Origin of the sequence: Curtobacterium sp. VKM Ac-2887, from assembly GCF_015350935.1 — a bacterium.
In the GTDB taxonomy this organism is placed as follows: Bacteria; Actinomycetota; Actinomycetes; order Actinomycetales; family Microbacteriaceae; genus Curtobacterium.
Map to the genome: position 1 here is coordinate 1 of NZ_JADKSB010000014.1, position 56,376 is coordinate 56,376.

The 56,376-nt window shown below is 70.9% G+C and carries 55 protein-coding genes and 1 tRNA gene (1 of these 56 only partly in view); 23 read left to right on the forward strand and 33 right to left on the reverse strand.

Annotation, left to right across the window (positions count from 1 at the left end):
* Window positions 1–549 precede the first annotated feature (549 nt).
* From ITJ69_RS15150 to serS, 4 genes are all read right to left on the reverse strand, one after another.
* On the reverse strand, window positions 550–1,287 hold the full coding sequence (locus tag ITJ69_RS15150; protein WP_194673200.1) for a hypothetical protein: 738 nt from the start codon (window positions 1,285–1,287) through the stop codon (window positions 550–552).
* Window positions 1,263–1,347 (reverse strand) — tRNA-Ser (locus tag ITJ69_RS15155). Before ITJ69_RS15155 ends, ITJ69_RS15150 begins: the two co-directional genes overlap by 25 nt.
* 220 nt (window positions 1,348–1,567) lie before the next feature.
* Window positions 1,568–2,431, reverse strand: coding sequence for an HAD-IIB family hydrolase (locus tag ITJ69_RS15160; RefSeq protein ID WP_194673201.1), 864 nt, complete (start codon window positions 2,429–2,431; stop codon window positions 1,568–1,570).
* A complete protein-coding gene (serS, locus tag ITJ69_RS15165) occupies window positions 2,428–3,690 on the reverse strand; it encodes a serine--tRNA ligase (protein WP_123938376.1) in 1,263 nt (420 codons plus the stop codon). Before serS ends, ITJ69_RS15160 begins: the two co-directional genes overlap by 4 nt.
* Window positions 3,691–3,762: 72 nt before the next feature.
* Between serS and ITJ69_RS15170 the strand changes: the two genes are divergently transcribed.
* Window positions 3,763–4,839 (forward strand): diacylglycerol/lipid kinase family protein, encoded by a 1,077-nt coding sequence (locus tag ITJ69_RS15170; protein WP_159573183.1) that lies wholly within the window; start codon window positions 3,763–3,765, stop codon window positions 4,837–4,839.
* A 310-nt stretch (window positions 4,840–5,149) separates the two neighbouring features.
* Here ITJ69_RS15170 and pheA read toward each other — a convergent pair whose 3' ends face one another.
* The 4 genes from pheA to ITJ69_RS15190 all read right to left on the reverse strand — a co-directional run bounded on the left by pheA (window position 5,150) and on the right by ITJ69_RS15190 (window position 8,585).
* The gene (gene pheA / locus ITJ69_RS15175; RefSeq protein ID WP_194673202.1) at window positions 5,150–6,106 is read right to left on the reverse strand and encodes a prephenate dehydratase; all 957 of its coding nucleotides are present in this window, start codon (window positions 6,104–6,106) and stop codon (window positions 5,150–5,152) included.
* A gap of 77 nt (window positions 6,107–6,183) precedes the next feature.
* Window positions 6,184–6,729, reverse strand: a complete 546-nt coding sequence (locus tag ITJ69_RS15180; RefSeq protein WP_123291838.1) for a MarR family winged helix-turn-helix transcriptional regulator — start codon at window positions 6,727–6,729, stop codon at window positions 6,184–6,186.
* A gap of 9 nt (window positions 6,730–6,738) precedes the next feature.
* A complete protein-coding gene (locus ITJ69_RS15185; RefSeq protein WP_123291837.1) occupies window positions 6,739–7,188 on the reverse strand; it encodes a hypothetical protein in 450 nt (149 codons plus the stop codon).
* Window positions 7,185–8,585, reverse strand: coding sequence for a molybdopterin-dependent oxidoreductase (locus ITJ69_RS15190; RefSeq protein WP_194673203.1), 1,401 nt, complete (start codon window positions 8,583–8,585; stop codon window positions 7,185–7,187). The genes ITJ69_RS15185 and ITJ69_RS15190 overlap by 4 nt, the downstream gene beginning before the upstream one ends.
* Window positions 8,586–8,606: 21 nt before the next feature.
* Here ITJ69_RS15190 and ITJ69_RS15195 point away from each other — a divergent pair, with 21 nt between their 5' ends.
* Genes ITJ69_RS15195 through ITJ69_RS15205 form a run of 3 tightly spaced genes read left to right on the forward strand, consistent with a single transcriptional unit; the run spans window position 8,607 to window position 11,341 of the window.
* Window positions 8,607–10,046: a glycosyltransferase family 87 protein gene (locus ITJ69_RS15195; protein WP_194673204.1), complete on the forward strand. Its 1,440-nt coding sequence runs from the start codon at window positions 8,607–8,609 to the stop codon at window positions 10,044–10,046.
* A gap of 5 nt (window positions 10,047–10,051) precedes the next feature.
* A complete protein-coding gene (gene moaA, locus ITJ69_RS15200) occupies window positions 10,052–11,098 on the forward strand; it encodes a GTP 3',8-cyclase MoaA (protein WP_194673205.1) in 1,047 nt (348 codons plus the stop codon).
* Between the two features lie 3 nt (window positions 11,099–11,101).
* Window positions 11,102–11,341 (forward strand): MoaD/ThiS family protein, encoded by a 240-nt coding sequence (locus ITJ69_RS15205; RefSeq protein ID WP_123291834.1) that lies wholly within the window; start codon window positions 11,102–11,104, stop codon window positions 11,339–11,341.
* Window positions 11,342–11,629: 288 nt separating this feature from the next.
* Here the strand turns inward: ITJ69_RS15205 and ITJ69_RS15210 are convergent, their stop codons facing one another.
* From ITJ69_RS15210 to ITJ69_RS15235, 6 genes are read right to left on the reverse strand one after another with little or no spacing between them, the layout of a single operon-like run.
* Window positions 11,630–12,730, reverse strand: coding sequence for a calcium:proton antiporter (locus ITJ69_RS15210; RefSeq protein WP_131880481.1), 1,101 nt, complete (start codon window positions 12,728–12,730; stop codon window positions 11,630–11,632).
* Window positions 12,731–12,742: 12 nt separating this feature from the next.
* On the reverse strand, window positions 12,743–13,768 hold the full coding sequence (locus ITJ69_RS15215) for an ABC transporter ATP-binding protein (protein WP_159573187.1): 1,026 nt from the start codon (window positions 13,766–13,768) through the stop codon (window positions 12,743–12,745).
* Window positions 13,765–14,565 carry an ABC transporter permease gene (locus ITJ69_RS15220; protein WP_194673206.1) on the reverse strand — a complete coding sequence of 267 codons (801 nt, stop codon included), beginning with the start codon at window positions 14,563–14,565 and terminating at the stop codon, window positions 13,765–13,767. The genes ITJ69_RS15215 and ITJ69_RS15220 overlap by 4 nt, the downstream gene beginning before the upstream one ends.
* A 3-nt stretch (window positions 14,566–14,568) precedes the next feature.
* The gene (gene modA, locus ITJ69_RS15225; RefSeq protein ID WP_132099865.1) at window positions 14,569–15,378 is read right to left on the reverse strand and encodes a molybdate ABC transporter substrate-binding protein; all 810 of its coding nucleotides are present in this window, start codon (window positions 15,376–15,378) and stop codon (window positions 14,569–14,571) included.
* Window positions 15,375–15,791, reverse strand: coding sequence for a TOBE domain-containing protein (locus tag ITJ69_RS15230; RefSeq protein WP_134194607.1), 417 nt, complete (start codon window positions 15,789–15,791; stop codon window positions 15,375–15,377). The genes modA and ITJ69_RS15230 overlap by 4 nt, the downstream gene beginning before the upstream one ends.
* Window positions 15,792–15,844: 53 nt before the next feature.
* Window positions 15,845–16,915, reverse strand: coding sequence for a HesA/MoeB/ThiF family protein (locus tag ITJ69_RS15235; protein WP_194673207.1), 1,071 nt, complete (start codon window positions 16,913–16,915; stop codon window positions 15,845–15,847).
* Between the two features lie 95 nt (window positions 16,916–17,010).
* On the opposite strand from ITJ69_RS15235, the gene ITJ69_RS15240 reads away from it, so the two are divergent.
* Window positions 17,011–18,663 (forward strand): glycosyltransferase family 39 protein, encoded by a 1,653-nt coding sequence (locus tag ITJ69_RS15240; RefSeq protein WP_194673208.1) that lies wholly within the window; start codon window positions 17,011–17,013, stop codon window positions 18,661–18,663.
* Between the two features lie 84 nt (window positions 18,664–18,747).
* On the opposite strand, the gene ITJ69_RS15245 is transcribed toward ITJ69_RS15240, so the two are convergent.
* From ITJ69_RS15245 to ITJ69_RS15265, 5 genes are all read right to left on the reverse strand, one after another.
* Window positions 18,748–19,680, reverse strand: a complete 933-nt coding sequence (locus ITJ69_RS15245; protein WP_111084697.1) for a 4-(cytidine 5'-diphospho)-2-C-methyl-D-erythritol kinase — start codon at window positions 19,678–19,680, stop codon at window positions 18,748–18,750.
* A gap of 9 nt (window positions 19,681–19,689) precedes the next feature.
* Window positions 19,690–20,997, reverse strand: coding sequence for an O-acetylhomoserine aminocarboxypropyltransferase/cysteine synthase family protein (locus tag ITJ69_RS15250; RefSeq protein ID WP_194673209.1), 1,308 nt, complete (start codon window positions 20,995–20,997; stop codon window positions 19,690–19,692).
* The gene (locus ITJ69_RS15255) at window positions 20,997–22,049 is read right to left on the reverse strand and encodes an LLM class flavin-dependent oxidoreductase (RefSeq protein ID WP_194673210.1); all 1,053 of its coding nucleotides are present in this window, start codon (window positions 22,047–22,049) and stop codon (window positions 20,997–20,999) included. Before ITJ69_RS15255 ends, ITJ69_RS15250 begins: the two co-directional genes overlap by 1 nt.
* Before the next feature lie 108 nt (window positions 22,050–22,157).
* The gene (locus tag ITJ69_RS15260; RefSeq protein ID WP_194673211.1) at window positions 22,158–23,156 is read right to left on the reverse strand and encodes an ATP-grasp domain-containing protein; all 999 of its coding nucleotides are present in this window, start codon (window positions 23,154–23,156) and stop codon (window positions 22,158–22,160) included.
* Between the two features lie 265 nt (window positions 23,157–23,421).
* The gene (locus ITJ69_RS15265; protein ID WP_194673212.1) at window positions 23,422–24,264 is read right to left on the reverse strand and encodes a helix-turn-helix transcriptional regulator; all 843 of its coding nucleotides are present in this window, start codon (window positions 24,262–24,264) and stop codon (window positions 23,422–23,424) included.
* Between the two features lie 102 nt (window positions 24,265–24,366).
* Between ITJ69_RS15265 and ITJ69_RS15270 the strand changes: the two genes are divergently transcribed.
* The gene (locus ITJ69_RS15270) at window positions 24,367–25,107 is read left to right on the forward strand and encodes an SDR family oxidoreductase (protein ID WP_194673213.1); all 741 of its coding nucleotides are present in this window, start codon (window positions 24,367–24,369) and stop codon (window positions 25,105–25,107) included.
* A gap of 11 nt (window positions 25,108–25,118) precedes the next feature.
* Here ITJ69_RS15270 and ITJ69_RS15275 read toward each other — a convergent pair whose 3' ends face one another.
* The 8 genes from ITJ69_RS15275 to rsmI all read right to left on the reverse strand — a co-directional run bounded on the left by ITJ69_RS15275 (window position 25,119) and on the right by rsmI (window position 31,406).
* A complete protein-coding gene (locus ITJ69_RS15275) occupies window positions 25,119–25,586 on the reverse strand; it encodes a hypothetical protein (RefSeq protein WP_194673214.1) in 468 nt (155 codons plus the stop codon).
* Window positions 25,587–25,638: 52 nt separating this feature from the next.
* Entirely contained in the window at window positions 25,639–26,178 is a 540-nt protein-coding gene (locus ITJ69_RS15280) for a hypothetical protein (protein WP_194673215.1), read from the reverse strand.
* Window positions 26,179–26,215: 37 nt separating this feature from the next.
* The gene (locus ITJ69_RS15285; protein ID WP_131846665.1) at window positions 26,216–26,749 is read right to left on the reverse strand and encodes a type II toxin-antitoxin system VapC family toxin; all 534 of its coding nucleotides are present in this window, start codon (window positions 26,747–26,749) and stop codon (window positions 26,216–26,218) included.
* A gap of 2 nt (window positions 26,750–26,751) precedes the next feature.
* The gene (locus ITJ69_RS15290) at window positions 26,752–27,024 is read right to left on the reverse strand and encodes a hypothetical protein (RefSeq protein WP_194673216.1); all 273 of its coding nucleotides are present in this window, start codon (window positions 27,022–27,024) and stop codon (window positions 26,752–26,754) included.
* Between the two features lie 92 nt (window positions 27,025–27,116).
* Entirely contained in the window at window positions 27,117–27,968 is an 852-nt protein-coding gene (gene rsmA, locus ITJ69_RS15295; protein ID WP_159574134.1) for a 16S rRNA (adenine(1518)-N(6)/adenine(1519)-N(6))-dimethyltransferase RsmA, read from the reverse strand.
* Window positions 27,968–28,876, reverse strand: a complete 909-nt coding sequence (locus ITJ69_RS15300) for a TatD family hydrolase (RefSeq protein WP_159574133.1) — start codon at window positions 28,874–28,876, stop codon at window positions 27,968–27,970. The genes rsmA and ITJ69_RS15300 overlap by 1 nt, the downstream gene beginning before the upstream one ends.
* On the reverse strand, window positions 28,873–30,450 hold the full coding sequence (gene metG / locus ITJ69_RS15305; protein ID WP_194673217.1) for a methionine--tRNA ligase: 1,578 nt from the start codon (window positions 30,448–30,450) through the stop codon (window positions 28,873–28,875). Before metG ends, ITJ69_RS15300 begins: the two co-directional genes overlap by 4 nt.
* Before the next feature lie 134 nt (window positions 30,451–30,584).
* Window positions 30,585–31,406, reverse strand: coding sequence for a 16S rRNA (cytidine(1402)-2'-O)-methyltransferase (gene rsmI / locus ITJ69_RS15310; RefSeq protein WP_123292295.1), 822 nt, complete (start codon window positions 31,404–31,406; stop codon window positions 30,585–30,587).
* A gap of 66 nt (window positions 31,407–31,472) precedes the next feature.
* Between rsmI and ITJ69_RS15315 the strand changes: the two genes are divergently transcribed.
* On the forward strand, window positions 31,473–33,104 hold the full coding sequence (locus ITJ69_RS15315) for a dolichyl-phosphate-mannose--protein mannosyltransferase (RefSeq protein ID WP_194673218.1): 1,632 nt from the start codon (window positions 31,473–31,475) through the stop codon (window positions 33,102–33,104).
* A 155-nt stretch (window positions 33,105–33,259) separates the two neighbouring features.
* On the opposite strand, the gene ITJ69_RS15320 is transcribed toward ITJ69_RS15315, so the two are convergent.
* The gene (locus ITJ69_RS15320; RefSeq protein WP_165901439.1) at window positions 33,260–33,922 is read right to left on the reverse strand and encodes a TetR/AcrR family transcriptional regulator; all 663 of its coding nucleotides are present in this window, start codon (window positions 33,920–33,922) and stop codon (window positions 33,260–33,262) included.
* 169 nt (window positions 33,923–34,091) lie between these two features.
* Between ITJ69_RS15320 and ITJ69_RS15325 the strand changes: the two genes are divergently transcribed.
* From ITJ69_RS15325 to ITJ69_RS15375, 11 genes are all read left to right on the forward strand, one after another.
* Complete coding sequence (locus ITJ69_RS15325; RefSeq protein WP_123291813.1) at window positions 34,092–35,633, forward strand: MFS transporter; 1,542 nt, start codon at window positions 34,092–34,094, stop codon at window positions 35,631–35,633.
* A 326-nt stretch (window positions 35,634–35,959) separates the two neighbouring features.
* Window positions 35,960–36,832 carry a sulfurtransferase gene (locus ITJ69_RS15330; RefSeq protein WP_194673219.1) on the forward strand — a complete coding sequence of 291 codons (873 nt, stop codon included), beginning with the start codon at window positions 35,960–35,962 and terminating at the stop codon, window positions 36,830–36,832.
* Between the two features lie 31 nt (window positions 36,833–36,863).
* The gene (locus ITJ69_RS15335) at window positions 36,864–37,931 is read left to right on the forward strand and encodes an NAD-dependent epimerase/dehydratase family protein (RefSeq protein WP_194673220.1); all 1,068 of its coding nucleotides are present in this window, start codon (window positions 36,864–36,866) and stop codon (window positions 37,929–37,931) included.
* Window positions 37,928–38,473, forward strand: a complete 546-nt coding sequence (locus ITJ69_RS15340) for an ATPase (RefSeq protein WP_194673221.1) — start codon at window positions 37,928–37,930, stop codon at window positions 38,471–38,473. Before ITJ69_RS15335 ends, ITJ69_RS15340 begins: the two co-directional genes overlap by 4 nt.
* 90 nt (window positions 38,474–38,563) lie before the next feature.
* A complete protein-coding gene (locus tag ITJ69_RS15345) occupies window positions 38,564–40,408 on the forward strand; it encodes a thioredoxin domain-containing protein (protein ID WP_194673222.1) in 1,845 nt (614 codons plus the stop codon).
* A gap of 18 nt (window positions 40,409–40,426) precedes the next feature.
* Window positions 40,427–44,284 carry an ATP-dependent RNA helicase HrpA gene (gene hrpA / locus ITJ69_RS15350; RefSeq protein ID WP_194673223.1) on the forward strand — a complete coding sequence of 1,286 codons (3,858 nt, stop codon included), beginning with the start codon at window positions 40,427–40,429 and terminating at the stop codon, window positions 44,282–44,284.
* A gap of 19 nt (window positions 44,285–44,303) precedes the next feature.
* Window positions 44,304–44,672 carry a VOC family protein gene (locus tag ITJ69_RS15355; RefSeq protein WP_111084715.1) on the forward strand — a complete coding sequence of 123 codons (369 nt, stop codon included), beginning with the start codon at window positions 44,304–44,306 and terminating at the stop codon, window positions 44,670–44,672.
* Window positions 44,673–44,732: 60 nt separating this feature from the next.
* Window positions 44,733–45,425, forward strand: a complete 693-nt coding sequence (locus tag ITJ69_RS15360) for a maleylpyruvate isomerase family mycothiol-dependent enzyme (protein ID WP_194673224.1) — start codon at window positions 44,733–44,735, stop codon at window positions 45,423–45,425.
* On the forward strand, window positions 45,422–46,075 hold the full coding sequence (locus ITJ69_RS15365; RefSeq protein ID WP_194673225.1) for a CatA-like O-acetyltransferase: 654 nt from the start codon (window positions 45,422–45,424) through the stop codon (window positions 46,073–46,075). Before ITJ69_RS15360 ends, ITJ69_RS15365 begins: the two co-directional genes overlap by 4 nt.
* Window positions 46,072–46,572, forward strand: a complete 501-nt coding sequence (locus ITJ69_RS15370; protein WP_235036019.1) for a GNAT family N-acetyltransferase — start codon at window positions 46,072–46,074, stop codon at window positions 46,570–46,572. Before ITJ69_RS15365 ends, ITJ69_RS15370 begins: the two co-directional genes overlap by 4 nt.
* Window positions 46,569–46,949, forward strand: coding sequence for a VOC family protein (locus ITJ69_RS15375; RefSeq protein WP_194673226.1), 381 nt, complete (start codon window positions 46,569–46,571; stop codon window positions 46,947–46,949). Before ITJ69_RS15370 ends, ITJ69_RS15375 begins: the two co-directional genes overlap by 4 nt.
* A gap of 144 nt (window positions 46,950–47,093) precedes the next feature.
* Here the strand turns inward: ITJ69_RS15375 and ITJ69_RS15380 are convergent, their stop codons facing one another.
* From ITJ69_RS15380 to ITJ69_RS15390, 3 genes are read right to left on the reverse strand one after another with little or no spacing between them, the layout of a single operon-like run.
* Complete coding sequence (locus tag ITJ69_RS15380; RefSeq protein ID WP_194673227.1) at window positions 47,094–48,716, reverse strand: hypothetical protein; 1,623 nt, start codon at window positions 48,714–48,716, stop codon at window positions 47,094–47,096.
* Between the two features lie 5 nt (window positions 48,717–48,721).
* Complete coding sequence (locus tag ITJ69_RS15385; protein WP_123291805.1) at window positions 48,722–49,648, reverse strand: carbohydrate ABC transporter permease; 927 nt, start codon at window positions 49,646–49,648, stop codon at window positions 48,722–48,724.
* A complete protein-coding gene (locus ITJ69_RS15390) occupies window positions 49,645–50,634 on the reverse strand; it encodes an ABC transporter permease (protein ID WP_235036018.1) in 990 nt (329 codons plus the stop codon). The genes ITJ69_RS15385 and ITJ69_RS15390 overlap by 4 nt, the downstream gene beginning before the upstream one ends.
* 164 nt (window positions 50,635–50,798) lie before the next feature.
* Between ITJ69_RS15390 and ITJ69_RS15395 the strand changes: the two genes are divergently transcribed.
* Together ITJ69_RS15395 and ITJ69_RS15400 are read left to right on the forward strand one after the other, a co-directional pair.
* Window positions 50,799–51,806 carry a LacI family DNA-binding transcriptional regulator gene (locus ITJ69_RS15395; protein WP_194673228.1) on the forward strand — a complete coding sequence of 336 codons (1,008 nt, stop codon included), beginning with the start codon at window positions 50,799–50,801 and terminating at the stop codon, window positions 51,804–51,806.
* Window positions 51,807–51,895: 89 nt separating this feature from the next.
* A complete protein-coding gene (locus ITJ69_RS15400; protein WP_228505847.1) occupies window positions 51,896–52,282 on the forward strand; it encodes a VOC family protein in 387 nt (128 codons plus the stop codon).
* 157 nt (window positions 52,283–52,439) lie between these two features.
* Here ITJ69_RS15400 and ITJ69_RS15405 read toward each other — a convergent pair whose 3' ends face one another.
* Window positions 52,440–53,186: an alpha/beta hydrolase gene (locus ITJ69_RS15405; protein WP_323743126.1), complete on the reverse strand. Its 747-nt coding sequence runs from the start codon at window positions 53,184–53,186 to the stop codon at window positions 52,440–52,442.
* 83 nt (window positions 53,187–53,269) lie between these two features.
* Between ITJ69_RS15405 and ITJ69_RS15410 the strand changes: the two genes are divergently transcribed.
* The 3 genes from ITJ69_RS15410 to ITJ69_RS15420 all read left to right on the forward strand — a co-directional run bounded on the left by ITJ69_RS15410 (window position 53,270) and on the right by ITJ69_RS15420 (window position 55,734).
* Complete coding sequence (locus ITJ69_RS15410) at window positions 53,270–53,764, forward strand: hypothetical protein (protein WP_194673229.1); 495 nt, start codon at window positions 53,270–53,272, stop codon at window positions 53,762–53,764.
* A gap of 19 nt (window positions 53,765–53,783) precedes the next feature.
* Window positions 53,784–54,332, forward strand: coding sequence for a dihydrofolate reductase family protein (locus tag ITJ69_RS15415; protein WP_194673230.1), 549 nt, complete (start codon window positions 53,784–53,786; stop codon window positions 54,330–54,332).
* A 103-nt stretch (window positions 54,333–54,435) separates the two neighbouring features.
* Complete coding sequence (locus ITJ69_RS15420) at window positions 54,436–55,734, forward strand: NAD(P)/FAD-dependent oxidoreductase (protein ID WP_194673231.1); 1,299 nt, start codon at window positions 54,436–54,438, stop codon at window positions 55,732–55,734.
* 122 nt (window positions 55,735–55,856) lie between these two features.
* Here the strand turns inward: ITJ69_RS15420 and ITJ69_RS15425 are convergent, their stop codons facing one another.
* On the reverse strand, window positions 55,857–56,376 hold the 3' portion of the coding sequence (locus ITJ69_RS15425) for an SDR family oxidoreductase (RefSeq protein ID WP_159573762.1). The gene runs 386 nt beyond the window's last position; 520 of the gene's 906 nt are visible here — the last part of the coding sequence; the start codon falls outside the window, past its right edge; the stop codon is at window positions 55,857–55,859.

The following is a 56,376-nucleotide window of genomic DNA, read 5'->3' on the forward strand; positions in this document are numbered from 1 at the left end:
CTAGACAGCTCCATCAAGCCAGGAGGCCTCGCTACGTCACAAGACCCGAAGTGTCACCAACGTCATGGCCGAGTACATCTAGACCGAAGTGACGGAGTCCAGCGACGACGTCTAGAGGCCGAATGTGTTCGAAAAAGTCGCGGAAATCGTACTTTTCCAAGTATCGAAAGCCGGCATGAGGCGAAGCATTTGTGACGGTCGACCGGCCTCGAACATACCCATTGACGTGTTCTGGTAGATCGACTGACACGGCCGTGAGTAGCGACAGGATCCTCCGGTGAACGTTCCGCAGAGGCTCAGCCGTCGCACGGGTGATCAAACGGGTCTTCCCGCCGCGATTAACCCGAAACACACGAACGAGCTCAGACGAGCCCATCCTGCTTGCGAGAGATTGCAACTGGAGCACCGAGGCACCGAGGTAGGGTGCGAGCTGCTCAGTCGATCGTATGTGCGCAAGAGACGGGGTTCGGAGAGCCACAATCCCAGACTAGTAGTAGACGATCAGATCACGGACGCGACTCGCGCCCCAAGATACTCGGCTCTCCGAACCTACAGCAACTCTACACCCTTCCTCGCGGATTGGTGAACCTTTCGATCAAAGTCGATAAGATGCGCGAAGTGCGCCGGCAGGCCAGCATTGAGGCGCTGCTTTTCAAAGTTCTTCGCATCAGGCCTAAGAGCAGCCGCCGAAATTGCCAACACGTAATCTATGATCCCCAGCGCCGGTGCTGCCTTCGTAGCTATGAAAGCGCCGCATGACACCTCAACCTGCATCGTCTTCCGCAAGTCGTCAACCACCGTGTCGATGATTTTCGAATATAACGGGTCGAAACTTGTCTCGTTCTCGAAGATGAACGCGATATCCTCCGAACGATACCTCAGGCATATGTTCCGACAAAGCGTGTAGTACATATTAACAAGGAGACTCTCGTCCGGGATGAGCGACTCCCTGCGAGAAAATGCGACATGGGCACGGAAATCCAGACTGCGCATTCTCTCGTAGAAGAAGTTTCGAAGGGTGACGTTGTCATCCTTGTGGTGGAATCCTCGCTTGATGAACTCGTCTCGCGCATCGTCGGACTCCCAGAAAATGGTGTTTGCCACCGCATCCGAGTGAAACGCCACAACGCCCTGCTCCAGCGTGCCCACGTCTGGAGTGACAATCGCGCCGACCAGCACCGCGTCGGATCCGACGTGCGTCCCGGACTCGTCGAGAAAAACAGAAATCATCATCGCCCCAGGTCGTCGAGGATCATCACCTGCGGAGGGTGTGGGATTCGAACCCACGAGACATCTCTGCCCACCTGTTTTCAAGACAGGCTCCATCGGCCGCTCGGACAACCCTCCAGTGACGCGACCACGTGGCGAGACGTGACCGCGTCGTGGGAAGTCTACCGGGCCACTCGACGCACGCGCCGCCCCTCGCACCGCGCGAGGCCCCGCGCGCCCGCGCCCGAATGGTGCGAGATTGCCGAATCGGTGCGGGGATCCAAGCCTCGCACCGACTACGAAACCTCGCATCACGCGAACACCCGGCGCGACGCGACGTCCCCAGCGGCCGTCGGGGTCAGCGCGGCAGGGAGTCGAGCGCCGCTGCCAGGCCGTCGTCGGACACGCCACCGGTGAGTTCGTTGCCGGCGTCCACGACGTCGTCGGGTGCCTGGCCCATCACGACGCCGCGACCGGAGGTCGACGCCCACCGGAGCATGTCGATGTCGTTGCGGCCGTCGCCCGCCGCGAAGACGCGCGACCGCGGGATGTCGAGCCACTCGCGCACGCGTTCCATCGCGGTGGCCTTCGTCACGCCCTCTGGTGCGATGTCGAGCCACGCGGTCCACCCGACCGTGTACGAGACCTTGTGCAGGCCCATGTCCTCGACGATCTGCAAGAACTCCTCGAGCCCGTGCTCCGGCGAGATCACGACGACGCGGGTGGCCTCGACCGTGAGCAGCTGCTCGAACGGCACCAGCTCGCCGGCGTTGGTCATGGTGTCGGCGGGGAAGTTCTCGGACAACCGGAAGTGGCCGGTCTCGTCCTCGACGCCGAAGGCCGCGTTCTCCAGGGCCCCGCGGATGGTCTGCAGGACGTCGCTCGGGTCGAAGTGCTCGACGTGGACGCGCTCGTAGGAGCCGTCCGGACGGCGGGCCAGGGTCAGCGCTCCGTTGGCACAGACGAGGTACTTCGGCTCGATGCCGAGGGTCTCGAGCAGCGGCACCGTCATGCCCTCGCTGCGGCCCGTGGAGAGCATGACCTCGTGCCCGGCGGCCTCGGCATCGCGCACGGCGGCGACCACGGCCTCCGTGATGACGCCGTCCTCGCGCATCGTGGTGCCGTCGATGTCGAGGGCCACCAGCCACCGCTTCGTGCGGGCGGGAGCACCGGTACCCGCGCCCTGCGCCGCACCGTCCACGAACCGCCCCTGCGCGCTCATCGGGGCTCGATCACCTCGACGCCACCGAGGTAGGGGCGCAGCACCTCGGGCACGACGACGGAGCCGTCGGCCTGCTGGTGCGTCTCGAGGATCGCGACGATCCAGCGGGTCGTCGCGAGGGTGCCGTTCAGGGTGGCGACCGGAGCCGTCTTGCCGCTCTCGGTGCGGTAGCGGATGTCGAGGCGACGGGCCTGGAACGTCGTGCAGTTCGACGTCGAGGTGAGCTCGCGGAACGTGCCCTGCGTCGGGACCCAGGCCTCGATGTCGTACTTCTTCGCCGCACTCGTGCCGAGGTCACCGGCGGCGACGTCGATCACGCGGTAGTGCAGTCCGAGGTCCTGCAGCATCTGCTCCTGGTACGACACCAGCTTCTCGTGCTCGGCCTCGGCCTGGTCCGGGTGGACGTAGGCGAACATCTCGAGCTTGTTGAACTGGTGCACGCGCAGGATGCCGCGGTTGTCCTTGCCCGCCGACCCGGCCTCGCGCCGGTAGCAGGTCGACCAGCCGGCGTAGCGGTGCGCGGTGTTCTCGATGTCGAGGATCTCGTCGGCGTGGAAGCCGGCGAGGGCGACCTCGCTCGTGCCGGTCAGGTACAGGTCGTCGGCCTCGAGCCGGTAGACCTCGGCCGCGTGCTCACCGAGGAAGCCGGTACCCGCCATGGTCTCGGGGCGGACGAGCGTCGGGGTGATGAGCGGCTCGAAGCCGGCAGCGATGGCTCGGTCGAGGCCGAGCGACATGAGCGCGATCTCGAGCCGGGCGCCGAGGCCGCGCAGGAAGTAGAAGCGCGAGCCGGAGACCTTCACGCCGCGCGGGATGTCGATGATGCCGAGGTGCTCGCCGAGGTCGGCGTGGTCCTTCGGCTCGAAGTCGAACTCGGGCTTCGTGCCGACGGTGCGGAGGGTGACGAAGTCCTCTTCGCCACCGGCGGGGACGCCGGGCAGCACGACGTTCGGGATGGCGCGCACGACGGAGTTGAAGGTCTCCTCGGCCGCGGTGACGGTGGCCTGGGCTTCCTTCACCCGGGCCGAGAGCGCCTGCGCCTGCTGCACGAGCGCGGCCTTCTCGTCCTTCGGGGCCTTGGCGACGGTCTTGCCGAAGGCGTTCTGCTCGGCGCGGAGCGACTCGAACGCGGTGATCGCGCTGCGTCGGGCGGCGTCGGCAGCGACGGCCTCGTCGACCACGGCGACGGATGCGCGGCGGGACTCCTGCGAGGCCTTGATGACGTCCGGGTTGTCACGAAGCAGCTGGGGATCGATCACCGCTCCATCCTAGAGGCGGCGACACGGGGAGGAACCCGCCGCTCGCAGCGTCCGATCGGTACCGTTGATCCCATGTCGACCCCTTCGGAGACCGCGCCCGCGGACCAGGACGCCCTCCCCACCGAGCACCGGACGGCTGCCGTGGTCTACAACCCGGTCAAGGTCCACCTGCCGACCCTCAAGGCCACCGTGGAACAGCACCAGCAGGAAGCCGGCTGGGCCGAGACGCTCTGGTTCGAGACCACCGAGGAAGACCCGGGCGGGGGCATGGCCCGCGCAGCGCTCGACGCGGGAGCCGACGTCGTCGCCGCCGCGGGTGGCGACGGCACCGTGCGCGCGGTCGCCGAGGTCGTGCACGGCTCCGGTGCCTCGCTCGCGCTGCTGCCGAGCGGGACGGGCAACCTGCTCGCCCGCAACATGAAGCTCCCCCTCGACGACCTGGCGAGCAGCGCGCACACGATCTTCTCCGGCCACGAGCGGGCGATCGACTTCGGCCTGATCGGCATCGAGCGGCCGGACGGCGCCCGCGAGCAGTTCGGCTTCGTCGTGATGGCGGGCCTCGGACTCGACGCCCGGATGATCGCGAACACCCGCCCCGAGCTGAAGAAGCGCGTCGGGTGGCTCGCGTACCTCGACTCGCTGCTCCGCTCCGTGCGGGACACCGACGGCTTCGAGTTCAAGTACCGGCTCGACGAGTCGGCTCGCAACGGTTCGGTGCGCGCGCACTCGGTCATCGTCGGCAACTGCGGCATGCTGCAGGCGAACGCGATGCTGCTGCCCGACGCCGAGATCGACGACGGCGTGTTCGACATCGTCGTGATGCGCCCCCGCGGCTTCTTCGGCTGGGTGCGGATCGGTGCCCGCGTGTTCTGGGAGAACGGGATCCTGCGCTGGTTCCGGCGTTCGGCCCTGTCCGAGACGCTGATCGGTCGACGCATCACCACGGCGGCGAAGCAGGAGCGTCCGCTGCGCTACATGCGCGGCGAGGAGTTCACGCTGCGGCTCGAGAAGCCCGACGAGTTCGAGATCGACGGCGACCCGGTGGGCGAGATCACGGCGTTCCGTGCGCGGATCGACCCCGGTTCGCTGACGGTCAAGGTGCCGACGGTGGAGCCGCGGCCGAGCTGGGTGCGCGGCCGCAAGCGCTGAGCCGGGAGGTGCCCGCGCTGCACCGTGCGGGGTTGTTCGGCCTGTGCGCGGTTGCGCGGGCCGGGCGATCACGCACCGTGCGGGTTTGTTCAGCACGTGCGCGGCTGTGCGGACCGGGGTGATCACGCACCGTGCGGGCTCGGTCGACTGGTGCGCGGTTGCGCGCTCGGTGCGAGGTTGTAACGGCGCACGGAGCGGGCAACCTCGCACCGGCCGACAAGAGCCGCACCGTGCGGCGGAGCAGCATCGGCCGACAAGAGCCGCACCGAGCGACCGCACCGAGCAGCACCGCAGACAGCACCGCCGCGCGTCAGCCCGCGTCAGGCTCGCCGGACACGATGGCACGCAGCCAGTCCCGCGCCTCGACGAACGCGGCGTCCGAGTAGCGCGCCGGCACCTCGGGCTGCGCGCCGTCGGCTCGCGGGTACGACCCGAGGAACGTCACGCGCGGGCTGAACCGACGGAGACCGAGCAGGGCGTCGGCCACGCGCTCGTCCTGCACGTGCCCGTCCAGGTCGATGACGAACCGGTAGCGGCCGAGCTCGTCGCCGATCGGCCGCGACGACAGCAGCCCCATGTTGATGCCGCGGGTGGCGAACTGCTCGAGCATGTCGACCAAGGCGCCGGGGTGGTCGGCGGGCAGCTCGACGATGACGCTCGTCTTGTCGGCACCGGTCGGCTCGGGCAGCGCCAAGGTCTTGGACACGAGCACGAAGCGGGTCACGGCCGAGGCGTTGTCGCCGATCGACGACGCGAGCACGACGACGTCGTGGTGGTCGGTGATGCCGGGCGGTGCGACGGCGGCGTCGGCGGTGGGGTTCGCCTCGAGCAGGGCGAGCGCGGCGGCGACGTTCGACGACGCCGGGATGTGGCCGTGACCGGGCAGGTTCGCCTCGAGCCAGTTGTGGGTCTGCGCGTAGGCCACCGGGTGGGCGTTCACGGTGCGGACGTCGGCGAGCGCGGTGCCGGGGCGCGCGACGAGCACGAAGTCGACCGGCACGAGGTACTCCCCCACGATCCGTACGCCGGGGATCCGGGCGAGGGCGTCCTGCGTCGCGCTGACGCCGCCGTCGACGCTGTTCTCGATCGCGATGACCGCGCCGACCGAGCGGCCGGACATGACGTCGTCGAGCGCTTCACCGACGTTGTTGACGCTCCGCCAGGGCTTGCCGGCCGCGGCCTCGACGAGCTTGAGGGCCGCCTCGGTGAAGGTGCCGGCGGGTCCGAGGTAGGAGTAGGTGTCGGACGGCGCGGCGGGGTCGGTCATGGGCCGAGCCTATTGCAACGACCGAGCCCGCAGACGCGGGCGCAGACGCGGGCGCAGACGCGGGCGCACAGCGCCGTTCAGTCGGTGCTGGCGCCGGTCAGCCGGGCCTCGCAGATCGCGGTGTCGTCGTCGTCCCGCGGGTACGTCAGGGCAGCGAACCGCCCCTCGGGGTCGAGCCGTGTGAGCAGTGCGGCCGCGATGCCGTCGAGCTGGACGACCTGCTCGTCACTCAGGGCGTCGATCACGACGTGGCGTGCGGTGCGGACGTGGTCCGGAGCGGCCTCGACGATCGTGGCGTACCCGGCGTCGGTGAGCCGGACGTCGGTCGCGCGGCGGTCCGAGGTCGAGGGGCAGCGCGTCACGAGTCCGCGCTTCTCGAGCCGGGACACCACGTGCGACAGCCGGGGCAGCGAGGCGTTCGTCGCCGAGGCCAGCGCAGACATGCGCAGCGTGCGGCCGTCGGTCTCGGAGAGCATCGCGATGACCATGTAGTCGAAGTGCGTCAGGTCTGCGTCACGCTGCAGCTGCTGGTCGAGCGCCGCCGGCAGGAGTTCCATGACGGCCACGAGCTTCATCCACGCGCGCAGCTGCTCGCGGGTGAGCCACGGGGTCTCGTCGGTCATGTCTGCATCCTACCGAATGGTTGTCGCTTTAACCAGTGCCGTCCGCCGCGCACGGACCACCCCGACGACGAGCACCGCCACCACCACGAGCAGCAGCACCCCCTCGACGATCAGCAACCGCGTGCCGTAGTCGAACGGCAGGATCGTGGGGTTCTTCTGCCCGTGCCGCTTCGCCGCGATCTCGGGCAGCACCACGAGGGCGAGCACACTGCCGAGCACGATCACCGTCTGCACCACGACGAGCACCCACGCCCGGAGCGACCGCCCCGCGCGACGCAGGAGCAGTCCGGCGCCGACGACGAACGGCGACAGGATCGCGTCGTGCAGGATCACCGCGCCGAGCAGCCAGGTCGCCAGCCCGCCGATCCGGTTCGGCTTGACCGACGTCACCAGGACGTAGGCGCCGAACGCGATCACCAGCACGCCGAGCACGACGAGCACGATCCGCGCGGCCTTCACCGCAGCACCTCGATCTTCTCGATCCACTTGGTCTGCAGCACGCCCGGTCGCCCCGGAGCGATGATCCGCGCCGGGAACCCGTGGTCCAGGTCGAGCGTCGAACCGTTCAGCTCGAGCGCGACCAGGGTGGTCGGGTCCTCGGCGTACTCCGGCCCCATGTCCATGATCCGGTAGCCGCCGTGTCGTTCCAGGCTCGTGACGCGCACGTGCGATCCGGGTTCGGCCTGCACGGCGCCGAGCAGGTCGCGCATCCGCACGCCCTTCCAGCTGCCCATCTGGCTCCACCCCTCGACGCACGAGATCGGCAGGTCGACCTCGGTGGTGCCGAGGGCGACGAGTTCCGCGCGCACGAAGGTCCGGGTCACGTCGGGTCCGACGACGGTCAGCGTCCAGTCCGCGGCGGTCGCGCTGGCGATCACCCCCGCCGCGCGGGCGGTGCGGTTGACCGGCAGGCCGTTCGCGCCGAGACCGCGCTGGCGCGCGCCGAACACGTTGAACGGTTCAGCGAGCTTCGAGGACTGCCCCGCCGTCAGGGCGACGACGCCGACGACCGCGGCCGTCACGCCACCGAAGAACCCGCGTCGTGCGATCCGCTGGCGTCGGCCCTGTGCGCGCTCCTCGACCGACCGGGAGGCCCGGGTCGGCTCCGGCGCATCGGCCGCCGGTTCGTCCGGGGCTGCGTCGACCGCCTCGACCGCCTTGACCGCGTCGACGCCGTCGATCCAGCGGAACACGCGGCCGAGCAGGCCGGGGGCCATGGACTGGGCCGTTTCGGCACCCGCAGCCGGCGGGGCGGACGCGGGGCGGGCCTCCCGTACCGGGGGAAGCAACTCGCTGCCGGACGCGGGGTCCACGATGAACCGGCCCTGCTCGTCGTAGGAGTCGCGCTTCCGCCAGTAGCGGGCGATCACCGGCAGCTTCGACGCGATGTGGATGATGAGCGACCCGATGATCACGTACGCCATCGCGTTGTGGACCTGGCGGAACGGGAACGGCCACGGGTACCACTGGTACGTGTTGAGCAGGCCGGTCGTGACCTGGATGATCGAGGCCGACACGAGCACGGCGATCGACAGCCGCTCGAACAGGTGCAGCACGCCGCGCACCGGCGGGACCTGCACCAGCGCGGGCATGACGGTGTTGAGCTTCGCCAGCAGCAGCGGGATGATCGCGATGCCGGTGGTGATGTGCAGGCCCTGCGTGAACTGGTAGAGCTGCGTCGGCCGGGTCGGGAACCGCATCCAGCCGAGGGGCTCCTGCAGCAGGTGACTGTAGATACCGGTGCCGAAGCACACCACGAAGGCGATGCCGAGCAGTCGTCCGAGCACCACCGCGGAGCGCGCGTTCCGGTTCGGCGAGGCCAGAGCGGCCCGCGCCTCGAACAGCAGGTGCCGCACGCCCGCTAGCCTCGACGGACCATGAGCGACCGACTGCGTGCCGTCCGACCGTCCTCTGCCGTCGGACCCGGTGCCCGCCTCGCCGTCGTGGGCGCGGTCGTCGGGGTACTGGCCCTCGCGGGCGTCATCGCCTTCGGCGTCACGCATCTGGGGTTCCTCCGATCCGACACTCGTTCGTCATTCGTTGCGTGGACGCTGATCGCTTGGACGGTGTTCGTGATCGCCGTGCTCGCGCTGCGGTTCGTGCCCGCCCGGTGGATGACCGCCGTGGTCATGGTCGGGGCGGTGGTGGTCGGTCTCGCGGCGTTGGCCGGGCCCCCGAGCACGAGCACCGACTCGGCGCGGTACGCGTGGGACGGCATCGTCCAGCATGCCGGAGTCTCACCGTACGCGCACACCCCCCAGTCCACGGCACTGTCCGGTCTGCGGCCGGACTGGCTGTTCCCGGACAAGGTGAACGGCACGTGCGACGACATCAAGCCCCGGTTCCGCGGCCTGGGCGACGGCGCGGACGGCCACTGCACCGCGATCAACCGGCCGGACGTGACGACGATCTACCCGCCGATGGCGCAGCTCTGGTTCGCCGCGGTCCGTGCGTTCGTGCCGGCGACCGCGCAGTACATGCCGTTCCAGGTGGCGGGCCTGCTCCTCTCGCTCGTGGTGACCATCGCCCTCGTCGTGGTGCTGCGGAAGACCGGTCGTCCGACCTGGTGGGCGGCGCTCTGGGCCTGGTCGCCGCTCGTGGCGTCGGAGGCCGTGACGAACTCGCACGTCGATGCCCTCGGCGCGGCGCTCGCGACCGCGGGTGCCGTCCTCGTCGCGTTCGGTCGACCGATCTGGGGTGGGATCGCGCTCGGAGCGGCGACGGCCACCAAACTCATCCCCGCGATCGTGTACCCGCCGTTGCTCGGCCGGTGGCGTTCCTGGTGGGCGATCCCGGTCGGCATCGCCGTGTTCGGCCTGCTCTACGTGCCGTACGTGCTGACGACGGGGCTCGACGTGCTCGGGTACCTGCCCGGCTACCTGAGCGAGGAGGGCTACGAGGACGGCTCGCGCTTCGCCCTGGTGTCGCTGGTGTTCCGGGGCGACGCCGCGACCGTCGTGGTCGGGCTCGCCGTGCTGCTCGCCGCCTTCGTGGCCTGGCGGCTGTCCGACCCGTCGCGGCCGTGGTCCGGCGAGGTCCTGATGATCGGCGTCACGTTCCTCGCCGTGACCCCGCGCTACCCCTGGTACGCGCTGCTGCTCATCCCGTTCGTGGTGCTGTCGGGGCGGTGGGAGTGGCTGTCGATCGGGCTCGCCATCGCGCTGCGCGGGGTGTGGCCGTCGACGGACGCCTACCGGTGGTGGCTGCTCGCCGCCGTGGCCGTCATCGTGGTGGTGACGCTCCTGCGCACGAGCCGGTCGGACTGGCGGCGCTGGTGGGAACGGCTGTCGTTCCGGCGCGTCGAACACGTACGCTGAGCCGCATGGCACCCGCGACCCTGCTCGGCACGACCGTGGACCCGGCGTCCGCCGGGCTCGTCGACCGCTTCGGGCGCCGTGCGATCGACCTGCGGGTGTCGCTGACCGAACGGTGCAACCTGCGCTGCACCTACTGCATGCCGGCCGCCGGGCTGCCGTTCGCCCCCGACGACGCCCTGATGACCGCCGCCGAGATCGAGCGGCTGGTGCGGATCGGGGCGTCGCGGTTCGGTGTGCGCAAGGTGCGGTTCACCGGCGGCGAGCCGATGCTCCGGCACGACCTGGTCGACGTGATCGCCCGGTGCGCCGCGCTGCCCGACGCCCCGGAACTGTCGCTCACCACGAACGCCATCGGCCTCGCCCACCGCGCCCAGGCCCTGTACGACGCCGGGCTGCGGCGCGTGAACGTGTCGCTCGACACCGTCGACCCGGACGTGTTCACCACCGTGACCCGCCGCCCGTTCCTCGACAAGGTGATCGCCGGGCTGTCCGCCGCCCACGACGCTGGCCTCGACATCAAGGTCAACGCGGTGCTGCTGCGCGGGATCAACGACGAGGCCGCGCCGGAGCTGCTGCGCTGGTGCCTCGACCGCGGCTACGAGCTGCGGTTCATCGAGCAGATGCCGCTCGACCCCGACCACGCCTGGGACCGCACCGAGATGGTGACCGCTGCCGAGACCCGGGCGCTGCTGACGTCGTCGTTCGTGCTGACGCCGGACGAGGCACCGCGTGACGGCGCCCCGGCCGAGCGGTACCGGGTGCAGGACGCGCGCTCCGGTGCGTCACTCGGCACCGTGGGCATCATCGCGAGCATCACCGAGTCCTTCTGCGCCGACTGCACCCGCACCCGGTTGACCGCCGACGGCAACGTCAGGAGCTGCCTGTTCTCCGACGCGGAGACCGACGTGCTCGGTCCGATGCGCGCGGGGGTCTCCGACGACGACCTGGCCGAGCTGTGGCGCCGGGCGATGTGGGCGAAGCCGCGCGACCACGGCGACGACAGCGACCAGCTCGTGCACCCGACGCGTGGCATGAGCGCGATCGGCGGCTGAGCGGTGACCACGATCCGGTTCTTCGCCGCTGCCCGGGCGGCGGTCGGCGCGGACACGCTGACCACCGCGGCCGGCACGCTCGACGAGGCGCTGCGCGAGGTCACCGCCACCGACCCATCGCGATGGAGTGCGCTGCAGGAGCGGTGCTCGTACCTGGTCGACGGCGTGACCACCCGCGACCGAGCCACCGCGCTGTCCGGGGTCGCGGTCGTCGACGTCATGCCCCCTTTCGCCGGCGGCTGAGCGCCCCCCGCTCGTTCCTTCCCAGAACGCCCGCGATGCCTGGTGTTTCCGGGCATACCGGGTCGAAACTTCCGACCAGGTACGCCCGATCCGACCAGGTACGCCCGGAACGACCTGGTACTCCCGACTCGTCCCCGTGTCTGCGCGCCCTGTGTCCGTTCTTTCCCAGAACGCCCGCGATGCCTGGTGTTTCCGGGCGTACCGGGTCAGAACTTCCGACCAGGTACGCCCGATCCGACCAGGTACGCCGCCGCCGCCGCGCCGCCCGGCCGCGGCCGCCGCGCCCCCCTACGGCGAGACGGACAGCACGATGAACGCGGCGAAGATCACCAGGTGCACCCCGCCCTGCAGTCGCGTCGCCCGACCCGGCAGCACGGTGAGCACCGCGGCGACGATCGTCAGCGCGAGCAGCACGATCTGCGACGACCCGAGCCCGAGCAGCAGCGTGCCCGGCATGAACAGCGACGCCACCGCGATGGAGGGGATCGTCAGACCGATCGACGCCATCGCCGACCCCATCGCCAGGTTCAGGCTCGTCTGGATCCGGTTGCGGGCGGCAGCCTTCGACGCCGCGATGCCCTCGGGCAGCAGGATGAGCAGGGCGATCACGACGCCGACGAACGACGGCGGGAACCCGACCGCGGCCACGCCGGCCTCGATCGCGGGCGACTCGACCTTGGCGAGCCCGACGACGGCGACGAGCGCGACGACGAGCAGTGCGAGCGAGATCATCGTCGCGCGACCGGTCGGCCGGGCGGCGTGGGCGTCCTCGGACTCGGCGAGCACACCCCCTGACCGGTTCACGGGCAGGAAGAAGTCCCGGTGGGCCACGGTCTGCGTCACGACGAACAGCCCGTAGAGCACGATCGACGCCACGGCCACGAAGACGAGCTGCGTCCCGGTGAAGGACGCGTCGTCGGTGCCGGTGGTGAACGTCGGCAGCACCAGGGTCAGCACCGCGAGCGCGGCCACCGTCATCGTCGCGGCGCTCGCGCCCTCCTGGTTGAAGCGCACGGTGTTGTGCCGGAGCGTCCCGATCAGGATCGCGAGGCCGACCAGCCCGTTCATCGTGATCATCACGGCCGAGAACACCGTGTCGCGCGCCAGGGTCTCGGCCTGGGCACCGCCGGAGCTCGACAGCGAGATGATGAGCGCGACCTCGATGATCGTGACCGCCACGGCGAGCACGAGTGACCCGAACGGTTCCCCGACCCGGTGCGCGACGACCTCGGCGTGGTGCACCGCCGCGAGCACGGTGGCGGCGAGCACGACCGCGACGATCGCCACGACCACGGTGCCGAGTCCGTAGCGGCCGTACGAGAACGCGAGCACGACGGCCGCCAGGATCGGGATGGCCACGGGCCACGCCTTGGGGAACCAGGAGGTCATCCGTCCATTGTCTCAACCGCGCGGCGCGTACACCGCCAGTTCGGACGCGGGAACGTCCACGTGGACCGCGTCGCCAGGCCCGATGCCGAGTGCCGTGACGCGCGACAGGGTCAGGTCCGCGACCAGGTCGCCGGCGCGGACCCGCACCAGACCGTCCCGCGGTTCGAGCGACGTGACGGTGCGCGCCGGTCCGGCGCCGTCCCGCGTGAGCACGGCGGCCGTCGGGTGGAAGGCGCCCAGGGCGGGCCGACCGGGAGGCACGGCGTGCGTCCTGGACACCAGCTCGCCCCCGCCGTCGGTGGCGATCCCACCCGCGGTGGCGGTCCCGCGCACCAGTGCGAGTCCGGAGAACGCCGCCGCGAAGGCACTCGTGGGCCGTCCGAGCACGGCCGCTGGGGTGCCGTCCTCGACGACCCGGCCGTGCTCGACGACGACGACCCGGTCGGCCAGGGCGACGACCTCGACCGGGTCGTGCGTGACCAGGACGCTCGGGCGCCCGCCGATCGCGGTGCGGAGGGCTGCACGGACCTCGTCGCGCGCGGCGACGTCGAGCGCCGACGTCGGTTCGTCGAGCAGTAGGACCGCCGGGTCGGTGGCGAGCGCCCGGGCGATGGCGACGCGCTGGGCCTGCCCGCCGGACAGCGCATCGGGGCTCCGTCCCGCCAGGTCGTCGATGCCGAGGGCCGCCAGGGCACGGAGCGCGCGGGCACGGGCCGCGGCTCGTCGGACGCCGGCTGCCCGCGGGCCGAACGCCACGTTGCCGACCACGTCGAGGAACGGGAACAGGTCGGGCCGCTGGGCGACGAGTCCGATGCGGCGGCGGTGGGCGGGGACGGTCCGCCGCTGGTCCGACACGACGGTGCCGCCGAGGACCACCTGTCCGGCGTCGATCGGCAGCAGGCCGGCGAGGGCCTCGACCACGGTGGACTTGCCCGCGCCGTTCGGCCCGATGACGGCCACGCACTCTGCCGTCGCGACCTCGAGGGCGACGTCGACCCCGCGTCGCTCGACGACGATGCGTGCGGTGACCCCGCTCACGCTGCCACGCCCCGGGTCCGGAGCGACGAGGCACCGATGACCACGACGGCGACCACGACGAGCACGACCGCCAGTGCCACGGCGGTGTCCGGGTCGACCTCGCGCTGCAGGTAGATCTCCAATGGCAGGGTCCGGGTGACCCCCTGCAGGCTGCCCGCGAACGTCAGGGTCGCACCGAACTCGCCGAGTGCTCGCGCGAAGCAGAGCACCAGTCCGGAGACGATGCCGGGCAGGACCCTCGGGGTCGTGACGGTGAGGAACGTGCGGGTGGGACCGGCGCCGAGGGTCGCGGCGACCCGCTCGTACCGGTCCCCCTCGACGCGGAGCGCGCCCTCGATCGAGGAGACCAGGAACGGCATGGCGACGAACGTCTGCGCGATGACGACCGCTGTCGTGGTGAACGCGATGTGCAGCCCGTGGTCGTCGAGGAACGCCCCGACCACCCCGAGGCGACCGAACGCCGCCAGCAGCGCGAGCCCGCCGACGACGGGCGGCAGCACGAGCGGCAGCAGCACGACGGCGCGGGCGACACCCACCCACCGTAACCGGGACCGGGCGAACAGCACGGCGAGCGGGTACCCGAGCACGAACGCGACGGCCGTGGCGGTCAGCGCGGTGCCGAGGCTGAGCCCGAGGGCCGTGAGCGACGCCGTCGAGGTGACGAGGGCGACGAACGACGACCAGTCGACCCGACCGAGCATCGCGAGCACGGGGACGACGACGAACAGGCCGCCCAGCACCGCGGGCAGCGGGAGCCACCAGGCGACCGGCGGCCGTCCGTCAGCCCGCGAGGCCACGGGTCACGGCTTCCCGAACCCGGCGGCGGTGAGCACCTTCTGGCCGGTGGCGGACCGGACGTAGTCGGAGAACGCCTGCGCGAGCTCCGGGTCCTCGGACGCCTTGAGCACGCCGATCGGGTACGTGTTGACGGCCTTGCTCGACTCGTCGAACGGGACACCGTCGACCTTGCCGTCGGCACCCTGCACGTCGGTCACGTAGACCAGCCCGGCGTCGGCCTGACCGGACTCGACCTTGCCGAGCACGTCGGTGACGGACTGCTCCTCGCTGACGGGCTGCAGGTCGACGCCCGAGGCGGACTCGACCTTCGCCGTCGCGGCGCCGCACGGCACCGGGGCGGCGCACGTGACGAGCTGGACGTCGGAGCCGGTCAGGTCGTCGAGGCTCGTGATGCCCTTCGGGTTGCCCGGCGCGACGGCGATCTCGAGGACGTTCGTCGCGAAGTCCTCCGGTGACCCGCTCGCCAGGTCGGTCGCGGACAGCTTCGCCATGTTCGCCTCGTCGGCGGAGGCGAACACGTCGGCGGGGGCGCCGTTCTGGATCTGAGTGACCAGGTCGCTCGACCCCGCGAACGAGAACTCGATCGAGGCGCCGGGGTTCGCGAGCTCGAAGTCCTTGCCGAGCGTGGTGAAGGTCTTCTGGAGCGACGCCGCCGCGAACACCGTGATCGAGCCCGACACGCCTGCGTCCGCGCTCGACGACGATGACGGCGACGACGACCCGGCCGGAGCGTCGGCGGTGGAACACGACGCCAGGCCGAGCGCCGCGACGACGGCGAGGGGCACGAGCAGCGAGCGGGGTCGACGGGTCATCGGGGGTCCTCCTGGTGGGTGGGCGCCTCGACGGTGACCATCGTGGCCTTGACGGACGCCACGGCGACGGACCCGACCTCGAGCCCGAGGTCGCGCACCGCCTCGGCGCTCATGAGCGAGACCACGCGGTGCGGGCCGCACTGCAGTTCGACCTGCGCCATCACGGTGTCGACGACCAGGTCGGTGACGATGCCGACGAAGCGGTTCCGTGCCGAGCTCTTCACGCCGGTGTCCGGGGCGGCCAGCTCGGTGCTCCGCGCCCGGGCGAACTCGGCCACCTGTCGACCGTCGACGACGGCGCGACCGGCGTCGTCGGTGGCCCGGTCGAAGGTGCCCCCGTCGACGAGTCGGCGCACGGTGTCGTCGCTCACCCCGAGGAAGGCAGCAGCATCGCGGATCCGCAGTTGCGTCATGATGCGACGATCCTAGCCGCGGAAGCGGCGCTCTGGACCCGATCAGTGTCGGATCAGGACATCAGCCCGTTCACCACGGGCAGCCCTTCGCGGCGCCAGGCCTCGAACCCGCCGTCGAGGACCGCCACGTGCCTCCAGGCCGGTTGTGCGGCAGCCCACGCGTCCGCACGCGGACCACGGGCGCAGTAGACGACCACGTCCGCCGCCTCGGCGTCGCCAGTGACCGCGTCGCCCGTGACGGCTCCGGCGACCACACCGTCCGCCCGTTCGGCGTCGGTGCGCACGTCGACGACGACGACCGGGTCCGCGGGGTCGGCCAGGCGCGCGGCGAGCGCCGACGGGGCGATGCGGTCGGTCCGAGCGGGAGCGACCACGACGGGTCGGCGTGATGCCGGCCCGCGCCGGACGAGGCTCTCGCTCCACCGCCAGCGGCGTGCGTCGACGGTCAGGACGCGCCCGAGCAGCGGTTCGCCGGTGCCGGTGACCAGGGCCAGCACCTGTCCGGCCATCACCGCTCCGACGGCGCCGCACAGTGCCGGCACGACGCCGTCCAGGGCGCAGGAGCCCTCGTCGGGCAGGGCCTCGGGGTGCAGGTCGTGGAAGTCGACGCCGTCCGGTCCGGCGTCGCGGAACACGCTGACCTGGCCGTCTTGGCCGAGCACCGTGCCCCAGACGAACGGCACGCTGGCGTCGGCGCAGGCGTCCGAGACCGCCCGGGTGACCAGGACGGAGTCCGCCGCGTCGACGACCACGTCGTGCCCGGCGACGAGCTCCGGGGTGAAGGACCCGACCACGGCGACGGCGTCGAGTTCCGGGTCGACGGCGCGGGCCCGGGCGACGGCGGCCCCGGCCTTCGACGATCCGACGTCGGCAGCGGTGAAGAGCGTCTGGCGCGCGAGGTTCGAGGCGTCGACGACGTCGGGGTCGACCACCGTGAGCCGTCCGACGCCCGCGAGGTACGCGACGACGGGAGCCCCGAGCCCGCCGGCGCCGACCACCAGGACGCGTGAAGCGGCCAGCCGCCGGAGCCCGACGGCGCCGACGTCGGACAGGGCAGCGGTCCGCGAGCCGAGCCGTGTCCGCCACGGGGAGAGCGCTGCGACGGGGGCGACGAGGGGGTCCATCCCGTCATTCTGGCCGGTCGCACCGAATCCCTGCATGTGAATGCTCAGCGGGTGGACGCGGCGGATGCTCAGTGCCGCTCGGTACGGTCGCGGGCGTGAGTTCTCCCCGCACCGGCACCGTCACGGTCCGACGCACGACGTCGGACACGTCGACGCGCGCACGGCTCCGGGCACTCGCCCTGTCGACCGTGCGGACCCTGGTGCGTGCGCCGGAGATCACCGTCGGTGTGGTCGGTGTGGTCGTCGCTGCCGCCTTCACCTGGGTGCCGTCGGTCTGGTACGACGAAGCCGCCACCCTGACGAGCGCGCAGCGCAGCTGGCCGGCGCTCTGGGCGGAGCTGCAGAACGTCGACGCCGTGCACGGTCTGTACTACGCGCTCATGCACGTCTGGCTCGCGCTGGTCGGCTACTCGCCGTTCACACTCCGCTTCCCGAGTGCCCTGGCGATCGGGATCGCCGCCGCGCTCGTGGTGGCGCTCGGTCGGCGGCTCGGCGGTGTCCGGCTCGGGGTCGTCTCCGGTCTGGTCTTCCTGCTGCTGCCCCGCGTCGCCTGGGCCGGCACCGAGGGCCGCCCGTACGCGACCGTCACCACCTTCGCCGCGCTGCTCACACTCGTCGGCCTGACCGCGGTCCGTCGCACCCGGGTGCGGCACCACGCGACGCGGTGGTGGGTCGTCTACGGCGTGCTGGCGGCCGTGGCCGTCCTGTTCAACGTGTACCTGTCCCTCGCCGTCGTGGCGCACGGCGTCGTGCTCGCGTGGACCGGCGTCGCCGACCGGGCAGCCCGACGGCAGGCCACGGTGACGGATCGCAGTGGCACGGTGCCCTCGGCGATGGTGGACCGCGCCGTTGTCGTCCGCTGGGCCGTCGCCGCCTCCGCCGCAGCCGTCGTGGTCCTGCCGTTCATCGGACTCGCCGCCGGTCAGGCCAAGCAGGTCGGCTGGATCACCGGCATCGGGTGGGCCACCCTGCGCCAGGTGTTCGCGACCGCGTGGTTCGGGGTCGTCTACCCGTACGCCGCCCTCGGGTGGCTGCTCATGATCGTCGCCGTCGTGCTGGCGGTGCGCGCGGCCCGACGCCCGTCGCCGGCCGCCCGCGACGTGCTCCGCATGCAGGCCGTCCGGGTCGCCGTGCCCCTGACGATCGTGCCCACCGCGCTGCTGGTCGCCGCGACCGCCGCCGGCGAGCACCTGTACTCCCCCAAGTACGCGAGCATCAGTCTGCCGTTCGTGGCGCTCCTGATCGGACTGGCGATCACGGCCATCCGGCCGCGACGCTGGATCGCGATGGCCGTCGTGGCCATGGTCCTGGTGTCCGTGCCGACGTCGACGATCGTCCGACTGCCGCACGCCAAGCAGTCCTCGCACTGGGCGAACGCGGCGGCGATCATCGAACGCGAGCGGAACGTGACCACCGACGCCGACGAAGGGGTGATCTACGGCAGCGTGTGGGAGCACCCGACCGCGACGGCGCAGGTCATCGCCGACGCCTACCCCGAGGCCTTCAGCGGCATGCGGGACCTGGCGGTGGCGAGCACGGGTGCGCAGCGTGGTGAGCTCTGGAACGTGAACGGCGACATCGCCACGACCGTGCCGGCACGCCTGGCCGACATCGACACCGTCTGGTTCGTCGGCGCCAAGTCGCGGAACATCCGCCCCGAGGTCTCCGAGACGCTCAAGGACCAGGGCTTCCACGTGGTGCGGTACTGGCACACCGACACGGTCATCCTGTGGAAGTACAGCCGCTGAGCTGACGGCCGGTCAGCGTTCGTCGTACGGTCAGCGTTCGTCGTACGGTCAGCGTTCGTCGTACGGTCAGCGTCTGTCGGACGGTCAGTGCACGAGGCGGGCGCCGTGCACCGGTCCGGTGGCACGGAGCGCGACCAGGCCGGCAGCGCTGAGCTCGACCTGCAGTTCGAGCGCGGCGTCACGGTCACCGACCAGGAACGCCACCGTCGGACCGCTGCCCGACACCAGACCCGCGAGCGCTCCGGCCTTCTCGCCGAGTTCGAGGGTCGACGCGAGTCCAGGCTGCAGCCGCATGGCCGGGGCCTGCAGGTCGTTGTGGACGCAGTCGGCGAGCAGGTCGGGGTCGCCGGCACGCAGCGCCTGCAGCACGTTCGACTCCACCACGGGGTGGGACGGCGCCGGTGCGATGTCGGCGCGGTAGCGCTCCCGGTGCTCGTCGAGCGCACGGTAGACCGCCGGGGTCGACAGGCCGTCGTCGCTCAGTGCGAGGACCCAGTGGAACTCGCCCTTCGCCAGCGCGGGGCTGAGTTCGTCGCCGCGGCCGGTGCCCACGGCCGTGCCACCGGCGAAGGCGAACGGCACGTCCGCGCCGAGCTGCGCGGCGAGACGGAGCAGTTCCTCACGCCCGAGGGCGGTGCCCCAGAGCGTGTCCACGGCGAGCAGCGTGGCCGCGGCGTCCGCCGAGCCACCACCCATGCCGCCGGCCACCGGCACCTGCTTGTCGATCGTCAGTCGGACCCCGCCCCGGTGCCCAGCGGCGTCGGCCACGAGCCGGGCCGCACGGATCGCCAGGTTCGACTCGTCGACCGGCACGTTCGAGGTGTCGATCGGACCCGTGAAGGTCACCGAGAAGTCGTCGGCGTGCTCGGCCGTGACGTCCTCGTACAGCGACACGGCCTGGTACGCGGTCGCCACGTCGTGGTAGCCGTCGTCCTGCAGCGCACCGACGGACAGGAACACGTTGATCTTGCCGGGGGCGCGCGTCCGCACGCGGGTCGGGGCGGCCAACGTGGTCATGCCCCCAACCTATCCCGCTGCGGCTGCCGCGAAGCCCCGCGCCAGGTCGGCGAGGACGTCGTCGATGTGCTCGAGGCCGATCGACAGCCGGATGAGCCCGTCGCCGACACCGGCCGCAGCCCGCTCCGACGACGTCATCTGCACGTGGGTCGTCGACGCCGGGTGCACGACGAGCGACCGGACGTCACCGATGTTCGACACGTGGTCGAACATCTCGAGGGCGGCCACGAACCGCCGTCCGGCCTCGACCCCGCCGTCCAGGTCGAACGCCAGGACCGCCGACGGCCCCTTCGGCACGTACCGCTGCTGCAGGTGGTGCCACGGCGACGACGGCAGCCCCGCGTAGTGCACGCCGAGCACCTGGTCGTGCGCGTCCAGCCACGACGCGACGGCGGCGGCGTTCGACACGTGCCGCTCCATCCGCAGGGAGAGCGTCTGGATGCCCTGCAGCACCAGGAAGGCGTTGAAGGGGGCGATCGCCGGACCGAGGTCGGCGGAGAGCTTCGACCGGGTGCGCTGGATGAACGCGCGCCGCCCGAACTTCTCGGCGAAGTCCGTGTTCGCGAACCCGGACTGTTCGGTGGTCGCGAGCTGCGGGAACTTTTCGGCGTGGGCCGCCCAGTCGAAGTTGCCGCTGTCCACGATGAGCCCGGCGATGGCGCTGCCGTGACCGGCCAGGTACTTCGTCGCCGAGTGCACGACGATGTCGGCACCGTGCTCGATCGGCCGGACCAGGTACGGCGTCGCGATGGTGTTGTCGACGATGAGCGGGACGCCGGCGTCGTGCGCGACCCCGGCCACCCCGGCGAAGTCCAGGACGTCACCGCGCGGGTTCGGGATCGACTCCCCGAAGAACGCCTTCGTCTCCGGACGCACCGCGGCAGCCCACTCGTCCAGGTCCGTGGGGTCCTGCACGAAGGTGAACGCGATGCCGAGGTCGTGCAGCGTCGACGCGAACAGCGTGTACGTCGCGCCGTACAGCGAGGCACTCGACACGACGTGGTCACCGGCCCGCGCGACGCCGAGGACGGCCAACGAGGTGGCCGCCTGGCCGGACGCCAGCGCGAGCGCGCCGACGCCGCCCTCGAGGTCCGCGATGCGCCGCTCGAGCGCCGCCGCCGACGGGTTGTTCACGCGCGAGTACGTGTGCCCCGGGGCGTTGAGCATGAAGCGGTCCGCCGCGTCCTCACCGGACGGGTAGACGAAGGCCGCGGTCTGGGCGATCGGCGGGACGTTGCCACCGAACCCCGGGTCGGCCTTGAAGCCCGCGCGGATCTGCCGGGTCTCGAACGCCCACTCCTCCTCGGTCGTGCCCATCAGACGACCGCCTCGGACGCCGCGACCACCGACGGGCGGACGAGCGGGATGACCTGTTCGCCGAAGCGGTCCATCTCCTCGAGCTGCGGCGAGAACTGCAGCAGCAGTGTGTCCACCCCGGCCTCCTCGAACTCCTTGATCCGGGCCGCGACCTGCGTCGGCGTGCCGACGAACCCGGGGCGCAGGCCGCGGTTCGACACCGAGTAGTCCTCGAGCGAGGGGACGTGCTCGAGCTGCGACTTCGAGATGAAGTCCTGGTACGACTCGTACGCGTTGCCGTGCTGCACGTCGGTGATCCGCGCGAGCTCGGCCTGCGCCTCTTCCTCGGTCTCGCGGACGATGACGTAGGCCGCCATGCCGAACGCCTCGAACGGCGGCAGTCCGGCGTCGATGCGGCGCTGCTTCATCTCGGCGATCTTCGTGCGGAGTTCCTCGACCGTGCCGCCGTGGGTCACGTAGGCGTCGGCGTACCCCGTGATCGCGGCCTTGCCCGCCTCGCTCTCGCCGCCGGCGTAGATGCGCGGGGTCACGCGGGGCTTCGGCTCGAGGTGCGCGTTCTCGATGTCGTAGTACTCGCCCGAGAACGAGTACGGGGTCTCCCGCCACATCCCCTTCATGACCTCGACGAACTCCGCCGTCCGCTTGTAGCGGTCGTCGTGCTCCGAGAAGATGCCGCCGTACTGCTTGGCCTCCTCCGCCCACCACGCGCTCACCACGTTGAACGTGAACCGGCCGCACGAGATGTCGTCGATCGTCGCCGCCTGCTTCGCCGTCACCGCGGGCAGGTGGTAGCCGGGGCGCATGGCCGCCATGATCTCGAGGCGCTCGGTCGTCGCCGCGATGGCCGCGGCGAGTGACCAGGCCTCGAGCGACGGCGCCGCCGTGCCCTTGATGTCGTTGAGGTTGAGCTCCGGCACGAGCGTCAGGTCGAAGCCGATCCGCTCGGCGCGCTGCGCCAGCCGCTTCACGTAGTCGAAGGTGACCGGCATGTTCTCGTTGTCGACGTTGCGCAGCCAGCCGCCGAAGAGCGGGGTCCAGTATCCGAATCGCACGGGGTGAGTTCCTTGGGGAGGTGGGGAGTGCCCGGGAAGGGGCGCGGAACGGACAGGAGGCCCGTGGCGGGCCCGCCACGGGCCTCCTGTCCGGTGGTTCTTGCGTGCTCAGGCCGTGAGTTGCGCCGCGTACTGCGTCTCCAGCAGGCCACCGAGGTAGCGCGCGATGGAACGCGGACCGGAGGCCGGCGCGGACTGCTCGACGGCGGGGTTGTAGTTCGTGTTCGTGTTGATGTCGTAGACGACCGTGCGGCCGTCCGTGGTCTCCATGAACTCGACGCCCGCGATCGTGACGCGCTGGTCGGCGAGGAACGTGCGGAGCTGCTGGACGAGCGGGTGCTCGGCCGTGACCTCGGTCCGGACGCTGAACGCCGGGGGCGCTCCGGCAGTCTCGGTGCCGGGGACGTCGCAGACTGCTCCGGCGATGACCTGGGGGACCTCGCACGCGTCGGCCGGGCACAGCTCGAAGCTGCCGGCGCTCGTGTCGACGCGGACGGCGTACACGAACTCGCCGCCGACGAACTCGACGCGGGTGATGAAGGGCTCACGGGCCGTCAGGAACTCCTGCAGCAGCGTGATGCCGTCGACCGGCGCCTCGAACTCCGGGGAGTCGACGTAGGCGTCGAACTCGGCGAGCGAGTCGAACCGGCGGACGCCCAGGCCCTTGCCGCCCTGGTTGTGCTTCGTGATGAACGGGACGTCCTGGCCGTTCGTGAAGTCCCGTGCCGCCTGCTTGAGCGTCGTCGTGCCGAACACGGCGGTGGTGCGGGGCACGTCGAACCCGGCGTGCTGCAGCAGCCCGTGCTGGGCCACCTTGGAGACCTCGAGCTCGAGCACGTGGCTGCCGCCGACGACCTGGCGACCCGCTCGTTCGAGCCAGCCGAGGACCGCGCGGGTGTACTCCTTGCTGTGCTCGTGGCCGCGGGTGTGGCTCGACGCCGACATGCGGGACCAGTACACACCGGGGTCCGGCTCGGCACCGAGGTCGATCTGTCCCTCGGTCAGCAGGATCTCCTGCACCGGGACGCCCTCGGCCTCGAAGGCTGCGGCGAGCGGCGGGAACCACTCGGGGTTCTCGTGGATGACGTACACGCGGGGAGTGCTCACCCGCCCACCCTAGGCACGGTATACCGCACGCGGCCAAGTGTGTGACGCGCGGTTGCTTCGTGTGGAGCGTCCCCGGGGGGGGGGGGGAGAGAGCCGGGGTCCGGGTCGCACGGTGCGCGCTTGTCCGGCCGGTGCGAGGTTGATCGCTCGGTGGCGGGATGAAGCGCGGCACCGAGCGGTCAACGGCGCACGGGATCATCGGCCTCGCACCGTGCGGGCTCGACCAACCTCGCACGAGCCGGACGGACGCGCACCGTGCGGGGCGTCAGCCCGCGAACGTCTGCTGGCCGACGACGCCGAGGAGCTCGAGCTTCTGCGCGTCCTCGGACCCTGGGGGTGCGGTGAACAGCAGCAGCGCCTGGGCTTGGTCGTCGGTGTGCAGGACCTGGCAGTCGACGGTGATCCGGCCGAGCTGCGGCTGCACGATCGTCTTGTTGTCGGACCAGCGGCTCGTCACCTCGTGCAGTGCCCAGAGCTCGCGGAACTCGGGGCTGCGGGTCTCGAGCTCGGCGATCAGCTCGGTGGCCCGACGGTCCCCCGGTCCGGCCAGCCCCACCGCAGCCCGCAGCGACGCCACCACGACCCGGGCCAGTCGCTCGTGTTGCTCCGGCGCGTACTTCGCGAGCTCGTCGCCGGTCACGAACCACCGCCACGCCTGGTAGCGCTCGTTGCCGGGCAGGCTGACGGACGACCCGAGCAGCGCCGCCGCGAGCCGGTTCTCGACCAGCGTCTCCCCCAGGTGGCTGACCACGATCGCGGGGGTGTCCTCGAGCCGGTCGAGCACCCGCAGGATCGCGGGGTCGACGTGGTCGGCGCGGTGCAACCGGGTCGGCGCGTTCTGCCCCGCGAGGTGGAACAGGTGGTCGCGTTCGTCGAGGCTGCAGCGGAGCGCCCGGGCGATCGCGGCGATCATCTGCTCCGACGGCTGCGGTCCGCGCTGCTGTTCCAGACGCGTGTAGTAGTCGACCGACATGCCCGCGAGCGCAGCGACTTCTTCGCGCCGGAGACCAGGCGTCCGGCGTCGTGGTCCCTGACCGAGCCCGACGTCCTCAGGGCGCAGCAGTTCGCGGCGACGGCGGAGGAAGTCGGCGAGTGCAGCGCGGTCCATGGTCCCGATTGTCGTCCGGTTCGCGCCGCCGTGCCAGGGATCGCCGATCCCCCGATGACCGAGGTCTGGATGGGTTGCCGACGACAGCGCATGGTGGTGGACATGGACATCACGAACTCCACCGTCTTCATCCCCGGCGCGACCTCCGGCATCGGCCTCGCCCTGGCCCAGCGCCTGCAGGCCGCGGGCAGCACCGTCGTCATCGGCGGGCGTCGCCAGTCGCTCCTCGAGTCGCTCGCCGCCGAGCACGGCTTCGGCACCGTGCAGATCGACGTGAGCGACGCCGCATCCATCGAGAAGGCCGCCGCCACCGTCCTCGAGGCGTACCCGTCGCTCGACGCCCTCGTCACCATGTCGGGGATCATGCGCAACGAGGACCTGCGCGCCCCCGACCACATCCACGACGCGCTCGAGATCATCCAGACCAACCTGGTCGGCACGATCCGCCTCATCGATGCGTTCCTGCCGCACCTGCTGGCGCAGCCCGCCTCGACCATCGTCACGGTCTCGTCCGGCCTCGCGTTCGTCCCGCTCACCGCGACGCCGACGTACAACGCCACCAAGGCCGGCATCCACTCGTACACGCAGTCGCTCCGTCAGCAGCTGCTCGGTACCCCGGTGTCGGTCCTCGAACTCGCTCCCCCGGCGGTGTCGACCGACCTGATGGGCGGAGCGGACTTCGGCGGCATGCCGCTGAACGCCTTCGCCGACGAGGTCATCGGGCTGCTGTCCGCCGGCGATTCGCCCGAGATCCTGGTGCAGAACGTGCTGCCGCTCCGGTTCGCCGAGCGCGACGGCACGCACCAGCAGATCTTCGAGGCGATGGCGTCGCGCGCGCACTGACGCGCGGCACGTCAGTCGGCTGCGCCCTCGGCCTGCTCGTTGCGAGCGATCCGCCGGTCGAGGGCGCGGTTCAGCATGGGGAGTCCCGTCGCGATCACCGCTCCGCCGAGCGCCCAGCCGACCGGCACCAGTTGCCAGCGGGTGCCCGCGTAGATCGCGGTGAACACCATCACCGTCAGTGCTGTGCTGAGCAGACGATGCGCTCGGTCACGGTGCATGCGCGGCACGGACCCGACCGCTGTCGTGCCGGGCTCGTCGGTGTTCGGTTCGTCGGTGTTCGGCTCGTCGGTGTCCGGTCCGTCGTCCAAGTACGCGAACGCGACCCCCCACACGACGATGCTCAGACCGAGCACCACCGCGGCCCACGCCCCGTCGCTGGACGGATCGCGGACGATGACCGACACTGCGAAGCAGTCGATGGCGAGCCCGCCGAGCACGGCGATGATCGTGATCCAGCGGGGGAGGGTGATGCGAGGCACCCGCCGATCGTAGGGCCGTGACGACCGTGCGCGCGCTCCCCCGTTTGCGGCGTCAGAGGCCGGCGAGCAGTTGCTGCAGTTCGGCCTTGGCGTCGGGCATCCGCTCGGGGCCGGTGAGCCGTTCCCGCTGCACCGAGATGCGGACGGTGTCGGGCTTGGGACCGTCCTCGGTGTTCAGGAGCACGGATTCGCGGTCGGGGAAGGTCCACCGGGCCGACGGGCGCTTGCCGCCGCGGCGCTCGGACGTCGGCGTGGACCCGAGTGCGGCCGTGAACACCGGGACGATCCGATCGAGCACCGCCTCGCGCTCACCGGAGACCTGCCGTGAGGCCGACACCGCGAAGGTGCCGTCCGTGCGCTGCCCGGGGACGCGGAGCCCACGAGCCTGTTCGTACCCGATGGTGATGCCCTGCGCCCACCACGGCTCGACGCCCTGGCCCACGATCCACGACGCGATCGCAGCGTGCCCGATGGTGGCTCCGCCCGCCGTGTCGATCAGCGCGTGCCACTCGTCCGGTGACTTGCCCGTCGCCGCGAGGACACGGTCCGGCGCCATTCCCTGCGCGTGCGAGCGAACCGTTCCGTCGGTCATGCCGCCATCGTAGGCCGGAGGACACCGCCATCGCGGATCAACGCTGGGAACCTGCCCGCAGGCGACGCGCGAGCTGAGCACCCTCGGCGTCGATGATCAGCGGGAGGCGCTCCTTGTCCACGACGCCGAACGCGGGATCGACCGTCACGAAGCCGTCGACTTCCCAATGGAAAGCCGTGGCGACGTGCACGGCACCCGAGGCTGTCAGGCCGAACTCCTCGATCAGCCCGGGGACTCCGTCGCTGACGTCATCGATCCCGACCCAGTGCAGTTGCGTCGACCGCAGCAGGTCTCGCCATGCAGCCACATGGCGACGTGCGGCCTGCAGTCCCCGGTGGTGGGCCGATTCGAACAGTTCGAACTCGGTGAACGCGCTGTACAGGATCCGCGTGTCGGCCAGGTCGAGGTGGTCCCAGAACGCTGACGCCCCGACATGGTGCGGCTCCGCACGGTGCAGCACGCACTGGATGAAACTCGTCTCAACGAGGACGGCATCCGGCCTGCTGGTGCATCCGTCGAACTCCAGTACCCGATGCTCGTCGAACTCATCGGATCCGAGTCGCTCGAACACGGTCAGCGCACCTGGCGGATGCGCGCGATGGGTTCGGCCCGGCAGTCCGGATCGATCGACTCGATCGCGCGCCGTCGGCGCTCGCGGCGCTCTTCGAACGTGCCTTCAGGTCGCGGCGTCCGAGCGAACAGCGCTTGTCGCTCGGCGTCGGTGAGGAGCTTCGGCCCCCGCTGCCGACCGGGGTCCGCGCTGAGCAGGGCGCGACGACGTCCCGCTGTGAGCTGTTCCTCGGTCAGGCCGCCGCGGTTCGGTCGGCGTGGTTCGGTCGGCTGCATGGTGTCTCCTTCGTCGATGTGATCAACCGTAGGAGCACCGAACGGACGGTACCAAACATTCCGTATTTCGCCGATCCGAGGCGGGAGACGAGCTACTCCGCAGCAGCCAGGACCGTCCGACCGAGCCGCACGAAGTCGTCGACCCCGATCGCCTCGCCCCGCGCCGTCGGGTCGATGCCCGCCGCCGTCAGGACCTCGGAGGCGTGGGCACTGCCGCCGAGCACACCGGACAGGCTCTGCCGCAGCATCTTCCGACGCTGCTGGAACGCCGCATCGACCAGGGTGAACACCCGCGACCGCAGCCGCTCGTCCCCCGGGGGCTCGTGCCGGTCGAACGCCACGAGCACACTGTCGACGTTCGGGACGGGCCAGAACACCTGTCGGCTGACGAGCCCGGCCGTGCTCCACGAGCCGTACCAGGCGGCCTTGACACTCGGCGACCCGTAGACCTTGCTGCCCGGGCCCGCCGCGAGGCGGTACCCGACTTCGGCCTGCACCATCACGAGCGACCGCTCGATCGACGGGAAGGTCGCGAGCAGGTGCAGCAGCACGGGCACCGAGATGTTGTAGGGCAGGTTCGCGACCAGGTGGGTCGGCTCGGTGTCGAGGTCCGAAGCGGCGACGGCCATCGCGTCCTGCTGCACGACCGTCAACGTCGCCGCGGGCTGCAGCGCGCTGACCGTCGACGGCAGCTTCGCCGCGAGCCGCTTGTCGATCTCGACGGCGGTGACGGGCGCGCCGGTCTCGGTGAGCCCGAGCGTCAGGGAGCCGAGGCCCGGCCCGATCTCGAGCACGCGGGACGAGGGCGTCACGCCGGCGACCGACACGATGCGTCGGACGGTGTTGGCGTCGTGCACGAAGTTCTGCCCGAGCTTCTTCGTCGGGGTCACGTCGAGTTCGGCGGCGAGCTCCCGGATCTCGGCCGGACCGAGCAGCGCGCCCACTACTCGTCCACCGTCACGGGTTCGGCGTCCCACGCACCGTAGACGAGCTCGGTGTTCGACGCGATCTGTGCGGCGAGCATCGAGGCATCGGTGCCGAGGGTCTCCGCCATCGACCGCAGGGTGATCGGGACCATGTACGGGGCGTTCGGCCGGCCGCGGTACGGCGTCGGGGTCAGGAACGGCGCGTCCGTCTCGACCATGATCAGGTGCCGCGGCGCGATGACGAGGGCCTCGCGGAGCGGTGCCGCGTTCTTGAACGTCACGGTTCCGGCGAACGACATGTACCAACCGCGCTCGGCACAGAGCCGAGCCAGGTCGGGTCCGCCGGAGAAGCAGTGGAACACCGTGCGCTCCGGAGCCCCGACGCGGTCGAGCACCTCGACCACGGCATCGTGCGCGTCGCGGTCGTGGATGGTCAGCGCGAGGCCGTGCTCTTTCGCGATGCGGATGTGCTCTTCGAACGAGCGGATCTGGGCGTCGCGCCCGTCCTCACCGGTGCGGAAGAAGTCGAGCCCGGTCTCACCGATCGCCCGGACACGGGGCAGCGCCGCGAGGGCCTCGATCCCGGCGAGGTGCTCGTCGAGCAGCCCCTGCTCCTGCAACGACGGCGCCTCGTTCGGATGCAGCGCGACGGCTGCGAGCACGCGGGGTTCACGGGCGGCGATCGATGCGGACCACTGCGAAGTGGCAAGGTCGGTGCCGACCTGCACGACACCGCGGACGCCGACGCTCGAGGCACGGCCGAGGTGCTCGCGGTAGTCGAGCGCCCCGTCGCCACCGTCGGCGATCTCCATGTGCGTGTGGTTGTCGTAGACCGGGACCACGAGCGCCTCGGGCAGAGGCGGGTAGGTCAGGTCGCGCTTGGAGCCGTCCCCGTCGCCACGGGAGCGGAGGTGGGCGTCGGTCACGCGGAGACCTGCTCCGACTGCTCGATGCGCGGGAACAGCCCGCTCTCGAGCGCCACGACGTGCGAAGCACCCTGCCACTCGAAGGCACGGTCGACTCGCTGCTCGGCGATCGAGCCGCCGACACCGATCGACGCCCACAGCTTCTCGGTGGCCTTCGGCATCACCGGGGAGAGCAGCACCGCGACGGTGCCGAGCCCACGGAGCGCCGTGGTCAGGACGGTGCCGAGCCGCTCGCGGTTCGCGTCGTCCTTCGCCAGGGCCCACGGCTGCTGCTCGGTGATGTACCCGTTCAGGGCGTCGACGAGCTCCCAGACGGCAGCGATCGCCTCGTGCGGGGCGAACGCGGCGATGGCTGCGTCGGCACGCTCGGTGACCGAGACCGCCAGGGCATCGATCGCCTGGTCCGACTCGGTCAGCGAGCCGCGCGCCGGCACTGCGCCGTCGAAGTACTTCTGCAGCATCGCGACCAGGCGCGAGGCCAGGTTGCCGAAGCCGTTCGCGAGCTCGGCCTGGTACCGCGCCGAGATGTCCTCCCAGCTGAAGTTGCCGTCCTGCCCGAAGGTGATGGCTCGGAGGAAGTAGTAGCGGAAGGCGTCGGACCCGAAGGTGTCGGTGATCTCCGACGGCGCGATGCCGGTCAGCTTCGACTTGGACATCTTCTCGCCGCCGACGAGCAGCCAGCCGTGACCGAAGACGCGCTCGGGCACGGGCAGGCCGGCAGCCATGAGCATCGCCGGCCAGATGACGGCGTGGAAGCGGGCGATGTCCTTGCCGACGATGTGCACGCTCGGCCACAGGCGCTTGAAGGCCTCGTCGTCCTCGGTGCCGTAGCCCAGCGCCGTGACGTAGTTGAGCAGGGCGTCGAACCACACGTACAGGACGTGGTCGCTGTCCCACGGGATCTTGATGCCCCAGTCGAAGCTGGACCGCGAGATCGACAGGTCGCGGAGGCCCTGCTTCACGAACGAGATGATCTCGTTGCGGACGCTCTCCGGCTGGATGAACAGCGGGTTCGACTCGTACAGGTCGAGCAGGCGCTGCTCGAAGTCCGACATGCGGAAGAAGTAGTTGCGCTCGGACAGCACCTCGACCGGGATCGAGTGGATGGCACAGACCTGCTGCCCCTCGTACGCACCGGTGCCGGGGACCAGGTCGCTCGGCTGCTTGTACTCCTCGCAGCCCACGCAGTAGAAGCCCTCGAACTCGCCGGCGTAGATGAAGCCGTCGTCGTAGAGCTTCTGCAGGAACGCCGTCACACCGCGCTCGTGGCGCTCGTCGGTGGTGCGGATGAAGTCGTCGTTGGCCACGTCGACGGTGTCGAGCAGTGGCTTCCACGCCTCGGTCACGAGTCGGTCGGCCCACTCCTGGGGCGTGACCTCGTTCGCCGAGGCGGTGCGCAGGATCTTCTGCCCGTGCTCGTCGGTGCCGGTGAGCAGCCAGGTGTCGTCACCCCGCTGCCGGTGCCAGCGCGCGAGGACGTCCGCGGCGACCTCGGTGTAGGCGTGCCCGATGTGGGGCACGTCGTTCACGTAGAAGATCGGCGTGGTGATGCTGAACGAGGACCCGGCGGACATGCGGACCATCCTACGGGCGCGCGGAACCCGGATGACGCGCGCGGCGGTGGACTGTGGAAAACCGGATCCGGGAGGCCCGTGGCGGGCCCGCCCCGCGCCTCCAGACCGGCCGACGCGAACGTGACGAGCCCCGCTCAGCGCGCCGCGAGCGCCCCTTCGTACAGGTCCCGCTTCGACAGGCCGGTCGCGTCCGCGACCGCCGCTGCGGCCTCCTTCATGCGCATGCCGGCGGCCACCCGCTCGAGCACGAGGCGGACCCCGTCGTCGAGCGTTGCCTCCTCGGTGGCCTCGGCGGCACCGGCGACGACGATGCAGATCTCGCCCCGGACCCCCTCTGACGCCCACGTGACGAGCTCGTCGAGCGGCCCACGACGGACCTCTTCGTACAGCTTCGTGAGCTCGCGGCAGACGGCGGCACGACGGTCGCCCCCGAACCCGACGGCCATGTCGGCGAGCGTCTCGGCCAACCGGTGCGGCGACTCGAAGAAGACCATCGTGCGCTGCTCCCCCGCGAGCGCCTGGAACGCACGACGCCGCTCCCCGCCCTTGCGCGTCGGGAACCCCTCGAACGTGAAGCGGTCCGTCGGCAGTCCGGAGACGGCGAGCGCCATGAGCACCGCCGACGGGCCGGGCAGTGCCGTGACCGTGACGCCTGCGGCGGCCGCGGCCTCGACGAGCGGGAAGCCGGGGTCGCTGATCGCGGGCATACCGGCGTCGGTGAGGACCACGACGTCCTCGTCACGGGCGAGCTCGACGACCTCGGACGCCTTCGCCCGCTCGTTGTGCTCGTGCAGGGCGATGAGCCGCGGACGGTTCTCGATGCCGAGGGCGCGCATGAGGTGGATGGCGGTCCTGGTGTCCTCCGCCGCGACCACCGTGGCGTTGGAGAGGGTCTCGACGAGACGGCGCGAGGCGTCCCCGAGGTTGCCGATGGGGGTTGCTGCGAGGACGATCACGCCACCCATTGTCGTCGCAGCACCGACGCAGCGCGGACATGCGGTCGATCCGTAGGATGCTCAGCGATGACCAGCGAGCTGACCGACGACCGCACGGCCGCGCCCGACGGGCCGGTCGGCTCGCGCCTCGACGACTGGTGGGGGCGGGTGCTCTCCACCGCCCAGCGCGTCGCGGTGTGGCGCTGGGCCGGACCGATCGCGGTGACGCTGCTCGCTGCCGTGCTGCGCCTGGCGAACCTGGGGAACCCGCACTCGCTGGTCTTCGACGAGACCTACTACGTCAAGGACGGCTGGTCGATCGTCCACCTCGGGTACGAGGGCACCTGGCCGGCGAACCCGAGCAGCGACTCCGCCCCGACGACCGACGACCGGTTCTCGAGTGGTGAGACGGACATCTTCACCAGCGCCGCGGAGTTCATCGCGCACCCGCCGCTCGGCAAGTACCTGATCGGGCTCGGCATGCTCCTGTTCGGGGCGGACAACTCGTTCGGCTGGCGGTTCGCCGTCGCCGTGCTCGGCATCGCGACGGTGTTCCTCACCGCGGTGATCGCCCGGTCGCTGTTCCGCTCCACCCTGGTCGGCACGCTCGCCGGCGGCCTGCTCGCGATCGACGGCCAGGCCATCGTGATGTCCCGCGTCACGCTGCTCGACGGGATCCTGACGTTCTTCGTCGTGCTCGGGTTCGGGGCGCTCCTGCTCGACCGGCGCCGGAGTCAGCGGCGGCTCGACGACTGGGTCGCCGAGCGCGTCGCCGCCGGCCGGGACACCCTGTGGGGGCCCGTGCTCTGGTGGCGTCCGTGGCTGTTCGCGATGGGGCTGACGATGGGGTTGGCCACCGCGACGAAGTGGTCGGGGATGTACTTCCTGGCGTTCTTCGCCGTGTACTCCGTGCTGAGCGACATGATGATGCGCCGCCGTGCGGGGGTCGAGTTCTGGTCGTCCAGCGCGCTGCTGCAGCAGGCCCCCGTGTCGTTCCTGCTCACCGTGCCGATCGCCGCCGTCACCTACGTCGCGTCGTGGACCGGCTGGTTCGTGTCGAAGGACGGCTGGGACCGCAACTGGCTGGCCTCCGGCGGCGAACGCTGGACCGGATTGCTCCGGTGGGTGCCGGACAGTCTGCAGAACTGGTGGCACTACCAGTCGGAGATCTACAACTTCAACATCGGGCTGCACACGCCGCACTCGTACCAGGCGAACCCGCTGCTCTGGCTCGTGATGCAGCGGCCCACGTCGATGTTCTACGTCGGTACCGATGCCGGCCAGGACGGCTGCTCGGCGAGCCGCTGCGGCGAGGCGATCACCGGCGTCGCGAACCCGTTCATCTGGTACGCGGCGGTCATCGCGACCGTGGCGCTGCTCGTGCTCTGGATCCTGCGCCGACAGTGGCAGTACGGCTTCGTCCTGCTCGGCGTCGCCGCGGGCTACCTGCCGTGGCTGATGTACGTCAACCGGACGGTCTTCCAGTTCTACACGATCGCCTTCGAGCCCTTCATGGTGATGGCGCTGGCGGCGGCGATCGGGTTGGTGCTCGGGTCACGGACCGATCCACGGCCCCGACGGACCCGGGCGATCGTGTGGGTCGGCGTGTACCTGGTCGTGGTGGTGCTCGCGTCGGCGTACTGGTACCCGATGTGGACCGCGATCCAGGTGCCGTGGGACTTCATCCGGTCGCACTACTGGCTGCCGAGCTGGCTGTAGCGCGCGTCGGGTGTCGGCCCGGCGCGCTGTTCGCCACCGGCCCGGCGCGCTGGTCGCGACCAGACCGCCGGACAGGAGGCACGGGTCGGGCCCGCCACGGGCCTCCCGTCCGGGGTCGGTTGGCACCCGAGCCGCGCGCGGTCCGCGGGGACGCGTCAGGACTGCGCGTGCAGCGCGCGCTCGATCGACTCGCGGTCGAGCGGGTCGCCGACCATGCTCGGCGCGGTCCGGGTCTGCGGCAGGACGCCCTCGATGAGGAGTTCGGCGTACCGGCGCCAGGCGTTCGGGTCGTGCTCGCGGGTGGCGTCCGCGACGGCACCCACCATGGCGGTGAGCATCGGGAGGTCGCGGTAGTCGAAGCCGGGGCGGACCACCCCGGCAGTCTCGGCCCGCCCGATGATCGCGGAGACCTGGCGTTCCAACCGGTCACGCTCCTGCACGATCGACGGACGCGCCTTGCCCGCACGCACGATGGCGTCGGCGAGCGCACGGTCGCGGGCGCGGAACTCGAACACCCCGGTCAGGTAGACCCGCAGGGCCTCGCGCGGGTCGACGACGTCGGCGGCGCGGGCTGCTGCGTCGTTCATCGCCTCGAACTTGGTGGCGAGCAGCGCCTCGATCAGGGAGTCCTTGTCGGCGAAACGTCGGTACACGGTGCCGACACCGACCCCCGCTTCGTGCGCGATGTCGTTCAGGGTGACCGACAGCCCGCGCTCCGCGAAGCACTTGCGAGCGGTCTGCAGGATCAGCTCGCGGTTGCGTGCCGCATCGGCGCGCAGCGGGCGCTCGAGGTCGGGCGCGGACTCGGTGGTGCTCACGATGCCGAACCTAGTTGAACTTTCTGGGAATAAGTGGATGCGGACCTTCCGTTTCGGTCTACACTGTCGACAAACGGATGCCGCGCATCCGTTTGACACCTCCCCTCTTCGAAACGCCCGACGGTGCGCGCTTCGTGCTCCCCCTCCAACCTTCTCGAAGGAGGCTGCCGTGACGGCAGAACACACCGTGCCGACCCCCACCGGGGCAGCACCCACGACTTCTGGCACCACCCCCGCCAAGAGCAACCACCGCTGGATCGCCCTGGCGGTCATCGCCCTCGCCCAGCTGATGGTCGTGCTCGACGCCACGATCGTGAACATCGCGCTCCCCTCGGCCCAGGCCGACCTGGGGTTCGGCACCGACCAACGCCAGTGGATCGTCACCGCGTACTCGCTGGCGTTCGGCTCGCTCCTGTTGCTCGGCGGGCGCCTCGGCGACCTGTTCGGCCGCAAGAACACGTTCATCATCGGACTGGTCGGCTTCGCGGTCGCGTCCGTGCTCGGCGGCCTCGCCGACTCGTTCGGCCTGCTCGTCGCGGCCCGCGCCCTGCAGGGTGTCTTCGGCGCCCTGCTCGCACCGTCCGCGCTCGGCATGCTGACCACCACGTTCCGCGACCCGAAGGAGCGCGGTCGTGCGTTCGGCATCTTCGGCTCGATCGCCGGTTCCGGTGCGGCCATCGGCCTGCTCCTGGGCGGCGTGCTCACCGAGTACGCGTCGTGGCGCTGGTGCCTCTACGTCAACGTCGTCTTCGCCGTGCTCGGCGTGATCGGCGCGCTCGTGTTCATGGAGAAGCCGCCGAAGGTCGATCGCCCGCGCATCGACGTCGCCGGCGTCATCACCATCACCGCCGGTCTGGTCGGCGTCGTCTACGGGTTCTCGAACGCCGAGACCAACGGCTGGGACTCCCCCGTCACCATCGCGATGCTCGCCGGTGGCGTCGTCCTGATCGCCGCGTTCGTGTTCATCGAGACCCGTGTGGCGCACCCGCTGCTGCCGCTGCGGGTCGTGCTCGACCGTGACCGCGGTGGGTCGTTCATCGCGATCGGCCTGGTGGCGATCGGCATGTTCGGCATCTTCCTGTTCCTGACCTACTACCTCGAGCAGACCCTCGGGTTCAGCTCGCTGCAGACCGGTCTGGCCTTCCTGCCGATGCCGCTGTCGATCATGATCTCGGCGACGCAGATCGGTGGGCGACTGCTGCCGCGCATCGGCCCGAAGATCCTGATCTTCGCCGGTGGCCTCGTCGCCGCGATCGGCCTGCTCCTGCTGCTGCGCACCGACCTGGACAGCTCCTACGCGGGCACCGTCCTGCCGGCGCTGATCGTCATCGGGCTCGGCATGGGCACGATCTTCTCGTCCGCGATGAACACCGCGACCACCGGGGTGGCCCGAGCCGACGCCGGTGTGGCCTCGGCGACGGTGAACACCATGCAGCAGATCGGTGGCTCGATCGGCACGGCGCTGCTGTCGACGATCTTCGCCGACGTCGTGAAGAACAGCCTGACCGGGCTGTCGGCGGCACCCACGAAGCTGCAGCAGGCGCAGGCCACGCTCGACGGCTACCACGTGGCGTTCGGCATCTCGGCCGGTGTGCTCGTGCTCGTCGCCCTCGCGGGCGGCCTGCTCATCAACCGGCAGTCGGTGCGGCTCGACCGACTCGCACACGCCGCGTCCACGACGACCGGGAGCATCCCCGCCGCCGCACACTGACGCGTCAGCTCGTCCGAACGGCTCGTCCTGGTTCTGCCGGGGCGGGCCGTTCGTGCGTGTGTGTGTGTGGCGAGCGGTGCGGGGCGGGTGCGTGCGGGGCGTGTGCCGGGTCGCGCGGGTTTTGCGACGTTCCACGAGTCGTTCAACGCGTGGATCGTCGGAACATGCACACGCAGTCATTGCGTGTGCATGTTGCGACGAACCACCGGTCGAACAACTCGTGGATCGTCGGAACATGCGCACGCACCAGCCACCACACGCGCCCCGGTTGCGCAGTGTGTCGGTTTCCCTGTCGCCCGTCAGAGGTCCGCATTATCGTGTGCGGCATGGCCCCCGTCCTGACCTCGCCGCTCGTGTCGACGCAGTGGCTCGCCGACCACCTCGGTGGTGACGAGCTCGTCGTCCTCGACGCCTCCGTGCACACGGTGGGGACCGGCCTCGACACGATGTGGCACTCCGCGGTCGACTCCTACGAACAGCGCGGACACGTCCCCGGCGCCCGTTTCGCCGACCTCGTCGACGCGTTCTCCACGCCGGGTGCCGAGGTGCCCTTCACCCGCCCGAGTGCCGAGCGGTTCGAGGCAGCTGCCGGCGACCTCGGCGTCACGAACACCTCGACGGTCGTGGTCTACGACGACAGCGTCGGCGAGTGGTCGGCACGGCTGTGGTGGATCTTCCGGTCGTTCGGCTTCGACTCGGTCGCGGTCCTGGACGGCGGGTTCACGAAGTGGCGCGACGAGGGCCGACCGGTCCGCGTCGGTGCCCTGCGCCAGGCACCATCGCCGGCGAAGACGCCCGATGACGACAGCGCATTCCTCGCCGGTGAAGAACGCCCGCTCTGGGCCGACCACGCCCGTGTCCGCCGAGCAGTGACGGGTGAAGAGCCCGCGGCACTGGTGTTCGCGGCGCCCGCAGCGGCCCTCGGCGACGACCACCCGCCGATCATCCCGGGAAGCACCCCGATCACCGTGGACACCCTGGTCGACCCGGACACCAACGCGTACCTGCGCGGGCCGAAGCTCGCCGCGGCGTTCGCCGCGGTCGTCGGCGAGGACGAGATCGTGACGTACTGCGGGGTCGGCAGCGCCGCGTGCGTCGACGCGCTGGCGCTGACCGTGCTCGGCCACGACAAGGTGACCGTGTACGACGGCTCGCTGCTGGACTGGTGGCGGCACGAGCCCGAGGCCCTGGCGTCCTGACGACGGCGCGCGTCCCGGCTAGCGTTGGCGCATGAGTTCCAGACGCGCGGTCATCCTCGGCGGTACCGGCGGGATCGGTTCGGCCGTCGCGCGTGAGCTCCTCGACGTCTCCGGGCGGGGCGGCGACGACTGGCAGGTCGACGTGCTGGCCCGCCGCGGTGGCCCGGCAGCCGAATCCCTCACCGCCCGCGGCGCGACCTTCACCGCGGGTGACCGCCGCGACACGAGCACCCTGCGCGACCTCCTCCGCCCCGGCGCGGACCTGCTCGTCGACACCGTGGGGCTGACCCGCGACGACGCGACGCAACTCCTGCCGTTCCTCGACGACGTCGGGTCCGCCGTCTTCGTCTCCTCGCGTGCGGTCTACGTCGACGAGCAGGGCCGGCACGCGAACTCGACGGACAAGCCGGTCTTCGGCGCCGCGGTCACCGAGATCCAACCGACCGTCACCGCGGGCGACGGCGACCCGACGAGCCGTGACGGCTACGGCGCGGCGAAGGTGGCGTCCGAGCAGGTGCTGCTCGACCACGGCGCCCCGGTCACGGTGCTGCGCCCGTCGAAGGTCTACGGCGTCGGCATCGGTCGACCGCGCGAGTGGTTCGTGGTCCGCCGGGTGCTCGACGGCCGCGAACGCATCCTGCTCGCGGACCACGGCCGCGGTGTGGACCACACGACGGCGGCGAGCGGCATCGGCTCGCTCGTCCGACTGGTCGCGGACGCTCCCGACCGGCGCATCCTCAACGTCGCCGACGACACCGCTCCGACGGCGCTCGAGATCGTGCGGACCATCGCCGGGCACCTCGACCACCGGTTCGACGAGGTCCTGCTCGACGCCGACGCCCCTGCCTTCGTCGGCACGACCCCGTGGTCGTCGCCGTCACCGTTCGTCCTCGACACCACGGCGGCGCGCGCGCTCGGGTGGCAGCCGCCGACCTTCGCGACCGCGGTCCTGCCCGAACTCGACTGGTTGGTGGAGACCGCGCAGTCCACACCGGCGGACGGCGACGTGCCGTGGGCCGAGGACCCGTTCTGGGAGCGCATGTTCGACTACGACCCCGAGGACGCAGCCCTCGCGCTCCTGTCGCTGGGCCTCGGGTGACGGCGCCGAGCACGCCCCGCTCCGAGGTCCTGTTCATCGGCGGGCGGTCCGGTGTCGGCAAGTCCACCGCTGCCGAGGCACTGCACGACCTGCTCGTCGCTGCGGACGTCCGCCACGCGGTGATCGAGGGTGACCTGCTCGACCTGGCGCACCCGGCACCGCACGTCGAGCACCCCGAGGCGCGGCTCGCGGAACGGAACCTCGCCACCCTGTGGACGTCCTACCGCGAGCTCGGCCACCATCGGTTGGTCTACACGAACACCGTCTCCGTGCTCGAACACGAGCGTCTGGCGGCCGCCATGGGCGACGACCCCGTGGTCACGACGGTCCTGCTGCGAGCGGCAGACGGTCCCACCGCCGAGCGCCTCGCGCGACGGGCAGGTGGCGAGGTCCCGCAGGCGCAGCTCGCGCACAGCACGCGGACGGCCGGGAGGCTCGACTCGGCTTCCGGGGACACGGTCACCCGGGTGGACACGGACGGTCTCACCCCCACCCAGGTCGCACAGCGTCTCGCCGCGCTGACGGGGTGGCTCCTCGGCTGACCGTCCCGCTGCGGCCTGTGGACTCCGCGATCCGTCCACAGATCGCTTCCGTCGCTGGCCCGCTCAGTCGCCACGGGGCACGCTGGAGCCATGAACGACAACCGACTCGGCACCGCGGTCAGCCCGTACCTCCGGCTGCACGCCGACAACCCCGTGGACTGGCGCGAGTGGGGTCCCGAAGCCTTCGCCGAGGCACGCGAGCGCGGCGTCCCGGTCCTGGTGTCGGTCGGCTACGCCACGTGCCACTGGTGCCACGTCATGGCGCGTGAGAGCTTCGCCGACCCGGAGATCGGTTCGCTGCTCCGCCAGGACTTCGTCGCCGTCAAGGTCGACCGCGAAGAACGTCCCGACGTCGACGCCAGCCTGATGGCCGCCGCGAGCGCGTTCACGCAGCAGCTCGGGTGGCCCCTGACGACGTTCCTGACGCCCGAGGGCCACGTGTTCTTCGCCGGCACCTACTTCCCGCCGACCCCCGTCGGTCAGGTGCCCGCGTTCCGGCAGACCCTGGCGGCGGTGCTCGACGCGTGGACCGAGCGGCGGCACGAGGTCGACGCGAACGCCGCGGCCATCGCGACGGCGATCCGGCAGGGGGCCGAGGTGGACGCGACCGCCCGCGCCGGCGAGGCAGCTGGCGGACCAGCCACTGGCCTCCCGTCCGCCGACAGCATGCGGGCCGTCACCGGTCAGCTGTCGCAGGCAGAGGACACCACCTACGGTGGTTTCGGTGGCGCTCCGAAGTTCCCGAGCACGCCGCTGCTGGAGTTCCTCGCCGACGCAGCGCGCGACGGCGACGCCGAGGCCGACGGCCTGCTGGACCGGTCGCTCCACGCGATCCGGGCCTCCGAGCTGACCGATGCCGACGGCGGTGTCTTCCGGTACGCCACCAAGCGCGACTGGAGCGTGCCGCACTACGAGCGGATGCTCTACGACAACGCCGGACTCCTCGCGGTCGCCGGCGCCGAACAGGCGCGCGGCATCGCGGACTTCCTGCGCGACACCCTGCGGCAGGACGACGGAGCGTTCGTCGCCGCGCAGGACAGCGAGTCCACGATCGACGGCCAGCGGGTGGAGGGCGAGTGGTACCGGCGGCCGCTGTCGGAGCGCGCGCTCCTCGAGCCGCCACCACTCGACGACCAGGTCCTGACCGGGTGGAACGGCCTGGCGATCCGCGGGCTCGCGATCGCCGGTGACCGCCACGACGACGCCGAGATGATCGGCCTCGCCCGGTCTGCGGCCGATGCACTGTTGCGATCGCACGTGCGTGACGGGCACGTCGAGGTCCGCTCGAGCACACCCCGCGGGCCGTCGGCGGCAGCGGCGACCATCGAGGACGTCGGGCTGCTGGCCGAGGGTCTGCTCGAGCTCGCCCTGGTGACCGGCGAGATCACCTACGCCGTGACGGCTCGTTCCCTGGTCGACGACGGCCTGGCGAACCGGTTCGACGTCGACGCCGTGCTCGCCGGAGCGGGCACGGCGACCGGGGAACAGCCGCAGACCGCGATGCGCTCCGGCACGGTGGCCTTGGCCGCAGCGGCCGCCGGCCTCGCGGCGTTGACCGGCGACTCCGCGTACCGGACGGCGGCCGCGCGGTTGGTGGCCGACCGCGCGACGACGGGTACCGAGCGACCGCTCGGGCACGCCGACGCCCTCGGTGTCGCACTCGGCCTGCAACGGCCCTCGCGCGAGGTCGTGGTCGTGACGTCGGACCCGCACGACCCACTCCGCGATGCCGTCCGCGCCGCGCGCCGACCCGGCACGGTCATCGCTCGCGTGACCCCGACGCAGGCTGCGGAGTGGGCGACTGCGGGGTTCGAACTGTTCGAGGCACGGGACGCACTCGACCCGGCTGCGTACGTCTGCCACGACCGCGTGTGCGCCCTGCCCGCTCGGTCCGCAGGAGACCTGGCCGCCGGGCTCGCAGCACCGGCAGCGTGACGGTATCCTGGAATGCTCATGTCTCCCACGCCGCCAGTCATCACGTACCCGCCCGAACTGCCGGTCTCGCAGCGGCGGGACGACATCGCGGCTGCCATCCGGGACAACCAGGTCGTCATCGTCGCGGGGGCCACCGGCTCGGGCAAGACCACCCAGCTGCCGAAGATCTGCCTCGAGCTGGGGCGTGAGCACATCGGACACACCCAGCCCCGTCGGATCGCCGCTCGCACCATCGCCGAGCGCGTGTCCGAAGAACTCGGCAGCGACCTCGGCGACCTCGTCGGCTACCAGGTCCGGTTCACCGACAAGGTGTCGTCGAACACCCGAATCAAGCTGATGACCGACGGCATCCTGCTGAACGAGATCCACTTCGACCGCGACCTGAAGCGGTACGACACGATCATCATCGACGAGGCGCACGAGCGGTCGCTCACGATCGACTTCCTGCTCGGCTACCTCAAGCGGCTCCTGGTCCGGCGACCCGACCTCAAGCTCATCATCACGAGCGCGACGATCGACCCCGAGTCCTTCTCGAAGCACTTCGGCGACGCCCCGATCATCGAGGTCTCCGGGCGGACCTACCCCGTCGAGATCCGGTACCGCCCGCTCGTGTCCGAGGACGCCGACGACACCGACGAGGACGACGAGACCGACTCGCGCACGGCCGACCGCGGCGGGGCGAACGGCGCCGACGACCGCGACACCCTGCAGGGGATCACCGACGCACTCGACGAACTCGCGCGCGAAGAACCCGGCGACGTGCTCGTGTTCCTGTCCGGCGAGAACGAGATCCGCGACGCGCAGGACGCGATCGAGGGCAAGCGCTACCAGGGCACCGAGGTCCTGCCCCTGTACGGCCGGCTCTCCGCCGCTGACCAGCACCGCGTGTTCGACCGACGCACCACGCCGGGGATCCGCCGACGCGTGGTGCTCGCCACGAACGTCGCCGAGACCTCGTTGACGGTGCCCGGCATCAAGTACGTCATCGACACCGGGACCGCCCGCATCTCGCGGTACTCCCCGCGCGCCAAGGTGCAGCGGCTGCCGATCGAGGCGATCTCGCAGGCCAGCGCGAACCAGCGTTCGGGTCGAGCGGGCCGCACGAGTGCCGGCATCGCGATCCGGCTCTACTCCGAAGACGACTTCGAGCGCCGCGACGAGTTCACCGACCCCGAGATCCTGCGGACGAACCTCGCCGCGGTGATCCTGCAGATGATCTCGCTCGGGTTCGGTGACATCGAGTCGTTCCCGTTCCTGCAGCCGCCGGACTCCCGTGGGGTGAAGGACGGCCTCGACCTGCTGCGCGAACTCCGCGCCGTCGACAAGGACGGCCGGATCACCAAGTCCGGACGACAGCTCACCCGGCTGCCGATCGACCCGCGGCTCGGCCGGATGGTGCTCGAAGCCGGGCGGCAGGGCGTCGGTCGCGAGGTCGTCGCCGTCGTCAGCGCCCTGAGCATCCAGGACCCCCGCGAACGCCCGCTCGAGAAGCGCGCCCACGCCGACCAGATGCACGCCCGCTTCGCCGACCCGACGAGCGACTTCCTCACCCTGCTCGCGCTGTGGAACTACATCGAGGACAAGCAGGACGAGCTGTCGTCGAGCGCGTTCCGCCGGCTCTGCAAGGCCGAGTTCCTCAACTACCTGCGCATCCGCGAGTGGCAGGACCTCTACCGCCAGCTCTCCCGCGCCGCGAAGCAGGTCGACGTCCGGGTCGGGCAGTCCCGCTCCGACGACGGCGACGCGGTGCACCGGTCCCTGCTCGCCGGTCTGCTCAGCCAGATCGGGCTGCGCGACCGCGAGAAGCGCGACTACCTCGGCTCCCGGAACACCCGGTTCGTGGTGTTCCCGGGCAGTGTGCTCGCGAAGAAGCAGCCCGATGCGGTGATGGCGGCCGAACTCGTCGAGACCAGTCGGCTGTTCGCACGGACCGTCGGCCGGATCGACCCCGCGTGGGTCGAGCCCCTCGCCGGTGACCTGCTGAAGCGCACGTACGGCGAACCGCACTGGGAGAAGAAGCAGGGCGCGGTCGTCGCCTACGAGCGGGTGACCCTGTTCGGCGTCCCGATCGTGCAGCGGCGCCGGGTGCAGTACGCCCGGATCGACCCGGAGCACTCGCGCGAGCTCTTCATCCGCCACGCCCTGGTCGAGGGCGAGTGGGAGTCGCAGCAGGCGTTCGACCGTGCCAACCGGAAGCTCCGCAAGGAACTCGAACAGCTCGAGGAGCGCACGCGTCGGCGCGACATCCTGCTCGACGACGAGAACGTCTACGAGTTCTACGACGCCCGCATCCCCGCCGACATCGCGACGACCCGTGACTTCGAGGGGTGGTGGCGGACGACGCGCCGCGGCCAACCGGACCTGCTCACGATGCGCCGGGCGGACCTCCTGGACGAATCCGCTGCCGAGGCGGCGGAGGACGACGTCGAGTACCCGACCCAGTGGCGGAGCGGCGACCAGCGACTCGCGATCCAGTACCGCTTCGAGCCGGGCGCGCAGGACGACGGCGTCAGCGTGCAGGTGCCGCTCGCGCTGCTCCCCCGCATGCGCGAAGAGGGCTTCGACTGGCAGGTCCGCGGCCTGCGCAAGGAGCTCGTGACCGCTCTCATCAAGTCGCTGCCGAAGCAGATCCGCAAGAACGTCGTACCCGCCGCCGACTGGGCCGAGAAGATCGTCGCCGAACTGCCGGACGACGCCCCGACCGAGCCGACCGAGTCGTTCCGCGCGACCCTGGCCAAGGCGATCCAGCGCATGACCTACGTGCCGGTGTCGGAGTCCGACTTCGACCTGGCCCGCGTGCCGTCACACCTGCTGCCGACCTGGGCGGTCGTCGACGAACGTGGTCGGCGGGTCGAGGCCGGCAAGGACCTGTCGGTCCTGCAGACGAAGCTCAAGGACCGCACGCAGCAGAGCGTCGCCTCCGCCACGGTGCGGGCTGCGGGACAGCCAGGAGGCGCGGCTCGCGTCGCCGCCGCTGGTGGCGGTGCCGGGGTGGAGCAGTCCGGCCTGACGACCTGGCCGGCCCAGGACCTGCCGCAGACCCTCGACACCAAGCAGGCCGGTGGCGTCATCCGCGCGTACCCTTCCCTGGTGGAAGAGGGCTCCGGTCCGAAGGCGACCGTCGGCGTGCAGTTGCTCGCGACGCCGTCCGACCGGCAGGTGCGCATGCCCGCCGGGGTCCGTCGCCTGGTGATGCTCGCGGTGCCGTCGCCGGTGTCGTACATCCAGTCGCACCTGACCGCGCAGGAGAAGCTCGCACTCGCGGCGAGCCCGTACGCCTCCACGAACGCACTCTTCGACGACGTGCTCGCGGCCGTCGTCGACGCGGTGATCCGTCGCGCTCACCCGGACGGGCTCGTGTTCACGAAGGCCGCGTTCGAAGCGGTCCGTGATGCGGTGTCGGCGACGGTCGTCGACACGATGTTCACGGCCGTGTCCGAGCTCGCTGCCGTGCTCCTCGCCCAACGGTCCGCCGAACGAGCACTCAAGCAGGCGAACTCGATGTCCCTGCTCGGTGCGCTGACGGACATGCGCCAGCAGATGGAGCGTCTCGTCTCCCCGGGGTTCGTCTCCGTCGCCGGGACCGACCGGCTCCGGCGCATCCGGGTCTACCTGCAGGGCATCGAGGCACGCGTGCAGAAGCTGCTGCAGAACCCCGGGCGCGATGCCACGTGGATGCGCGAGGTCACCGTCGCCACCGACCGCTACGTCGACGCCGGCGGGGCTTTCCCTCCGGCAGTCGGTTCGCACCCCGAGCTCGTGCACGCGAGGTGGATGCTCGAGGAGTTCCGCCTCAGCCTGTTCGCGCAGGGACTCGGCACCGCCGAGACGGTGTCGTTGCAGCGGATCACGAAGGCCCTGACCGCGGCGCGCTGATCGGTCTACCGTGACGGCCATGATCGGCACACTCGACATGGTCGTCCTGGACTGCGCAGACCCTCGCGGCCTGGCGCGCTTCTACGCGGAGCTGCTCGGCGGCGAGATCGTCGGCTTCGACGAGGACTGGGCGGAGGTCGCGCTCCCCTTCACCGACCAGCGGCCGCTCCTGGCGTTCCAGCAGGTCGAGGACTACCGCGCACCCGAGTGGCCCGGCCAGCTCGTCCCGCAGCAGAGCCACCTCGACGTGAAGGTCGAGGACCTCGACGACGGCGAGGCCGCGGTCCTGGCGATCGGTGCGACCGCCACGGGATCGGCGACGGACACGTTCCGCGTCTACCTCGACCCGGCGGGCCACCCGTTCTGCCTCATCCGCCCGAACGACTGAACCCGATCGGGCGTCGGCATGGCTCCACCATAGGGAGCACCTCGTGACCATGCTGGCTCCATGTCGACGTACGACACCCACCTCACCGCCCTCGCCGGAGCAGCGCAACGGTTCGACGACGTCCTGCGGTCCGGCGACCGCGCGGCACCGGTGCCGTCGTGCCCTGGTTGGTCCGTCGAGGACCTCGGTGTCCATCTGACCGACGTGCACCGGTGGGCGCTCGGGCAGCTGACCGGTTCGGAGCCCGCACCGCTCGCGCACGACGACCTCGCGGACCGCTTCCGCACGGGAGCCGGCGAACTCGTCGCGGCGCTCCGGGCACGCTCCTCGGACACCCCGTGCTCGGCGATCTACCCGCCGGACACGGCCGCGACCTGGGCACGTCGCCAGGCGCACGAGACCGCGATCCACCTGTGGGACGCGCAGCGGGCGCTGGGAGTCGAGCCGGGCCTCCCGGTCGAGCTGGCGACCGACGGCGTTCGTGAGGTCGTCGGTGACCTGTACCCGCGTCAGGTGCGGCTCGGCCGCATCGCGGCGCTGGCGCGGACCGTCGCGTTCGCGTTCTCCGACGCACCCGGCGAGGCCTCGCTCGACGGCACGGACGGTGGCGACGCCGCCGTCATCGTCACCGGTCGGGCGGAGGACGTACTGCTCCTCCTGTGGAAACGACGGGCGCTCGACGAGGTCGAGCTGACGATCGACGGCGAGCGGGCAGCACTCGACGCCGCACTCGCGACCAGACTGGTGCCATGACGGAGCTCCGACCGATCGACCTGGCCACCTGGCCCCGCCGCGAGCACTTCGAGCACTACCGCCAGCGTGTGCAGTGCTCCTACGAGGTGACCGTCGACGTCGACGTGACGGCCTTCGTCGCGGCGGTCCGCACGAGCGCGGCGAAGACCTACGCGTCCCAGATCTGGGCGATCGCGACCGTGGTCAACCGTCATCCCGAGTTCCGGATGCAGCTGCTCGACGACGGCTCCCCCGGCGTCTGGGACGTCGTGCACCCGATGTTCACGGTGTTCCACCCGGACACGGAGACCTTCTCGGCGTTGGTCGTGCCCTACGACGAGGACCCCGGCCGGTTCCACGCCGTCGCGGTCGACACGATGGATCGGTACCGGGACGACGTCCGGATGTTCCCGCAGGAGGACAGGCCCCGGAACGTGTTCGACGTCTCCACCTTCCCCCGCACGTCGTTCACGGGGTTCGCGCTGCACGTCCGCGACGGGTACGACCACCTGTTGCCGATCATCACGCTCGGCAGGTACCGGACGGAGGGTGACCGCACGGTGATGCCGCTGGCGCTGCAGATCAACCACGCGGCGGCCGACGGTTTCCACACCTCGCGGTTGGTCCAGGAGCTCGAGGACCTGTTCGCGGACCCGTCGTGGCTGGCGTGACGGTCCGACCTGCGCTGCCGACCGATGCGGCCGCGATGGCCCGCGTCCACGTCGCATCGTGGCGGACGACGTACCGCGGCCTGATGCGGGACGAGGTCCTCGACGACCCGTCCTTCGTCGTCCGTCGCGAAGCGTTCTGGACGGCGGCACTCACCGACGCCCGGTTCGCAGCGAACCGGGTCGCCGTGGCCGAACACGAGGGAACGGTCGTCGGCATCGCCATGGCGGGTCCGGCGACCGGCGGGGCGGGTGCCGCAGACGTGCACCTCTTCGTCCTCTACCTGCTCGACGGTCACCACGGATCCGGCGCCGGCAGCGGGCTCCTCGACGCGGTGGTCGGCCCGGACGAGCGGGTCACGCTGTGGGTTGCCGACCCGAATCCGCGTGCGCAGGCGTTCTACCGCAAGCACGGCTTCGCGCCGGACGGCAGCGCGCAGGTCGACGACGGCGTCCGCGAGGTCCACATGGTCCGCGCCGGGAGTACAACGGCCCCATGACGAACGCCGTGGTGCACGTCGAACTCATCGGCCCCGACCCGGATCGGTTGCGCGCCTTCTACGCCGCACTGTTCGGTTGGGATGCGCCACCCGGAGCGCCGGTCGCTGCGGCCGTCTCCGATCAGACGTCGTACTCGTTCCTCGACCCCGTCGACGGCGCGGGTCCGGTCGCGGGCGGCATCGGCGGCGGTCCGGGCTTCGCCGCCCACGCAGTCTTCTACGTCGGCGTCGACGACGTCGCCGCCGCGCTGCAGGACGCGGAGCGCCTGGGCGGGTCGGCGGCACTGCCACCGACCCGGAACGAGGGCGGCGGGGTCACCGTCGCGCACTTCCGCGATCCTGCGGGCAACCTGGTCGGGGTGGCCGGGCCACGCTGACGGACGGGAGGCCCGTGGCGGACCCCGGCACGGGCCTCCCGTCCGCTCGCCCTGAGTCCAGGGCCGCGCAGGACGCCGTCGTGTGCGCGAGACGCCGAGAAACGGCGCGGCGTCTGGGCGCCACACCACGCGACGACGAGCGCGTCAGGACGACCGCGCTGCCAACGCCTGCTGGTTCTCGCGGCGGATCGCGTCGCCGCCCCGGCGACGCCACTCCCGCACGGTCCCCTTCCACGACGACACCTTCGCCCGCCCGAGCAGCACGTCGTTGATGGCGTTCGTCGCGAAGGTGCCGAGGGCCGGCCCGGTCGTCGAGTTCGTCGGCGAGTACAGGCCGTAGGCGGGGTTCGGCAGCCCGCGGTCGACCCACGACGACAGCGACTCGTAGACGGTGTCCGTCATCGTCGGGTTGCCCGAGTAGTACAGCGGCAGCGGGCACTCGGTGAAGTACTGCAACGGGAACTCGCCGAGCGCGGTCTCGCTGTTGCCCGTCTTCGTGAGGACCGGGGATCCGTCGCGGTACTCGAAGTCGCGGCCCTCGATGCCGAACTTGCGGTACATCCAGGCCTCGGTACCGAAGGGCGACGCGCACCAGTTCAGGACCTCGAGGAGCATCTTCACGCGCTCCTCACCGCCGGCGGCGACGGCCGCGATCGCGTTGTTCGGGTCGCCGAGCCACGGCTTCGGCTCCGCTCCGGACGGTCCGACGAAGGGGGCGATGGTCAGCTCGAAACCGCTGCCCGGGGTGGCCTGCTGCAGCAGTCCGGGGATGGCGCTGTACGTGTCGGAGAGCATGAGGGCGGAGCCCTGCACGAACCAGACCTTGCCGTTGTAGGCGGTGATGCTGTCCGGGTGGACGAGGTCCTCGGCGATGAGCTTCCGCGACACCTCGAGCAGGTCCTGGTACTCGTCCAGCTCGTACATGTGGGTGAACCGGCCACCCTCGACCTGCCACTGGTTCGGCAGTCCGAGCATCGGTCCGAGGATGTTCGTCGGTACCGAGGCGAGCGCCCAGCGGTTGCTGTGCGGGTCCGAGACGTCGCGGCAGACCTGCACGAACTCGTCGACGCTCGAGAACGCGGGGTCGACGCCGAGGGCTTCGAACCGGTCCTGCCGGCGGTACAGGGCCTGCGACGTCAACGGTCCGCGCGGGACGGGGACGCCGTAGATGCCGCCGGAGAAGACGGTGCCGCGCCACGACGCAGTCGGCAGGTTGGCGAGGTAGGGGTAGTCGCGGACGCCGCTGCCGGACAGGTGCGGACTGAGGTCTGCGGCCTTCGCTTCGAGGAACTGCGGCAGGTAGGGGAACGACCCGAACACCGTGAACACGTCGCCGAGGGTGTCGCCCGCGACCTGCGTGGCGAACTTGTTGCCGAAGTCGGCGTTCGGCGTGATGGTGAGGTCGAGGTCGATCCCCATCCGCTGGTCGAGCCCCTGCCAGTACGGGTTGCTGCCCTTCGAGGGCGGCACGGGCGAGTTCGTCGGGACGCTGCCGTGCACGGTCGAGCCGTCGCCGGGCTTGCCGTCGGTGGGCACGAGCGTCGCCGGGATCTTCCGGAAGGCGCTCGGCATGAGGGCGCTCGTCTTCGGGAACGCCGGCTCCGGCCCGCCGGCCCACGGCACGTAGTCCGGCAGCGTGACCGCCTGGTTGATCGCCTTGACGTCGGTCGAGCGGGTCACGGTGGAGCAGCTGGCCAGGAGGCCCGTGGCTGCGACCCCGAGACCACCCGCGATGAGCGCGCGGCGGGTGATTCCGTTGTTCGTCACGCTGGTCAGCCCTTCACCGCACCGGTCAGGACACCCTTGGCGAAGTGCCGCTGCAGGAACGGGTAGACGATGAGGATCGGCACGATCGAGACGACGAGGATCGCCATCTGGATCGAGGCCTGGGGTGGGAGGGCATCGGCGGATGCCCCGAGGTCGGCGCCGCCGAGCTGCGCGTTGTTGATCACGTAGGTGCGGAGCACCAGCTGCAGGGGCCACTTCGCGGTGTCGTTGATGTAGAGCAGCGCGTTGAAGAACGCGTTCCAGTAGCCGACGGCGTAGAACAGGCCGATGACGGCGAGGACGGCCTTCGACAGCGGCAGCACGATCCGCCAGAACACCGCGAAGTCACCGGCGCCGTCGATGCGTGCCGATTCGAGGAGCTCCTGCGGGATCGCCATGAAGAACGACCGCATCACGATGACGTTGAAGGCGCTCAGGGCGGTGGGCAGGATGAGCGCCCAGTACGAGTCGAGCAGCCCGAACTGCTTGACGACGAGGTAGTTCGGGATGAGGCCGGGCGCGAACAGCAGGCTGACGAGCACGAGGCCGAGCACGGCACCCGACCCGTAGGAGCCCGGACGGCTGAGGGCGTAGGCGAGCATCGCGCTCACGAACAGGCTGATGAGCGTGCCGACGGTGGTGATGCCGATGCTCACGACCAGGGCCCGGGTGACGACACCGCCGGCGAAGATGCTCTCGTAGGCGCTGAGGTCGAAGCCCTTCGGCCACATCACGAACCCGCCGGCGTCGTTCACCTGGCTGGTGGGTGCGAGGCTCGTCGACACGATGCCGACGAACGGCAGGATCACCACGAGGCAGATCACGAGCAGGACCGCTCCGGTGAGCAGCCGTCCGGGCAGCGGAGCCGCGTCCGGGCCACCGCGCTTGCGCTTCTTCGCCCGTGGGACGGTCACGGTGTGCGTGGCGGTCATCGCGACTCCTTCTGGTAGACGCCCGCTTCACCGAAGACGTGCGCGAGCTTGTTGGCGCCGAGCACGAGCAGCACGCCCACGACGCCCTTGACGAGTCCGACGGCCGCGGCGACACCCCACTGCCCACCGAGCACGCCGTTGTTGTAGACGTAGGTGTCGAGGACCTCGCTGGCGGCACGACCGACGGCCTGCTGCTGCAGGATGATCTGCTCGAAGCCGACGGTGAGCGAGTCGCCGAGCCGCAGGATGAGCAGCAGGATGATGATGCCGCGCATGCCGGGCAGGGTGACGTGCCACAGCTGGCGCCAGCGCGAGGCGCCGTCCATCTTCGCCGCCTCGTACAGGCTGGCGTCGATCGAGCTGAGGACGGCGAGGAACAGGATCGTCGCCCAGCCGGTGTCCTTCCAGATCACCTGGCTGGTGAGCAGGGCGATGAACCCGTCGGGGTTGCCGAGGAAGTCGATCGCGTCACCGCCGGCGGCACGGATCGCGTTGTTCACGAGCCCGGAGCCGCCGAGGATCTGCTGGAACACCGCGACGACGATCACCCACGACAGGAAGTGCGGCAGGTACAGGATCGACTGCACGACGCCCTTGATCCGCTCGGACAGCAGCGAGTTGAGCATGAGCGCCAGGATGATCGGTGCGGGGAACACGAACACGACCTGCACGAGGGTGATCACGAGGGTGTTCCGGAGCGCGCCGAGGAACTCGCCGTTGCCGTCGAACACCACCGAGAAGTTCTCGAACCCGACCCAGGGGCTGCGGCCGAGCGGGACGAACGGCAGGTACTCCTGGAATGCGATGAGGTTGCCGAGCAGCGGCAGGTAGTGGAACCCGAGCAGCAGGGCGACTCCCGGCAGGCCCATCAGCAGCAGCACCCGGTCGCGGCGGATCCGCTGCCACGTGCTCCGTCGGCGGAGCCCGGGGTCGGGTGGTGGTGCGGTGTGCGCGGTGGTCGTCGCGCGGACGTCGAGCTTCGTCACTCGGTGGCCTCCTCCGTTGGATTCCTGCAGCGACCCTGGCGTGCGGAGTTACAACGTGGCAATCCGTTGCCAAACGTTTCCATCGTTGTAACGCTCCAGTGAGCGCACACCCGCAGCCCCGCACGACGACTCCACCGGAGACCGGCCGCGCTACGCTCGTCCCGATGCGCGCAACCGTGCGGGACGTGGCCACCCTCGCCGGGGTGTCGCCGAAGACCGTCTCCAACGTCATCAACGGCGGCGTGGTGGTGCGCCCGGAGACCCGCGAGCGCGTCGAACGGGCCGTCGCCGAACTCGACTACGTGCCGAACCTGTCCGCCCGCGGGCTGCGGAACGGCCGCTCCGGTGCGATCGCCCTGACCCTTCCCGAGATGGCCAGCGCCTACTCCGCCGAACTCGCGCAGTGGTTCGTCGAACTCGCCCGCGAGCGCGGATGGGTCGTCCAGCTCGACCAGACCGGCAACGACCCGGCCCGCGAGCGCGACCTCGTCTCACGAGCCCGCGCCCACCTCGTCGACGGCCTCGTGCTCAACCCGGTGTCGCTCAGCGCGAGCGTCCTTGCCTCGACCGAGGGGCTCCCACCGACCGTCGTGATCGGTGAGGTCGAACCCGAGCACGTCGACCAGGTGCACGTCGACAGCCGGGCCGCCGCCGAGCAGGTCACCGCCTACCTGGTGTCCCGGGGCCACCGCCGGATCGCGGTCGCCGGTGCCGCCCGGGCGTCCGAGCCCACCGCCACCAGTGAGCTGCGGGAACGTGGGTACCTCGCCGCACTCGCCACCGCCGGGATCGAACCGGACCCCGCACTGCGGGTGCCGCTGCCGTCCTGGACGACGAGTTCGGCAGCGACGGCGTTCGCAGCCTGGCTCGACGAGCACCCCCTGCCCGACGCCGTTTTCGCGTTCACCGACTCGATCGCCTTCGGCGTGCTGCACGTCCTGGCCGCCCGAGGTGTCCGCGTCCCCGAGGACGTCAGCGTCATCGGGTTCGACGACATCGACGGTGCGGCGTACGCGATCCCCGCACTCAGCACGGTGTCGTTCGACCGGCGGGCGTTCGCGACGGCAGCACTCGACCTGCTGACCCGACGGATCGAGGACCGGAGCCTGCCGCCCGAGACCGTGGTGGTGCCGCACCGCATCGTCGAGCGCGCGAGCGTCGCCGACCGCTGACCGCTGATCGCTGACCGCTGACCGCTGACCGCTGACCGCTGACCGCTGACCGCTGATCGGTGGTCGCTGATCGGCGTACGCTCCGCGGCATGACCAGCGAAGACGCCTCGATGCCGACGCTCGCCGCGACCGTCCTGCAGTCCCCGGAGCCGATCGCCCTCGCCCGGTTCTACGACGCCCTGACCGGGTGGACCGTGTACGAGGACGACCCGACCTGGGCCCGCATCCGCCCCGCCGAGGGCCCGGGTCTGTCCGTGCAGTACGAGCCCGAGTACGTCGCGCCGACCTGGCCCGGCACCGCCGATGCCCCCGGCATGCAGCTGCACCTCGACTTCCAGGTGGAGGACCTGCCGGCAGCCGTCGCCCGCGCCGAGGAGCTCGGTGCCACAGAGGCCGCGTTCCAACCGCAGGACGACGTCCGGGTGCTGCTCGACCCCGACGGGCACCCGTTCTGCCTGTTCCTGCCCGGGGCCTGAGGCAGGCTGGCCGCGCCCCGAGGTTCCACAACATGCCGGATGATCTCCGCCGAGGTTCCGAACTGCGGCGATCCGAGCGCCGACATGCCGAGATTTCGGAACCTCGGGGACGGGACGGGCGCGGGGACGAGACGGGACTGGACGAGACGGGCGCGCCTCAGGCCGGGTCGGCGGCCGCCAGCACCGCGGCGCGCGTGCGGACGTCACCGAGGATCCGGAAGTGCCCGCCCACCGGCAGCCGCACGTTCGTCGCCCCGGACAGTTCACTGCCCTCGGGGATGAGCGTGTCGAACACCCCGTAGACCGAGGTGATGCGGGCGTTCGCGTCGAGCTCCCGCGCCAGTCCGGCCAGCACGGGATCGGCCGCCCGGAACACCCGCAGGTGCCGCACCGGAGCCAGTCGCGCGTAGCCCGACCCGGCGAACGGCGTCGACACGGCGACCATGCGGTCGATGCGGCCGTGGTCGTCGAGCTGGGTCATCGCGTACTTCCCGATGAGCCCGCCCTTGCTGTGCGCGAGCACGAGCACGTTCCGCAGGTCGTGCTCCTCGAGGTACGCGAACACGTCGCGCGCCGAGTCCGGCACCGGCCGCAGGTTGTGCCGCAGCACCGGCAGCACGTGCACCGGGTGCCCGCGGTCGTGCAGGGCGTCCATGAGCGGCCGCATGAAGTGCCAGGTCTCGTAGACGCCGGGGATCACCACGACGGGCTGGCCGTCGCCGGTCCGGTAGTCGTCAGCGGTGGTGGGCCCGAGGCTCCGCACCTGCCACGAGATCGCGTACCACCAGTCGAGTGCGGCCCACCTCGCGCGTCGCACCAGCGGGATGCCGGGAGGCACGGGTCGACCCGTGCGCGTCGGCTCCGTGCGGAACGTGGTCGGGTCCGTCTCCAGCTCATCGCGCACGCCCCGAGGGTACGCGGCGGTTCGCAGCACTGCGTCAGGCTCGTCATCGGCTGCACATAGGGGCGCGGTGTGCACTGCCTTCCATGAGCGACACCACTCCCACGAACGGCCACGAGCCGGGCAACGCCGCCCGCACTCCCTCGGCAGCGGCACCGGCCGGCTGGGGTTCGGCACCCACGCCGACCTCCACGGCGACCCTCGACGCACCCGCACCGAACCAGTACGCCCAGCAGCCCTACCGCTCCGACGCCGGATCCTGGAACGCCGGCGACCCGAACGGCGCCACCCCGTGGTACGGCGCCTCGGCCCCGACGAGCCGGAAGAGCGCACCGAAGCCGCCGTGGTTCTGGCCCGTCCTGGCTGCGATCGTCGGGCTGGCGGCGCTGCTCGTCGGCGGGGGCATCGGCTTCGCCATCGGGCATGCGATCGGTGGAGACCAGTCCCAGTCGACGACGCAGGTGCCCGGCACGAACGGCGGCACGAACCAGTTCCCGGGCAACGGCACCGGGCAGCTCCCCGGGTACGGATCCGGCAGCGGCACCGACGGCAGCAGCAGCGACAGCGGCACCGGCAGCTGATCCGCAGTACGCTCCGGCCATGCGCAAGGTCACCGCAGGGCTGTTCACGTCGGTCGACGGCGTCGTGCAGGACCCGTACGAATTCCAGTACGACAGCTTCGACGACGAGCTCGGGGCCGGGATGGGCGCGTTCATGGCCCGCACCGACACCGTCCTGCTCGGCAGGAACAGTTACCTCGAGTGGTCCGAGTGGTGGCCGGCACACCCCGACGATGGCTTCGGGCAGTGGATCAACCCGATCGAGAAGTACGTGGCCTCCACGACGCTCGACGACGACCTGACGTGGCAGAACACCACCAGGATCGCGGGCGACCTCGACACCTTCGTCCGCGAGCTCAAGGAACGCGACGGCGCCGACATCGCGGTGTGCGGCAGCGTGAGCGTCGTCCGGCACCTGCTGTTCGCTGGGCTCCTGGACGAGCTCCAGCTGATGGTGCACCCGGCGATCGCCGGCGCCGGCCGGAAGCTCTTCGAGCCGACCGACCCGGCCACGCGCCTGCGGCTGGTCGACAGCACCGTGACGAGCAAGGGGAACGTCGTGAGCACCTACGCACGGCTCGACGCCTGACGGAGCCGACCCGGGCCTCCCGGTCGGCAGTGGACGGGAGCGGTCCACAGCGCGCGTACCCTCGTGGGTGACCACCTCACGAACCGAAGAAAGCCGGATCAGCATGCCCCAGGACACCCGCCCGCACGTCGTCATCGTCGGCGGTGGATTCGCCGGTGTCGCTGCCATGCGCGAGCTGGCGGACGCTCCCGTCCGGGTGACGCTCGTCGACCGGCACGTCTACAACATGTTCCAGCCCCTCATGTACCAGGTGGCGACGGGCGGGCTGAACGCCGGCGACGTGACGTACTTCCTGCGCAGCCTGCGCGCCAAGCAGGACAACGCCGAGTTCCGGCACGGCTTGCTCACCGGCATCCGGACCGACGAACGCATCGCCGAGATGTCCGACGGCGAGCACCTGCACTACGACTACCTCGTGCTGGCGAACGGCGTGAACACGAGCTACTTCGGCACCCCGGGCGCCTACGAGTACGCGTACTCGATGTACTCCCGCTCGCAGGCCCTGCGGATCCGCGACGAGCTGTTCACCCGGTTGGAAGAGGCTGCCGCGAACCAGGGCCCCGACGAGATCAAGATCGTCATCGTGGGCGGCGGCGCGACCGGCGTCGAGATGGCCGGCGCACTCGCGGAGCTCCGCGACCAGGCACTCGAGGGGGCGTACCCCGAGCTGGACAAGGGTGCCATCACGATCACCCTCGTGCACCGCAGTGGCGAACTGCTCAAGCCGTTCGCTCCGCGCCTGCGCCGGTACGCGGCCAAGGTCCTGCGGAAGCGCGGCGTCGTCCTCCGGCTGAACACCGGCGTCTCCGAGGTCAAGACCGACGGCGTGATGACGGCCGACGGCGAGTTCATCCCCGCCTCGCAGGTCATCTGGGCCACCGGCGTCGCCGCCCACAAGGAGGTCTCGGGCTGGGGCCTGCCGCAGACCAGCGGCGGACGCATCCAGGTCGGCGACGACCTGCGCGTCAACGGCGCCGAGCGGATCTTCTCGGCCGGCGACATCGCGGCGCAGTCCGAGGCCCTCGCGCAGCTGGCCCAGCCGGCGCTGCAGGGTGGACGGCACGTCGCGAAGCAGATCAAGCGCCTACTCGAGGGCAAGGCCACCGAGCACTTCAAGTACTTCGACAAGGGCACGATGGCGACCATCGGCACGAACGCCGCGGTCGCGCAGCTGCGGGGTGGCATCACGCTCGTCGGGCCCGTCGCGTGGCTGGCGTGGGTGGCGGTGCACATCGCGTCGCTGCTCGGCAACGGCAACCGGCTGTCGACACTGTCGCACTTCTTCGTCCGCTACCTGTGGTTCATGCGGAAGCGCGCGATCCCGATCGTCGGCGACGTCCGGCCCGTGCGCCCGAACGGCGACCGCGAGCCGGAGCCGTGGCAGATGCAGAAGTCCGAGTAGTCGGCGCCGACGCGCTCGCGCGTCGCGCGTCGCTTCGCGGTTCGCTTCGTGAGTAGAAATGGTCGGGTCCGGTGACTGAACCCGACCATTTCTGCTCACCATGCGCGGGTGCTCCGCGCCGCCTACGCGACCCGCACGCCGGAGTAGGCGCCGGCGGCGATGTCCTCGAGCAGGCCGGGGCCGGTCGGCTCCCACCCGAGGAGCTCGCGGGTGGCGTCGGACGTGGCGGACATCTCCATGCCGAAGAACCGGCCGATGAACCCGAAGTGCGCGTCCGCGTCCGCCGGGTCGATCGAGGTCACCGGCAGCCCGAGGACCTCGCCGATGGCCTCGGCGATCGCCCGGGTCGGGATCGCGGTCTCGGCGACGGCGTGCATCCGAGTGCCGGCCGGCGCCTGCTCCAGACCGAGGCGGACGAGCCGGGCGGCGTCGGTGACGTGCACGGCGGACCAGCTGTTCGTGCCGTCGCCGACGTAGCCGGAGACGCCGCGCTGCCGGGCGGCGCCGACGATCGCGGCGATGAAGCCGTGGTCACCGGTGCCGTGCGTGGTGGGCGCGAACCGGGCAGCGATCGTGCGTACCCCCTGGCCGACGAAGTCGAAGCCGCGGTTCTCGCTGCCGCCGCGCATGCTGTCCGGGCCG

Bases quoted from the DNA above. Each gene is read 5' to 3' on its own strand.
- pheA (WP_194673202.1), bottom strand. From the start codon at position 6,106: ATGACCGACCCCGCCGCGCCGTCCGACACCTACTCCTACCTCGGACCC.
- ITJ69_RS15280 (WP_194673215.1), bottom strand. From the start codon at position 26,178: ATGACCGACGGAACGGTTCGCTCGCACGCGCAGGGAATGGCGCCGGAC.
- ITJ69_RS15360 (WP_194673224.1), top strand. From the start codon at position 44,733: ATGTCGACGTACGACACCCACCTCACCGCCCTCGCCGGAGCAGCGCAA.
- ITJ69_RS15415 (WP_194673230.1), top strand. From the start codon at position 53,784: ATGCGCAAGGTCACCGCAGGGCTGTTCACGTCGGTCGACGGCGTCGTG.
- ITJ69_RS15290 (WP_194673216.1), bottom strand. From the start codon at position 27,024: ATGCAGCCGACCGAACCACGCCGACCGAACCGCGGCGGCCTGACCGAG.
- ITJ69_RS15385 (WP_123291805.1), bottom strand. From the start codon at position 49,648: ATGACCGCCACGCACACCGTGACCGTCCCACGGGCGAAGAAGCGCAAG.
- modA (WP_132099865.1), bottom strand. From the start codon at position 15,378: ATGACCCGTCGACCCCGCTCGCTGCTCGTGCCCCTCGCCGTCGTCGCG.
- hrpA (WP_194673223.1), top strand. From the start codon at position 40,427: ATGTCTCCCACGCCGCCAGTCATCACGTACCCGCCCGAACTGCCGGTC.
- ITJ69_RS15235 (WP_194673207.1), bottom strand. From the start codon at position 16,915: ATGGACCCCCTCGTCGCCCCCGTCGCAGCGCTCTCCCCGTGGCGGACA.
- ITJ69_RS15170 (WP_159573183.1), top strand. From the start codon at position 3,763: ATGTCGACCCCTTCGGAGACCGCGCCCGCGGACCAGGACGCCCTCCCC.
- ITJ69_RS15345 (WP_194673222.1), top strand. From the start codon at position 38,564: ATGAACGACAACCGACTCGGCACCGCGGTCAGCCCGTACCTCCGGCTG.
- ITJ69_RS15230 (WP_134194607.1), bottom strand. From the start codon at position 15,791: ATGACGCAACTGCGGATCCGCGATGCTGCTGCCTTCCTCGGGGTGAGC.
- ITJ69_RS15265 (WP_194673212.1), bottom strand. From the start codon at position 24,264: ATGGACCGCGCTGCACTCGCCGACTTCCTCCGCCGTCGCCGCGAACTG.
- ITJ69_RS15245 (WP_111084697.1), bottom strand. From the start codon at position 19,680: ATGACCACGTTGGCCGCCCCGACCCGCGTGCGGACGCGCGCCCCCGGC.
- ITJ69_RS15330 (WP_194673219.1), top strand. From the start codon at position 35,960: ATGGCCCCCGTCCTGACCTCGCCGCTCGTGTCGACGCAGTGGCTCGCC.
- ITJ69_RS15400 (WP_228505847.1), top strand. From the start codon at position 51,896: ATGACCAGCGAAGACGCCTCGATGCCGACGCTCGCCGCGACCGTCCTG.
- ITJ69_RS15420 (WP_194673231.1), top strand. From the start codon at position 54,436: ATGCCCCAGGACACCCGCCCGCACGTCGTCATCGTCGGCGGTGGATTC.
- ITJ69_RS15250 (WP_194673209.1), bottom strand. From the start codon at position 20,997: ATGGGCACGACCGAGGAGGAGTGGGCGTTCGAGACCCGGCAGATCCGC.
- ITJ69_RS15315 (WP_194673218.1), top strand. From the start codon at position 31,473: ATGACCAGCGAGCTGACCGACGACCGCACGGCCGCGCCCGACGGGCCG.
- ITJ69_RS15365 (WP_194673225.1), top strand. From the start codon at position 45,422: ATGACGGAGCTCCGACCGATCGACCTGGCCACCTGGCCCCGCCGCGAG.
- ITJ69_RS15355 (WP_111084715.1), top strand. From the start codon at position 44,304: ATGATCGGCACACTCGACATGGTCGTCCTGGACTGCGCAGACCCTCGC.
- moaA (WP_194673205.1), top strand. From the start codon at position 10,052: ATGGCACCCGCGACCCTGCTCGGCACGACCGTGGACCCGGCGTCCGCC.
- ITJ69_RS15335 (WP_194673220.1), top strand. From the start codon at position 36,864: ATGAGTTCCAGACGCGCGGTCATCCTCGGCGGTACCGGCGGGATCGGT.
- ITJ69_RS15270 (WP_194673213.1), top strand. From the start codon at position 24,367: ATGGACATCACGAACTCCACCGTCTTCATCCCCGGCGCGACCTCCGGC.
- ITJ69_RS15410 (WP_194673229.1), top strand. From the start codon at position 53,270: ATGAGCGACACCACTCCCACGAACGGCCACGAGCCGGGCAACGCCGCC.
- ITJ69_RS15195 (WP_194673204.1), top strand. From the start codon at position 8,607: ATGAGCGACCGACTGCGTGCCGTCCGACCGTCCTCTGCCGTCGGACCC.
- ITJ69_RS15180 (WP_123291838.1), bottom strand. From the start codon at position 6,729: ATGACCGACGAGACCCCGTGGCTCACCCGCGAGCAGCTGCGCGCGTGG.
- ITJ69_RS15160 (WP_194673201.1), bottom strand. From the start codon at position 2,431: ATGAGCGCGCAGGGGCGGTTCGTGGACGGTGCGGCGCAGGGCGCGGGT.
- ITJ69_RS15210 (WP_131880481.1), bottom strand. From the start codon at position 12,730: ATGACCTCCTGGTTCCCCAAGGCGTGGCCCGTGGCCATCCCGATCCTG.
- ITJ69_RS15375 (WP_194673226.1), top strand. From the start codon at position 46,569: ATGACGAACGCCGTGGTGCACGTCGAACTCATCGGCCCCGACCCGGAT.
- metG (WP_194673217.1), bottom strand. From the start codon at position 30,450: ATGTCCGCCGGGTCCTCGTTCAGCATCACCACGCCGATCTTCTACGTG.
- ITJ69_RS15395 (WP_194673228.1), top strand. From the start codon at position 50,799: ATGCGCGCAACCGTGCGGGACGTGGCCACCCTCGCCGGGGTGTCGCCG.